The sequence below is a fragment of the Selenomonas bovis DSM 23594 genome (assembly GCF_000381005.1).
Classification (GTDB): Bacteria; Bacillota; Negativicutes; order Selenomonadales; family Selenomonadaceae; genus Selenomonas_C; species Selenomonas_C bovis.
This window is the reverse complement of the sequence record NZ_KB908382.1, coordinates 1-57671: the sequence shown is the minus strand read 5'-3', so window position 1 is coordinate 57671 and position 57671 is coordinate 1. Positions and strand designations below refer to the sequence as shown.

At 63.7% G+C, this 57671-nt stretch carries 52 protein-coding genes and 5 tRNA genes (1 of these 57 running past the window's edge); 46 read left to right on the top strand and 11 right to left on the bottom strand.

The annotated features are described in order from the left end of the window. Positions 1-591: the 3' portion of an energy-coupling factor ABC transporter ATP-binding protein gene (locus F599_RS0103835; protein ID WP_019542212.1), read on the top strand. 81 nt of this gene lie to the left of the window's left edge; the window shows 591 of its 672 coding nt (coding positions 82-672); the start codon falls outside the window, past its left edge; the stop codon is at positions 589-591. A 111-nt stretch (positions 592-702) separates the two neighbouring features. On the opposite strand, the gene F599_RS0103830 is transcribed toward F599_RS0103835, so the two are convergent. Beyond that, the gene (locus tag F599_RS0103830; protein WP_019542211.1) at positions 703-981 is read right to left on the bottom strand and encodes a helix-turn-helix domain-containing protein; all 279 of its coding nucleotides are present in this window, start codon (positions 979-981) and stop codon (positions 703-705) included. Next, positions 978-1349 (bottom strand): type II toxin-antitoxin system RelE/ParE family toxin, encoded by a 372-nt coding sequence (locus F599_RS0103825; protein ID WP_244869327.1) that lies wholly within the window; start codon positions 1347-1349, stop codon positions 978-980. The genes F599_RS0103830 and F599_RS0103825 overlap by 4 nt, the downstream gene beginning before the upstream one ends. Before the next feature lie 253 nt (positions 1350-1602). Between F599_RS0103825 and F599_RS0103820 the strand changes: the two genes are divergently transcribed. The 3 genes from F599_RS0103820 (at position 1603) to F599_RS0103810 (ending at position 4060) form a co-directional block, all read left to right on the top strand. Continuing rightward, positions 1603-2409, top strand: a complete 807-nt coding sequence (locus tag F599_RS0103820) for an HAD family hydrolase (protein ID WP_019542209.1) — start codon at positions 1603-1605, stop codon at positions 2407-2409. A 221-nt stretch (positions 2410-2630) separates the two neighbouring features. Beyond that, positions 2631-3482 carry a PHP domain-containing protein gene (locus F599_RS0103815; RefSeq protein WP_019542208.1) on the top strand — a complete coding sequence of 284 codons (852 nt, stop codon included), beginning with the start codon at positions 2631-2633 and terminating at the stop codon, positions 3480-3482. Between the two features lie 314 nt (positions 3483-3796). After that, the gene (locus tag F599_RS0103810) at positions 3797-4060 is read left to right on the top strand and encodes a hypothetical protein (protein ID WP_019542207.1); all 264 of its coding nucleotides are present in this window, start codon (positions 3797-3799) and stop codon (positions 4058-4060) included. Positions 4061-4337: 277 nt separating this feature from the next. Here F599_RS0103810 and F599_RS0103805 read toward each other — a convergent pair whose 3' ends face one another. Next, complete coding sequence (locus F599_RS0103805; protein ID WP_019542206.1) at positions 4338-4541, bottom strand: DUF1858 domain-containing protein; 204 nt, start codon at positions 4539-4541, stop codon at positions 4338-4340. 243 nt (positions 4542-4784) lie between these two features. Between F599_RS0103805 and F599_RS0103800 the strand changes: the two genes are divergently transcribed. Continuing rightward, positions 4785-5591: a prolipoprotein diacylglyceryl transferase family protein gene (locus F599_RS0103800; RefSeq protein ID WP_019542205.1), complete on the top strand. Its 807-nt coding sequence runs from the start codon at positions 4785-4787 to the stop codon at positions 5589-5591. A 20-nt stretch (positions 5592-5611) separates the two neighbouring features. Next, positions 5612-6442, top strand: a complete 831-nt coding sequence (locus F599_RS0103795; protein ID WP_019542204.1) for a polysaccharide deacetylase family protein — start codon at positions 5612-5614, stop codon at positions 6440-6442. Positions 6443-6644: 202 nt separating this feature from the next. Here F599_RS0103795 and F599_RS0103790 read toward each other — a convergent pair whose 3' ends face one another. After that, positions 6645-7484 (bottom strand): menaquinone biosynthetic enzyme MqnA/MqnD family protein, encoded by an 840-nt coding sequence (locus F599_RS0103790; protein ID WP_033369040.1) that lies wholly within the window; start codon positions 7482-7484, stop codon positions 6645-6647. Between the two features lie 503 nt (positions 7485-7987). Between F599_RS0103790 and F599_RS0103785 the strand changes: the two genes are divergently transcribed. The 6 genes from F599_RS0103785 (at position 7988) to nadC (ending at position 16468) form a co-directional block, all read left to right on the top strand. Continuing rightward, on the top strand, positions 7988-9673 hold the full coding sequence (locus tag F599_RS0103785; protein WP_020700481.1) for an HPr family phosphocarrier protein: 1686 nt from the start codon (positions 7988-7990) through the stop codon (positions 9671-9673). A 352-nt stretch (positions 9674-10025) separates the two neighbouring features. Next, positions 10026-10292, top strand: coding sequence for an HPr family phosphocarrier protein (locus F599_RS0103780; protein WP_019542201.1), 267 nt, complete (start codon positions 10026-10028; stop codon positions 10290-10292). 109 nt (positions 10293-10401) lie between these two features. After that, positions 10402-12117, top strand: a complete 1716-nt coding sequence (gene ptsP / locus F599_RS0103775; protein WP_019542200.1) for a phosphoenolpyruvate--protein phosphotransferase — start codon at positions 10402-10404, stop codon at positions 12115-12117. A gap of 354 nt (positions 12118-12471) precedes the next feature. Further along, positions 12472-13389, top strand: coding sequence for a quinolinate synthase NadA (gene nadA / locus F599_RS0103770; RefSeq protein WP_019542199.1), 918 nt, complete (start codon positions 12472-12474; stop codon positions 13387-13389). Between the two features lie 594 nt (positions 13390-13983). Next, complete coding sequence (locus F599_RS0103765) at positions 13984-15672, top strand: L-aspartate oxidase (protein WP_051081658.1); 1689 nt, start codon at positions 13984-13986, stop codon at positions 15670-15672. Then, the gene (gene nadC / locus F599_RS0103760) at positions 15626-16468 is read left to right on the top strand and encodes a carboxylating nicotinate-nucleotide diphosphorylase (RefSeq protein ID WP_020700480.1); all 843 of its coding nucleotides are present in this window, start codon (positions 15626-15628) and stop codon (positions 16466-16468) included. Before F599_RS0103765 ends, nadC begins: the two co-directional genes overlap by 47 nt. A 915-nt stretch (positions 16469-17383) precedes the next feature. On the opposite strand, the gene F599_RS0103755 is transcribed toward nadC, so the two are convergent. Next, positions 17384-18325: an AEC family transporter gene (locus tag F599_RS0103755; RefSeq protein ID WP_019542196.1), complete on the bottom strand. Its 942-nt coding sequence runs from the start codon at positions 18323-18325 to the stop codon at positions 17384-17386. Positions 18326-18677: 352 nt separating this feature from the next. On the opposite strand from F599_RS0103755, the gene purB reads away from it, so the two are divergent. The 15 genes from purB to F599_RS0103680 all read left to right on the top strand — a co-directional run bounded on the left by purB (position 18678) and on the right by F599_RS0103680 (position 31704). Beyond that, positions 18678-19970, top strand: a complete 1293-nt coding sequence (gene purB, locus F599_RS0103750; RefSeq protein ID WP_019542195.1) for an adenylosuccinate lyase — start codon at positions 18678-18680, stop codon at positions 19968-19970. An 86-nt stretch (positions 19971-20056) separates the two neighbouring features. After that, positions 20057-21343 carry an adenylosuccinate synthase gene (locus tag F599_RS0103745; RefSeq protein ID WP_019542194.1) on the top strand — a complete coding sequence of 429 codons (1287 nt, stop codon included), beginning with the start codon at positions 20057-20059 and terminating at the stop codon, positions 21341-21343. A 331-nt stretch (positions 21344-21674) separates the two neighbouring features. After that, entirely contained in the window at positions 21675-22118 is a 444-nt protein-coding gene (rpiB, locus tag F599_RS0103740) for a ribose 5-phosphate isomerase B (protein ID WP_019542193.1), read from the top strand. Positions 22119-22138: 20 nt separating this feature from the next. Beyond that, positions 22139-23389 (top strand): serine hydroxymethyltransferase, encoded by a 1251-nt coding sequence (gene glyA / locus F599_RS0103735; RefSeq protein ID WP_019542192.1) that lies wholly within the window; start codon positions 22139-22141, stop codon positions 23387-23389. Positions 23390-23393: 4 nt separating this feature from the next. Then, positions 23394-24035 carry a uracil phosphoribosyltransferase gene (gene upp, locus F599_RS0103730; protein ID WP_019542191.1) on the top strand — a complete coding sequence of 214 codons (642 nt, stop codon included), beginning with the start codon at positions 23394-23396 and terminating at the stop codon, positions 24033-24035. 41 nt (positions 24036-24076) lie between these two features. Continuing rightward, positions 24077-24733, top strand: a complete 657-nt coding sequence (locus F599_RS14705; RefSeq protein WP_019542190.1) for a hypothetical protein — start codon at positions 24077-24079, stop codon at positions 24731-24733. A gap of 120 nt (positions 24734-24853) precedes the next feature. Beyond that, a tRNA-Glu gene (locus F599_RS0103720) sits at positions 24854-24928 on the top strand. Between the two features lie 4 nt (positions 24929-24932). Next, positions 24933-25009 (top strand) — tRNA-Asp (locus tag F599_RS0103715). Between the two features lie 4 nt (positions 25010-25013). After that, positions 25014-25089, top strand: a tRNA-Phe gene (locus F599_RS0103710). Positions 25090-25260: 171 nt separating this feature from the next. Further along, positions 25261-25827 (top strand): TMEM165/GDT1 family protein, encoded by a 567-nt coding sequence (locus tag F599_RS0103705; protein ID WP_019542189.1) that lies wholly within the window; start codon positions 25261-25263, stop codon positions 25825-25827. Between the two features lie 170 nt (positions 25828-25997). Further along, complete coding sequence (locus F599_RS0103700; RefSeq protein WP_019542188.1) at positions 25998-26618, top strand: DedA family protein; 621 nt, start codon at positions 25998-26000, stop codon at positions 26616-26618. Between the two features lie 341 nt (positions 26619-26959). Further along, positions 26960-27424 carry a MarR family winged helix-turn-helix transcriptional regulator gene (locus tag F599_RS0103695; protein WP_019542187.1) on the top strand — a complete coding sequence of 155 codons (465 nt, stop codon included), beginning with the start codon at positions 26960-26962 and terminating at the stop codon, positions 27422-27424. Positions 27425-27426: 2 nt separating this feature from the next. Continuing rightward, positions 27427-28503 (top strand): efflux RND transporter periplasmic adaptor subunit, encoded by a 1077-nt coding sequence (locus tag F599_RS0103690; protein ID WP_026327792.1) that lies wholly within the window; start codon positions 27427-27429, stop codon positions 28501-28503. Then, entirely contained in the window at positions 28500-31541 is a 3042-nt protein-coding gene (locus tag F599_RS0103685; RefSeq protein ID WP_019542185.1) for an efflux RND transporter permease subunit, read from the top strand. The genes F599_RS0103690 and F599_RS0103685 overlap by 4 nt, the downstream gene beginning before the upstream one ends. Positions 31542-31628: 87 nt before the next feature. Beyond that, positions 31629-31704: transfer RNA gene (locus F599_RS0103680), tRNA-Gln, on the top strand. A gap of 244 nt (positions 31705-31948) precedes the next feature. On the opposite strand, the gene F599_RS0103675 is transcribed toward F599_RS0103680, so the two are convergent. The 4 genes from F599_RS0103675 to F599_RS14700 form a co-directional block, all read right to left on the bottom strand. After that, complete coding sequence (locus tag F599_RS0103675; protein WP_019542184.1) at positions 31949-32656, bottom strand: phosphatase; 708 nt, start codon at positions 32654-32656, stop codon at positions 31949-31951. Positions 32657-33130: 474 nt separating this feature from the next. Continuing rightward, positions 33131-33733, bottom strand: a complete 603-nt coding sequence (locus tag F599_RS0103670) for a GNAT family N-acetyltransferase (protein ID WP_019542183.1) — start codon at positions 33731-33733, stop codon at positions 33131-33133. Between the two features lie 184 nt (positions 33734-33917). Continuing rightward, positions 33918-35096 carry a Na+/H+ antiporter NhaA gene (nhaA, locus tag F599_RS0103665; protein ID WP_019542182.1) on the bottom strand — a complete coding sequence of 393 codons (1179 nt, stop codon included), beginning with the start codon at positions 35094-35096 and terminating at the stop codon, positions 33918-33920. Between the two features lie 220 nt (positions 35097-35316). Next, positions 35317-38193, bottom strand: coding sequence for an EAL domain-containing protein (locus F599_RS14700; protein ID WP_019542181.1), 2877 nt, complete (start codon positions 38191-38193; stop codon positions 35317-35319). 203 nt (positions 38194-38396) lie between these two features. On the opposite strand from F599_RS14700, the gene sufC reads away from it, so the two are divergent. The 6 genes from sufC (at position 38397) to F599_RS0103630 (ending at position 45248) form a co-directional block, all read left to right on the top strand. Further along, the gene (sufC, locus tag F599_RS0103655; protein ID WP_019542180.1) at positions 38397-39152 is read left to right on the top strand and encodes a Fe-S cluster assembly ATPase SufC; all 756 of its coding nucleotides are present in this window, start codon (positions 38397-38399) and stop codon (positions 39150-39152) included. Between the two features lie 3 nt (positions 39153-39155). Beyond that, positions 39156-40562, top strand: a complete 1407-nt coding sequence (gene sufB / locus F599_RS0103650; RefSeq protein ID WP_019542179.1) for a Fe-S cluster assembly protein SufB — start codon at positions 39156-39158, stop codon at positions 40560-40562. A 12-nt stretch (positions 40563-40574) separates the two neighbouring features. Continuing rightward, entirely contained in the window at positions 40575-41414 is an 840-nt protein-coding gene (locus F599_RS0103645) for a SufB/SufD family protein (RefSeq protein ID WP_019542178.1), read from the top strand. Further along, positions 41407-42642 carry a cysteine desulfurase gene (locus tag F599_RS0103640; RefSeq protein WP_019542177.1) on the top strand — a complete coding sequence of 412 codons (1236 nt, stop codon included), beginning with the start codon at positions 41407-41409 and terminating at the stop codon, positions 42640-42642. Before F599_RS0103645 ends, F599_RS0103640 begins: the two co-directional genes overlap by 8 nt. Beyond that, positions 42632-43063, top strand: a complete 432-nt coding sequence (gene sufU / locus F599_RS0103635; protein ID WP_019542176.1) for a Fe-S cluster assembly sulfur transfer protein SufU — start codon at positions 42632-42634, stop codon at positions 43061-43063. Before F599_RS0103640 ends, sufU begins: the two co-directional genes overlap by 11 nt. A 202-nt stretch (positions 43064-43265) precedes the next feature. Then, on the top strand, positions 43266-45248 hold the full coding sequence (locus F599_RS0103630; RefSeq protein WP_019542175.1) for a penicillin-binding protein: 1983 nt from the start codon (positions 43266-43268) through the stop codon (positions 45246-45248). 223 nt (positions 45249-45471) lie between these two features. On the opposite strand, the gene F599_RS0103625 is transcribed toward F599_RS0103630, so the two are convergent. Then, entirely contained in the window at positions 45472-45834 is a 363-nt protein-coding gene (locus F599_RS0103625) for a PTS glucitol/sorbitol transporter subunit IIA (protein ID WP_019542174.1), read from the bottom strand. A 255-nt stretch (positions 45835-46089) separates the two neighbouring features. Here F599_RS0103625 and F599_RS0103620 point away from each other — a divergent pair, with 255 nt between their 5' ends. Beyond that, positions 46090-46791, top strand: a complete 702-nt coding sequence (locus F599_RS0103620) for a hypothetical protein (protein WP_019542173.1) — start codon at positions 46090-46092, stop codon at positions 46789-46791. A gap of 271 nt (positions 46792-47062) precedes the next feature. Continuing rightward, positions 47063-48409 (top strand): 6-phospho-alpha-glucosidase, encoded by a 1347-nt coding sequence (locus F599_RS0103615; protein ID WP_019542172.1) that lies wholly within the window; start codon positions 47063-47065, stop codon positions 48407-48409. 179 nt (positions 48410-48588) lie between these two features. On the opposite strand, the gene F599_RS0103610 is transcribed toward F599_RS0103615, so the two are convergent. Continuing rightward, positions 48589-48664: transfer RNA gene (locus tag F599_RS0103610), tRNA-Ala, on the bottom strand. A 367-nt stretch (positions 48665-49031) separates the two neighbouring features. Here F599_RS0103610 and F599_RS0103605 point away from each other — a divergent pair. The 11 genes from F599_RS0103605 (at position 49032) to F599_RS16160 (ending at position 57512) form a co-directional block, all read left to right on the top strand. Next, positions 49032-50132, top strand: a complete 1101-nt coding sequence (locus tag F599_RS0103605; RefSeq protein ID WP_026327791.1) for a hydrogenase small subunit — start codon at positions 49032-49034, stop codon at positions 50130-50132. A 19-nt stretch (positions 50133-50151) separates the two neighbouring features. Continuing rightward, on the top strand, positions 50152-52071 hold the full coding sequence (locus F599_RS0103600) for a nickel-dependent hydrogenase large subunit (RefSeq protein WP_019542170.1): 1920 nt from the start codon (positions 50152-50154) through the stop codon (positions 52069-52071). Positions 52072-52104: 33 nt separating this feature from the next. Then, positions 52105-52806, top strand: a complete 702-nt coding sequence (gene cybH, locus F599_RS0103595) for a Ni/Fe-hydrogenase, b-type cytochrome subunit (RefSeq protein WP_026327790.1) — start codon at positions 52105-52107, stop codon at positions 52804-52806. Positions 52807-52889: 83 nt separating this feature from the next. Continuing rightward, entirely contained in the window at positions 52890-53132 is a 243-nt protein-coding gene (locus F599_RS0103590; protein WP_019542168.1) for a hypothetical protein, read from the top strand. Between the two features lie 69 nt (positions 53133-53201). Beyond that, positions 53202-53543, top strand: coding sequence for a hydrogenase maturation nickel metallochaperone HypA (gene hypA, locus F599_RS0103585; RefSeq protein WP_026327789.1), 342 nt, complete (start codon positions 53202-53204; stop codon positions 53541-53543). A gap of 2 nt (positions 53544-53545) precedes the next feature. Beyond that, on the top strand, positions 53546-54229 hold the full coding sequence (hypB, locus tag F599_RS0103580; protein ID WP_019542166.1) for a hydrogenase nickel incorporation protein HypB: 684 nt from the start codon (positions 53546-53548) through the stop codon (positions 54227-54229). Next, entirely contained in the window at positions 54219-54782 is a 564-nt protein-coding gene (locus F599_RS0103575; RefSeq protein ID WP_019542165.1) for a HyaD/HybD family hydrogenase maturation endopeptidase, read from the top strand. The genes hypB and F599_RS0103575 overlap by 11 nt, the downstream gene beginning before the upstream one ends. A 70-nt stretch (positions 54783-54852) precedes the next feature. Further along, positions 54853-55092, top strand: coding sequence for a HypC/HybG/HupF family hydrogenase formation chaperone (locus F599_RS0103570; protein ID WP_019542164.1), 240 nt, complete (start codon positions 54853-54855; stop codon positions 55090-55092). Continuing rightward, entirely contained in the window at positions 55089-56192 is a 1104-nt protein-coding gene (hypD, locus tag F599_RS0103565; protein WP_019542163.1) for a hydrogenase formation protein HypD, read from the top strand. Before F599_RS0103570 ends, hypD begins: the two co-directional genes overlap by 4 nt. Continuing rightward, entirely contained in the window at positions 56182-57189 is a 1008-nt protein-coding gene (hypE, locus tag F599_RS0103560; RefSeq protein ID WP_019542162.1) for a hydrogenase expression/formation protein HypE, read from the top strand. The genes hypD and hypE overlap by 11 nt, the downstream gene beginning before the upstream one ends. A 194-nt stretch (positions 57190-57383) precedes the next feature. Beyond that, a complete protein-coding gene (locus F599_RS16160) occupies positions 57384-57512 on the top strand; it encodes a hypothetical protein (protein WP_020700477.1) in 129 nt (42 codons plus the stop codon). Positions 57513-57671: the final 159 nt, after the last annotated feature.

Genomic DNA, 57671 nt, shown 5'->3' with positions numbered 1-57671 from the left:
GAGACGGTCGCGCTCCTCGGGCCGAACGGCGCGGGCAAGTCGACGCTCCTGCGCCTCATGAACGGGCTGATCTTCCCGGAGGTCGGGCGCTACTGCTTCGAGGGCACGGAGATCACGGCGCGGCGCATGCGGGAGCATCGCTATGCGAAATGGTTCCACCAGCGCGTGGGCTATGTCTGGCAGAATCCCGCCGTGCAGCTCTTCTCGGCGAGCGTCTGGGAGGAGCTCGCGTTCGGGCCGGAGCAGATGGGACTCTCCGCGGCTGAGGTGCGGCAGCGCGTCGAGGATGCGCTCGCGCTCTGTGGCATCGAGCACCTCGCGGCGCGCGCCCCCTATACGCTCTCTGGCGGCGAGCAGAAGCGGACGGCCATCGCCGCCGTCCTCACGATGAATCCCGCGGTCTGGACGCTCGACGAGCCACTCGCGGCGCTCGATGAGGCCGGGGCCGCGTGGCTCACGGACTTCCTGCGCGCGCTCAAGCGGGCGGGCAAGACGGTGCTCTTCTCGACGCATGATACGGCGCTCGCCGACGCGCTCGCCGACGCGCGCTGGCGGTTCACGCCTGCGCGCGAGGTGCGCGTGGAGCGGTGAGGGGATGCGGGCTATCTTGCGACGGCCGCATATCCTTCATATAAAAACGATGCTGCACACGCGTGAGATTTCACGTTGGTGCAGCATCGTTTTTTTGGTGATTGATATTCGTCAGCCGGCTGCGGCAACCTGAAGCTTCAGGTCGAGGGCCTGCATGAGCTTGACGAGGGTATCGAGCTTCGGCGTTGTCTGCAGCGTTTCGATACGGACGACCGAGGACTGAGGGATGCCGCACCGCTTCGCGAGGGCGCGTTGGCTGATGCCCAGTTCCTGTCTCCGCCGGATCATGGAAGAAACGATCGTGCTCACTTCTTCGATTTCTTCCATATTGCGGCGCTCTTCTTTGCTGACGGCCTTTACATGATTTTTATAGTCTTCCCAAGTTCTCATGGCTCTTCCTCCTTCTGACGGATGTAATCGTCGCGTTCCGCCTTGGCGCGAGCGATTTCCCGTTTGGGCGTTTTCTGAGATTTTTTGCGGAAATGATGGAGTAGTACATACTGATGCTCATCATAGTAGAAATAGAAGACGCGGTTGTTTCCAGGGCGCAGTTCCCAGATGTTTTCTTCGAGATGTTTCGTGATGTTGGTCGGCAGATTGGTGCCGTTCCGGGCGAGTAGGTCGATGTAGAAGAGAATCTGGTGGTACTGGATACGGGCATCTTTGCTGGTTTCACTTTTCACCCGCAGGCTTTCCAAGAAGTCCCAGACATCTGATTTGCCATGTTGATTCTCATAAAACTCAATCTTATACATCATGCTCTCCTTCGTATTCCTGCTTCGATGATAGCATGAATGCTATCAAAAGACAAGGGATACAAAGGTTTATCGGTGATAGGGAAGACGGCTGTGGGCACGAGGTGTCTGGAGATGTAAAAATCGTAGGCTATGCAGTTGCCAGTGTCTCGATCGTCTATGCAAGATCGCCTTTTTCCGGAGCGCGGCGCGTGTTATAATGAGGCGTGACGTGATATGGGCGGCGCGAGCCGCAGGCACAGACAGAGGAGAACGTATGATCAAGATGATTTTTTCCGATATGGACGGCACGCTGCTCGACGGCAGGGGACAGGTGCCGGAGGGCTTCGACGCGCTCGCGGCGGAGCTTGCCGCGCGCGGCGTGCGCTTTGCTCCCGCGAGCGGGCGGCAGTATTTCTCGCTCGCCGAGAGTTTCCCGCGCTACGAGGACGAGTTCCTCTTCCTCGCGGAGAACGGCACGAATGTCGTCTACCGGGGCGAGACGCTTTTCACATGGCCGATGGAGCAGGCAGCGGCGCATGCGATCCTCGAGGAGGTGTACGCCGCGGATCCCGGCATTTTCTGCGTGTTCTGCGGCCTGCGGGACGCCTATGCGCTCGCGGCGCAGCGCAGCGAGGAGAATGTCGCCGAGCTGCGGAAATACTATACGCACGCGGCCTGGGTGCCATCGTTCGCTGCGGTGGAGGATACGTGCGTCAAGGTGTCTTTTTTCGACGTGACGGCGCATTCCAAGGAGCGCATCGAGCCGCTCGTCGAGAAATGGCGCACCGCGCAGCAGGTCGTGCTCTCGAGCGACTACTGGCTCGACATCATGGCGCCCGGCGCGAACAAGGGCATCGCCGTGCGTGCGATGCAGAAGCACTTCGGCGTCCGGCCGGAGGAGTGCGCGGCGTTCGGCGACTATCTCAACGACCGCGAGATGCTCGGCGCTGTGGGCTATAGTTTCGCGATGGCCAACGCGCATCCCGCCGTCAAGGCGGCGGCGCGCTATGAGACGGCGAGCAACGAGGAGGGCGGCGTGCTCCTCGGCATCCGTCAGCTCATGGCGAAGGGACTTATATGAGACGAGCCGGGGACATGTGTCCGCCGGCTTTTCTCGTAGGATTTGCTGATGAAATGAGATGCCCCGGATCTGTGTGGCTGCGCTGCGCTCTTGGGAGATGCGCCGCGGCCGCAGCGGAAGCTGCGCTTTGCCGAGGGCGAGAGGCGGGAGCGGCGCACGGATTCGCTGGCGCAATGCCCCGGCGGCTGCAGGCGGTCGGGAGAAAGAGGAGGAAGAGCGAGATGAAACTCGATTACCACATGCATTTTGAGAAAGGCTCCTACGATGAAGCGTGGGCGGAGGGATTTTTCGAGGCGGCGAAGCGGCGCGGGCTTGATGAGATCGGCATCAGCGAGCACAGCCACACGTTCCCGGAGTTCGAGGCGCTTTACTACCACGACCTCATCCTCGACGACAGCTTCATCGGCACGTTCCAGAAGAAATGGCTGAAGTCGAACAAGTTCAAGTATACGCTCGACGACTATTTCCGCTTCATGGAGAAGCTCCGCAGGCGCCATCCCTCGGTCAAGACGGGCATCGAGGTCTGCAACTTCGAGGAGCAGGACAAGGTGCGCGATATCCTGCGGGACTATCCGTTCGATTACGTCATCGGCTCAGTGCATTTCCTGCGCGGCTGGGCGTACGACTCCGCGGAGATCAAGGCGGAGTGGGACCGCCATCCGCTCGAGGAGATCTATGACTGGTACGCCGAGGAGGTGGAGAAGCTCGCGGCGAGCGGTCTCTACGACGTGCTCGGTCACCCGTTCAACATCCGGCTGTTCCGCTATCTGCCGGACTTCGACGTGACGCCGTACCTCGAGCGCGTCGCGCGCGCGATGGCGAAGGCGCACATGGCCGTCGACGTCAATACGGGCACGTACTACCGCTATCCGATCGAGGAGATCTCCCCGTACCCCGACTTCATGCGCGTGGCCGCGCGCTGCGGCCTGCCCATCATCACCTCGTCCGACGCGCACAAGCCGGAGGACTGCGGCGCGTACAACGACGAGGCCGTCGCTTACGCACGGGACTTCGGCTACACGCACCTCCTGCACTTCGAGCAGCGCAAGCGCACGGAGGTGCCGCTCGGCTGAACGGCGCTGCTCTTGGTAAATCAAGAGGAAAGAAATGAGAAACGCATGCGTGAATACAGGATACAATAAAAAATAATCTAAAACCGTTGACAAAGTACAGAAGATGGAATATAATAAAGCCAGAGATAAGGAAAAGAGAAAAACGAGACAGTTTGTGAAAAGATGAGAATCGTAGTCCAAAAGTCGTAATAAGATTTCTGCATCATGCACTTGATTTTTTGGTGATGATTTCCGATAATACTTGCAAAGGAAATGGACATCAGATGAATGTCCGTACGGTTGGCAGAACGGGAGACTGAGGAGGGTCATTCCGGATGGCCAAGCAAGAATGTGAGGAGAATATCATCATGAAAGTCAGAGTTTATTCCCAGTGGATGGAAGAGGTAGAAGTACCTGTTCGCACGAAGCAGTTCACCAAGGCAGCAAGGCTCATGGGACATGCAGATTTTGCAAGCTTTGCCGCTGCAGATGACAGGGTCGGCCGTGATCGGAAGACCGCAAAATCTTCAGATCAGCAGGCAGTAGCAGAGTGGCTCGATTGCCGTGTTGTTGATAAAGTGAACGAGGGAGTTGCATGATGTGAAATGCCATGCAGGAGGGCGGCAGCGGAAGCTGGTCACGAGATATGTGGAGATACGCCCTTCCCACCGCACGAATGCAGGCAATAGATAAGGACCGTTCCTGACGAGGAGAGGCCGCTGCCGGAGCGAAGCTCAGGCAGCGGCCTCTCATATTTATTTGCCGCGCGGTTTTATATGGTGCGCATGCAAAAAGAGGCGGGATGGTTGCGAATGACAGCCGTCCCGCCTCTTTTCGTGCGCGCTTTAGGAACCGCTGATTAAATCAGTGGTTCCTTTACTCCGCGGCGCCGACGCAGTCGTTGAGGCCCTGGATGAGGGCGTCGACGTCGATGCCGTGCGCGAGTGCGCCCTGCTCGATGTTCTCGAAGTGCGCAGCTGCGCAGCCGAGGCAGCCCATGCCGGCGCTCATGAAGACTTCTGCCGTGTCCGGATATTTCTGGACGACTTCGAGGATGCTCATATCTTTTGTAATTGCCATGTTAAAACCTCCTGACAAGATTGTTGGCGAAACATTTCCGGGTATCCCAGGGACACCCTGCGGCAGAAAACCCTCATGGGGTATTCCTGCCATCTGTTTCGCATTATAGCATAGTTTCCCGTGCATTTCATTATCCGTTGTTACAAAAAAGAGAATTCTTGCAGATGTGCGCGGAGGACTGGAATTTTCCTTTGCTTCGCGCTAAAATAAGGAAGATATAAATGCTTGACAGGAGTGGTTTCTTTGGGCCTGATTGTGGGGACGGTCTTCGGGCTGCCCATCTATACGTACGGCTTGGTGGTTCTCGCGGCGGTGCTGGTCGGCGCGGCTGTCGCCTGGATGAATGTGCGCCTGCACGGCGAGCGGACGGGGACGCTGCTCGATCTCTTGCTCTTGGGGCTGCCGGCGGCGCTCGTCTGCGGCCGGCTGGGCTTCGTGCTGCATCATTTCGCTGATTATGCGAGCCATCTGCTCACGGTGCTCTGCATCTGGCAGGGCGGGCTGTCGTTCTACGGCGGGATGCTGGGCTTCCTGCTGGCGGTCGTGGCCTACAGCCTGGTCCAGGGCGTGAGCGCCTGGCACTGGCTGGATCTGCTCGTGCCGGCGTTCCTCGTGGCGGTCGCGGTGCACGAGCTGGGGATTTTCGGGATGCAGCTCACGATGGGCTCGCCGTTCCCGCCGGACCTGCCGAACGACCACACGCTCGCGGAGTATGTCGAGTATCGGTACCGGCCGATGGGCTTCCAGGATATGCTCTATTTCTTTCCCATCGCGCTCTATCAGGCGGGGCTGCAGCTGGCGGTGTTCTTGCTCGTCGCGCTGGCGGCGTTCGTCGACGGGCGGTTCCTGCACCGCCTGCGGCCCGGCTGCCTCTTCCTGCTGGGGCTGGGGCTCGCGGCAGCGGTGCGGCTCGGCTGCGGTTTTTTCTACCTGAGCTCGGATCCTGGGAGCGTGCTGCCGTTGGGGCGGCTGCTCTCCGGCGGGACGCTGCTCGCTGCCATCGCGCTCTTCGTCGTGCGGAGCCGCACGCGCCAGAGTCTGTTTTCGTGATTCCGTAAGGAGGAGTCTTCGTGATATCTTTTCGCTCCGAGGGACGTCCGCGCTGGCGGCTGCGATTGCTGCTGCTCGTGCTGCTGCTCGCGATCCCTTTCCTGCTCGCGAGCCCGAAGCCGATGACGGCGAGCATGGTCGCGGACAGCGAGAACGGCACCAAGGTGCTCGTGCTCAATTACCACAAGGTCGACAATATGAATATCTCGCTCTCTGTGCTGCCGGAGGATTTCGACCGGCAGATGAAGTATCTGAGCGAGAACGGCTACCATACGATTACGCCGGATGAGCTCTACGACAGCCTCGCAGGCAATGCCGAGCTGCCGGAGAATCCGGTGCTCATCACGTTCGACGACGGCTATGAGGACAACTACCAGAACGCCTATCCGATCCTGAAGAAATACGATTTCAAGGCGACGGTCTTCGTGATCTCGAGTTTCCTCGGCGTCTATCCGAACTACCTGACCTGGGACCAGGCGCGCGAGATGGATGAGAACGGTATCTCCATCCAGTCGCATACGGTCGATCATAAGTCCATGACCGACCTCACGGATGATGAGCTGCGCACCGAGCTCGTGGATTCGAAGAAGAAGATCGAGAAGGAGCTCGGCCACAGCGTCGACTATATGGCGTATCCGACGGGCACCTATAACCTGCACATCGCGGAGCTCGTGAAGGAGGCCGGCTACAAGGCGGCGTTCACCATCAAGTACGGCAATGTGGACAAGGCGAGCAATATCTACGCGCTGGAGCGCGTGCCGGTGTTCCATACGGAGGATACGAACAAGTCGTTCCTCGAGCGCATCCGCTATACGCCGATCTTCGAGCGTTTCGGCTGGATCAAGAGCTGAGGCAGCGCGCCCGGAGGGGCTGCGGCGCGCAGGAAACGGCGGATCGTGCCGCGCGGCGGCTGCGCTGTGTACGGCAGATCGTGCCGCGTGCGCCAGGCGAGTGGCTGCGCCGCTCGTGCAAGGTGATGAAAAAGGATGCTCCCCTCAGGCGGCGTTGCTGCCTGAGGGGAGCATCCTTCTTGTATCTTGTAGGCTGCGCGCGTCACGCCCCCGCGAAGACGAGCTCCGGTGCTTTCTCGATGAGGCCGGTTCGCGCGGCGAGTTCGTAGAAGGTGCGGAGGCCGTCGAGGTATTCCTCGGTGAGGTCCCAGTGGATGACACCGCCGAGGTAGTGGTCGAGCTCCTCGTAGGTGAAGGGCTTCTCGCCGAGGACGGAGCGGATGGCGGCGTCCTTGTGTGCGAGGCCGTAGGCGAAGCTCTCGCGGACGGCGCGGCTGACACGGGTGAGCGCTGCCGCGTCCTGCTCGGCGAAGCGCCGGCTCGCGACCCAGAGCGCATAGACCATCTTCTTGCCCGTGAGCTTCTTCCACTCGGCGCCGAGGTCGTAGACGTAGAGGCTCGGGCTCGCGTGGTGATAGAGGTAGAGCGCGTCGTCGCCGATGAAGAGCGCGGCCGTCGCGTCCTCGGGGATGGGGTGCTCGACGGAGAGGCTCTGGACGTTGTAGGTCGGCACGGCGCCATAGCCGCTCCTGAGGATGATCTTGAGCAGCGCGTGCGAGGTCGCGCTCTTGGCCGTCAGCGCGATGCGGTCGTCCTCGATCTCCTCGATGGGCTTTCTCGAGAGGAGCAGGATGCTCTCGACGGCGCCGTCGGTCGAGACGCAGGGGCCGCGCAGGATGCGCAGCTTGTCCGCGTGGCGCGCGTAGAGAATGGATGATACGTTGCTCACATCGAGGCGTCCGGCGATGAGGTCGCTGTTGAGGACGGCGGGGACGCCGCGCTCGATGGCGAGGCCGTCCGCGCCGCCGTGCGCGTAGCCGTAGGCGAGCGGCAGCACGTTGAGGAAGTCGATGTGACCGACGCGTGGCAATGGTCCTGGCATAGGCAGAATCCTCCTTGCTTGAAAAAGCCGCAACCGTTCCTGCGGCTTTTTGCTATGTAAATCCCCAAGAACGCAAGCCGTCAGGCGCAGCGTGATTGGCTGGATTTACTGTAAGGGCGATGCACAATGTCCACAAAGTGGACGTTTGTGCATGTAGTTTGTTGTCCTCTTCATTATACACGGTCGCCCGCGCATCCGCAAAGTTTCTCTTGTTCTCTCGGGAGTTTTCTCATCTGTGACGATGAGGAAGCAGGTGCTGATCACTGTGCTGCGCGATGGGGGGCGAAAACATCCTTCGCGCGGGGAACCGAACCTCTTCCGCTTTCGCTGCACTCGGCGTTCCCCGGGATGTCGCTGCCCTCCCGCGCGCCCCCAGAGGAGAAGGACAGGCTGGGGGCTATCCGCGGATTTCGATTGGATGCGAAAAAATCAGAGGGAAGGGGCGCATTTTCGCGCCGTTTATTGTATAATAGAGAGGAAACCGGAGAGAAAGGTAGGAAGCCATGTCGGTGGAACGGGAGGCCGTGATCTCGAATGAGAGCGGCATCCATGCGCGCGTCGCGGCGATGATCGTCCAGCGCGCGCGGGAGCTCAGCGAAAAGTATCATACGAAGCTCTACCTGCGCGGCACGCGCGGCGAGCGGTTCCTCATGCGCAGCATCATGAAGCTCATCGCGCTCAAGACGAGCCGCGGCGATGCGGTGTTCGTGACCGCGGAGGGCGGCGACGAGCAGCGGGCCGCGGAGGAGATGGCCGCGTTCCTCGAGGGCGACCTCGAGATGCATGAGCCGCAGGAACTCCACGAGGTGGACAAGCTGCTGCATGAGAACGCGCTCATGCAGGAGCGGCTGCAGATGATTCTCGAGGCGGTGCAGGACGGCATCTGTGTCGTGGACAAGAGCGGCCTCATCACCTATGTGAATCCGTCGTATCTGCGCATCGTCCACAAGACGATGGAGATGGTGCTCGGGCAGAACGTCTTCACGCATGCGCCGCACGGCAACCGCGTCGGCGTGCTGCGCTCGGGCGTCGCGCGCATCGGCGTCATCAGCCACAAGAAGAACGGCACGACGGTCGTCGCGAATGTCAATCCCATATTCATCGACGGCGAGATCGCGGGCGTCGTCTCGGTCATCAAGGACATCACGGAGATCCAGAACCTCATGGAGCGGCTCACACAGGTGTCCGCGCGCGCCGAGTACCTCGAGCAGGAGCTCCTGCGCACGAAGAAGACGGCCTCGGCGTTCGGTAGCTACATCGGCAAGAGCGGCAAGGTCGTCGACGTGCTCGCGCTCGCCTCGAAGGCGGCGGCGAGCTCCGCGACGGTGCTGATCCGCGGGGAGAGCGGCACGGGCAAGGAGGTCATCGCGGAGGGTATCCACTACGCGAGCTCCCGCCGCCGCGGGCCCTTCATCCGCGTGAACTGCGGCGCGATCCCGCCCGCCCTCCTGGAGTCCGAGCTCTTCGGCCATGAGAAAGGCGCGTTCACGGGGGCCGTGAAGCGCAAGCTCGGCAAGTTCGAGCTCGCGAACCACGGCACGATTTTCCTCGACGAGATCGCGGAGATGGACAAGAACATGCAGGTCAAGCTGCTGCGCGTGCTCCAGCAGAAGGAGTTCGACCGCGTGGGCGGCGAGGAGACGGTGCATGTCGATGTGCGCATCATCGCCGCGACGAACCGCGACCTCGAGCAGATGATGAAGGAAGGGGAGTTCCGCGACGACCTCTACTACCGTCTCAACGTCATCCCCATCCTGCTGCCGCCGCTTAGAGAGCGCGTCGATGACATCCCGCTGCTCGTCGAGCATTTCATCGGCAAGATCAGCGGTGAGCAGAAGAAGCCCGTGCGCGGCATCACGCCGGAGGCGATGGAGGTGCTCATGCACTACCGCTGGCCCGGCAACGTGCGCGAGCTCGAGAATGTCATCGAGCGCGTGATCACGCTCATGGACGCGACGGAGATCACCGCGAGTGCGCTGCCCTCGTATCTCAAAGGCGAAATCGCGGCGCGCGAGGTCGAGGAGAGCCGCCTCACGAGCGGCGCGGTGCTGCCGTGGCCGGAGTATGAGAAGCGTATCATCGCTTACGCGCTCGAGAAATGCGGCAGCTTCAACGCCGCGGGGCGCGCGCTCGCGCTCACGCACAAGACCGTTGCGGCGAAGGCGAGGAAGTACGGGCTTGTCGAGTGACGGCAGGCGGCGTGCTGCTTCCTCCGCGCTTGTCGGCACGGAGGTATGGTAGAAATTACCCAACCTGCGTAAAATTTACCAAGCAAATAGCGCGAGTTGGTAAAATTTACCAGAAACGATTTTCAAAAATACATTTCAAGCCGAAGAACTCATGGTAATGTTTCCGAAAAGGCTCGCTGCTGCTGGGCTTTGCAGGAATTATTATAAAAATTTCCCAGCCTGCAGGAAGTTGGCACGCTGTATGCAATATAATCAGGTATATGCATCGGCTGTGCAGCAGGCACCGCTGTTTATCTCAGGATCGCCGCGGGAAGCGGCGGATCCGCAAGTTCCTAAGAAAGAGGTATTTCAAATGACGGAAGCAAATGTAACGATCGAGAACAAGACTGGTATCCACGCTCGCCCGGCTTCGGTGTTCGTGCAGACGGCGACGAAGTTCAAGTCCAAGGTGCAGATCAAGGCGAAGGGCAAGACGGTCGATGCGAAGAGCATCCTCATGATCATGAGCATGGGCCTTGTGAAGGGCACGGATATCACGATCGTCGCGGACGGCCCGGATGAGGCTGAGGCAGTCAAGGCGCTCAAGGATCTCGTCCTTTCCAAGTTCGGCGAGGAATAATCGCATAGGGTGGGGCGCTGCCCCGCGTAGGCCCGCCTGCGTTCCGCGGACGGGCCTTTTTGCCGCATGTACAAGGGGACACATACACATACAGCTGGGGGAAAGAATTATGGCAGAGAAAATTCGTGGCAAAGGCGTTATCTCCGGTATCGCCATGGGCAAGATCATGCTCGCGGGACAGAACCTCGACGGCTATCTCGTGAGCTATCAGCCCGAGGACAAGGAGACGGAGAAGTCCAAGGCCAAGGCGGCGCTCACGGCGGTGGCCGAGCAGCTGCGTGAGGGCATCGAGAAGATGCAGAAGAACGAGAAGACAAAGGAGCAGGCGGCTATCCTCGAGGCGCACCGCATGATGGTGCAGGATCCGATGATGGCGGACAACATCGAGCAGAAGATCGACGAGCTCGGCAACGCGCCGCGCGGCGTGCTGCGCGCCTCTGAGGAGCAGGCGAAGATGTTCGAGCAGATGAACGACGAGTATTTCGCCGCGCGCGCCGTCGATCTCCGCGATGTCGGCAAGCGCATCGCGAAGTTCATCCTCGGCGTCAAGGAGCCGGAGATCGGCGATGAGAAGGTCATCCTCTGCGGCCATGAGATCGAGCCGTCGGTCATCGCCGGCATGCCGACGGAGAAGATCGCGGGCGTCCTCCTCGGCTCCGGCTCGACGACGGCGCATGCCGTCATCATCGCCAAGGCGCGCGCCATCCCGACCATCGTCGGCCTCAACAAGGAGAACCGCATCGACAAGATCGCGGACGGCGACCACGTCATCATCGACGGCGAGCGCGGCGAGATCACCATCAATCCGACGCCGGATGAGATCGCGGCCTACAGCGACAAGATCAAGAAGCAGCAGGAGCTCGCGGCGCACTACGCGGCGCTCAAGGATCTGCCGGCGGTGACGCCGGACGGCGTCAAGGTCGAGCTCATGGCGAACATCGGCACGCACATGGACGTCGACAACGCGATGAACTACGGCGCGGAGGGCGTCGGCCTGTTCCGCTCGGAGTTCGTGTTCATGGGCCGTCAGGAGATCCCGACGGAGGAGGACCAGTTCAAGGCGTACAAGGAAGCCGTCGAGAAGTGCAAGGGCAAGCTCTGCGTGATCCGCACGATGGACATCGGCGGCGACAAGCCGCTGCCGTACCTCAACATCCCGCATGAGGACAACCCGTTCCTCGGCTACCGCGCCGTGCGCATCAGCCTGCAGCGCAAGGATCTCTTCCTGCCGCAGCTCAAGGCCATCCTGCGCGCGGGCGTCTACGGCAAGGTTGCCATCATGATCCCGATGATCATCAACGTCAACGAGTTCAAGGAGGTCAAGGCGCGCATCGAGGACGCCAAGGCCGAGCTCGTCCACGAGGGCAAGAGTTACAGCGACGATGTGCAGGTCGGCATCATGGTCGAGACGCCGTCGGCGGCCGTCATGACGCCGGTGCTCGCGAAGTATGTGGACTTTTTCTCCATCGGCACGAACGATCTCGTGCAGTACACGCTCGCCTGCGACCGCGGCAACGCGAACATCTCGTATCTCTACAATCATTTCAACCCGTCGGTGCTGCGCCTCATCCAGCGCACGATCCAGAGCGCGCGCGACAACGGCATCTGGGCCGGCATGTGCGGCGAGATGGCATCCGATCCCTACGCGGCTGTGCTGCTCATGGGCATGGGCATCCACGAGCTCTCTATGAGCGCGCCGAGCATCCCGCGCGTCAAGGAGATGCTGCGCAAGACTTCCTCGGTCAAGGCGAAGGAAGTCCTCGCCGACGTCATGAAGCTCGAGGACGGCGACGAGATCCGCGAGTATCTGCATAAGGTGCTCTGAGTTCTCACGGGACAGGCGCACGCGCCGCTGTGGTGATGCGTGTGTGCCGGTTGGAAAACTCAAGGAAGCGCAGATCTTTCTGAGAAAGGCGGCTTGCTGACAATCTTGCGTCAGCGGGCCGCCTTTTTGCGTGCTTTTGCTGCCGGGATGGTTTGCCGGGCGCGGCGCGGGGCAAGAGGCGGAGGGCTCGCGGCTTCGGGAAGAGGCGGCAGGGGCTTGCGGGCGGCGTGGGCGCATTGTGCATTTTGGTTGCGTTTTTCTCTGGCTGGTCGTATACTATGGGTATTATCAGCTGTCTTGACAGCTCGGCGCGGCCGCGTCTTGTCTGGGCGGTGTATGGCAGGGGAGAATCGTATGGAAGATATCATAGAGGAAATCGAGCGTCTGAAGCGGGAGCGGAAAGCGGTGATTCTGGCGCATCTTTATCAGCCGGAGGAGATCCAGGAGATTGCGGATTTCACGGGGGATTCGTTCGGCTTGTCGCGGCAGGCGGCGCGGACGGATGCCGAGGTGATCGTGTTCTGCGGGGTGCGGTTCATGGCGGAGACGGCGAATATCCTTTCGCCGGAGAAGGTGACGCTGCTGCCGGCGGCGGACGCGACGTGCCGGATGTTCACGGATACGCTGACGGATGAGGTGCGGCGCGCACGCGCGGCGCATCCCGATGCGGTGTTCGTGGCGTATGTGAATACGCCGGCGGCGGTGAAGGCGATGGCGGATATCTGCTGCACGTCGTCGAACGCGGCGGCGGTGGTGGCGTCGATCCCCGAGGATCGGGAGATCGTGTTCCTGCCGGATGGGAATCTCGGCTCGTTCGCGGAGGCGCAGACGGGGCGGCAGATGATCTGCTGGCACGGCGGCTGTCCGACGCATATGGGGCTGACGGAGGCGGATATCGAGGCGGCGCGCGCGGCGTATCCGGGCGCGCCGGTGCTGATGCATCCCGAGTGCCGGCCGCCGGTGCGCGCGCTCGCCGACTATGTCGGCAGCACGACGGGCATCGTGAAGTACGCGATGGAGAGCGAGGCGGAGGATTTCATCATCGCGACGGAGGAGGGGGTGCTCTATGAGCTTGCGGAGCGCTGCCCGGAGAAAAAGTTTCATCTCGCGTCGCGTCATCTGCTCTGCGTGAATATGAAGAAGACGACGCTCGAAAAGGTGCGCGACGCGCTCAAGACGCTCACGCCGCGCGTCGTGGTGCCGGAGGAGATCCGGGAAAAGGCGGTGACGGCGCTCACGAGGATGCTGGAGATTGCGCCGGTGAAGAAGTGAGTGTTGTGGCGGCGGGAGCGGTTCGAGGCATTTGGTAGTTCGAGGCGGGGGTTGTTCGAGACTGGATGGTGTTCGAGTCGGTGACGGCAGCGGGTGTCGGCCGACTCACTCCGCGGTTTGCTCTCGTCGGCAAAGGGGACAGAGGAATGCCTGAGGGAGGTCGGGCCTCCAAATAGGCAAACCGCTGCGTTCGCTGTCCGGCACCCGCTGCCTGGGCGTACGGAGTGGCTGGATGGTTCGAGGTGGGGACTGTTCGAGGCTGGAGACGGTTCGAGACTGGATGGTGTTCGAGTCGGTGACGGCAGCGGGTGTCGGCCGACTCACTCCGCGGTTTGCTCTCGTCGGCAAAGGGGACAGAGGAATGCCTAAGGACGGTCGGGCCTCCGAATAGGCAAACTGCTGCGTTCGCTGTCCGACACCCGCTGCCTGGGCGTACGGAGTGGCTGGATGGTTCGAGGTGGGGACTGTTCGAGGCTGGTCGGTTCGAGGCCGGATGGTTCGAGGCGGTGCGGTCCGCCGCCTTGGGGTTGGATATCAATATAAATGTGAATATGAATGGTTCTATGTGATATATGAGGAAAGAAGCTGGAATCGATGCAACGGTATTTGATGAATTTCGATACGCGCAGCCTGCCGCGGTACGAGGCGGATGCGCTGGTGATCGGCTCTGGTGTGGCGGGGCTGACGGCGGCCTGGCATCTGGCGCGGGCGGGGAAGTCTGTGCTGCTCGCGGTGCGCGATACGCTGTTTGACAGCAATACGAACAAGGCGCAGGGCGGCATCGCGGCGTCGTTCGGCAGCGATGATAATCCTGCGCTGCATCTGGAGGATACGCTGGTGGCGGGCGCCGGGCTGACGGATCGGGATATCGCCAAGCTGGTCGTGACGGAGGGGCCGGAGGATATCCGGTTGCTCGCGGCGCACGGGGCGGAGTTCGACCGCACGGCGGATGGGCGGCTCGCACTCGGGCGCGAGGGGTGTCACTGCCGCCACCGCATCGTTCATGCGCATGGCGATGCGACGGGCGCGGAGGTGGCGCGCGCGCTCAACGCGATGGTAGCGCAGGAGGTGCGCGTGCGGCCGCTCGAGCATTGTTATGTGGTGGATCTGCTCGTGCATGAGGGGCGCGTCTATGGCGCGACCGCGCTGCTTGATGGAAAGAAGGTGGTGCTGCGCGCGCGGGCCACGGTGCTCGCGACGGGCGGCACGGGGCGGCTTTTCAGCAAGACGACGAATCCTGAGGGCGCGACGGGCAGCGGGCTCGCGATGGCCTGGCGCGCGGGCGCCGAGGTGATGGATATGGAGTTCGTGCAGTTCCATCCGACGGCGCTCGCGCTCGAGGGGTGCCCGAATTTCCTGATTTCGGAGGCGGTGCGCGGCGCGGGCGCGGTGCTGAGGAACGGCAAGGGCGAGCGGTTCATGCCGAAGTATCATCCGATGGCGGAGCTCGCGCCGCGCGATGTGGTGGCGCGCTGCATTTTCAAGGAGATGCAGGAGAGCGGCATGGATCACGTGTTCCTCGACGCGACGGGGATCGGCGATGCGGCGCAGAAGTTCCCGATGATCGCGGAGACGTGCCGCCAGTATGGTGTGGATATCGAGCGGGATTTCATCCCGATCGCGCCGGCGGCGCATTATATGATGGGCGGCGTGCATACGGATGCGCACGGGCGCACGAATCTCGCGGGGCTGTATGCCTGCGGGGAGGCGGCGTGCACGGGGCTGCAGGGCGCGAACCGGCTCGCGAGCAATTCGCTGCTCGAAGGGCTGGTGTTCGGCCGGCGCGCGGCGGAGGATATTGTGGCGGCTGCGACGTGCGCTGAGACGCAGGCTGCGCCGCGGGCGGCGTTCTGCGCGGAGCTGTTTTTCGAGGAGCACGGGCTGCGCGAGGCGGCGTTTTCGGATACGGCGCGGCTGAACCGGGAGACGCAGGTGCTGATGACGCAGTATCTGGGCATCCGCCGGTATGCGCCGGGCATCCTGAAGGCGATCCAGGAGCTTTCGCGGCTGTCGTCGCTGCGCGAGGGGTATGCGGCGGAGTCGGCGGAGGAGCTCGATCTGCGCGGGCGGCTCGCTGCGGATCTCCTGATCGCGCGGGCGGCGCTGCGCCGCAGGGAGAGCCGCGGGGCGCATTACCGCATGGATTATCCGGAGAAGAGTGAGAAGTGGCGCCATCATGTGCTCGATGTGAAGGATGAGCAGGTGGCGCTCGATGAGGAAAAGGGAGATATGAGCGATGGAAATGATGTTTGGTCTGGACGAGCGCTTGCGGTCATGGCTTGAGGAGGATGTCGGCAGCGGCGATCTCACGACGAATGCCATCGTGGGGCCGGAGATGGAGGCGACGGGCATCGTGCACGCGAAGGATACGGGCGTGCTCGCGGGTGTGTTTGCGGCGCGCCGGGTGTTCGAGCTCCTGGAGCCGGGGATTTCCTTTACGGCGAAGCTTGAGGATGGGGCGAAGCTCGCGCCGGGGTCGGTGATCGCGGAGGTGCATGGCACGGCGCGCGCTGTGCTGACGGGCGAGCGGCTCGCGCTGAATCTGCTCCAGCATATGTCGGGGGTCGCGACGCGGACGGCGCGGCTCGCGGCGATTGCGGCGCCGTATGGGGCGCGGCTGGTCGATACGCGGAAGACGACGCCGGGGCTGCGGCTGCTCGATAAGTATGCGGTGCGCGTGGGCGGCGGCAGCAATCACAGGCTGGGGCTCTACGATGCGATGCTCATCAAGGATAATCATATCCAGGTGGCGGGCGGCATCCGCGAGGCGCTCGCGCGGGCGCGGGCGTATGCGAGCCATATGACGAAGATCGAGATCGAGGTGGAGGATCTCGCGGGGGTGCGTGAGGCGCTCGCGGGCGGCGCGGATGTCATCATGCTGGATAATATGGCGCCGGAGATGATGCGCGAGGCGGTCGAGATCATCGATCACCGCGCGGTGGTCGAGGCGTCGGGCGGCATCGATGAGACGACGCTCGCGGCGGCGGCCGCCGCCGGGGTGGATGTCATCTCGGTCGGCGCGCTCACGCATAGTGTGAAGGCGCTCGATATCAGCATGGATATCGGGAGAATCAAATAGAGCGAAATAGGGCGCTTGCGGGCGCAAAAAAAGCGAGCCGGACGGCTGCACACGGAGATGTGCGGGCGGTCGGCTCGTTTTTTTGCGTTGGTGAGTGGGGGGGATGATTCGTGGCGGGCTGGGGTTCGAGGCAGACGGACGGCTGGTGTCAGCCGACTCGCTCCGTGCTGCGCTCTCGTCGGCGATAAAGGATGAGGATGTGATGGGGGCTTGTCGTGCCTCCGAATAGGCTCCGCGCTGCGCTCGCTGTCTGACACCAGCCGTCCTGATCGCAGGTCGCAGAGGAAATGGTTAGAGGCGGGCAGGGGGTCGAGGCGGGCAGCCGACGGGCGGCGGCCGATGGGGCGCGGGGTAGGGGCGTTCGAGGCGGGCTGGGGTTCGAGGCAGGCAGCCGACGGGCGGCGGCCGACTCGCTCCGCGGTTCGCTCTCGTCAGCAATATAGACAGAGGATATGATGGAGACTTGTCGTGCTTCCGAATAGGCGAACCGCTGCGCTCGCTGTCCGTCGCCCGTCGGCTGCTGATGGGGCGCGAGGTGGGGAGCGTTCGAGGCGGGCTAGGGTTCGAGGTAGGCAGCTGCCGGGCGGCGGCCGACTCGCTCCGCGGTTCGCTCTCGTCAGCAATAAAGACAGAGGATATGATGGAGGCTTGTCGTGCTTCCGAATAGGCGAACCGCTGCGCTCGCTGTCCGCCGCCCGTCGGCTGCTGATGGGGCGCGAGGTGGGGAGCGTTCGAGGCGGGCTGGAGTTCGAGGCAGGCGGACGGCTGGTGTCAGCCGACTTGCTCCGCGCTGCGCTCGCTGTCTGACACCAGCCGCCCTGGACGAAGGTCGTAGGAGGTGGTTCGAGGCAGTCAGGTGATCCAGAGGTGGCAGCCCGTGCGACTGAGGAGGAGAGGAGGAAATGGGGCGGCGGCTTACCGCAGCAGGAAGAAGAGGATGGGGAAGATGATGAGGAGGAAGGCGGCGGTGGTGACGAGGAAGCTGGCGGCGGGGAGGTTGACGTTGAGGCGGTAGAGGCGGGCGGAGAGGACGGCGTTGATGGCGGTGGGGGCGAAGGAGAGGATGATGATGGTGTTGCGAAGGATCGGGTCGAGGGGGAGGAGCGTGGCGAGGAGGAGGGTGGCGGCGGGGGTGATGAGGAAGCGCAGGGCGGTGAGGCTGTGGATGTGTGGGAGGTAGCGCCGCGTGGTGCGGAGGTCGATGAAGAAGCCGACGGGGAGCATGGCGGACCAGGCGCCGATGTGGACGAGGCTTTGGAAGAGTGTGCCGAGGGGCGCGGGGCGTTCGATGCCGAGGGCGTTGAGGGTGAGGCCCGCGGCCATGCCGAGGACGCAGAGCTGGTTCGGGCTGAGGAACATGTCGCGCAGGCTCCTGAGGCGGCTGGTCTGCCGGAGGCTGCCGGTGGCTTTCATATGGTAGTATTGGGCGATGGGGAAGACGACGATGCAGAGGAGGAAGTTCTGGATGGTTGCGACGAGCTGGGCGTAGGCGAAGCCTTGCTCGTTGTAGAGGATGAAGGCGCAGACGCCGCCTAAGGTGCCGAGGTTCGCGAGGAGGGCGCTGCCCATGTAGGCGCCGCGGTCGAGGGGGCTTTTGAGGCGGCGCGCGAAGAGCTCGTAGCCGATGAGGCCGGGGAAGAGGACGAGGAAGCAGCCGAAGAGCGGGGCGATGAGGAGGCTGCGGTCGAGTGGCAGCACCCAGAAGGCGAGCAGCGCGAGCAGGGTGTTGACGATGATGATGTTGAAGCGGATGAGGCAGTCGTTGACGCGCTGCGAGAGCAGGTGATGCTGCTTGAGGAAATAGCCGCAGGCGAGCGGCGCGACGAGGTCCGTGAGGACGAAGAGGATGCGGAGCATGGAGAGACCTTCTTTCTTTGCGGCACGCCGCCGCTGGCGGCGGCTCCCTGCGCGCTTGGTAGGCAGGAGGCGGCGTGGCTTTGGTGATGAATCCTTTCCATTATATGCCGGGTTTCCGTGTGTTTTTATTAAAAAGCGGCGGATTTTCACGCTGCGTGCGCCCCCTGCCGTACGCGGGTGGCGGCAGTTTGTTTTGTTGCCGCGGCCTTTATTGACACCTCTTTCCTGAGATGATATGATAAGCGAGGGATATAAGGGAATCTCCAGGCTCGGCGGAAGCTCCGTCTGAGTTCCTTTTTTGTGTTTGTGCTTCGGCGGCGCGCGCCGCGGGGCTTTAAGGAGGAAACACTAGATGATTGAACGTTACACCAGGCCGGAGATGGGCCATCTCTGGTCCATCGAGAACGAGTGGCAGCAGATCCTGAATGTCGAGATGGCTGCCTGCGACGCCATGGCGGAGCTCGGCGAGATCCCGAAGGAGGCGGCCAAGAACATCCGCGCGAAAGCGGCGTTCGAGGTGGACCGCATCCATGAGATCGAGTCTGTAACGCATCATGACATCATCGCGTTCCTGACGAATGTCGCGGAGCATGTCGGTGATGACTCCAAGTACATCCACAAAGGACTGACGTCCTCTGACGTGAAGGACACGGCTTACTGCATGATGATGCGCGATGCCTGCGACATCATCCTCAAGGATCTCCGGGCGTTCCACGAGGTGCTGCGCCGCCGCGCCGTGGAGTTCAAGCATACACCGTGCATCGGTCGCACGCATGGCATCCACGCGGAGCCGATGACGTTCGGCCTCAAGCTCCTGCTCTGGAGCGCGGAGATCGAGCGCGACATCGAGCGCGTCGAGCACGCGAAGAAGATCGTCTCCGTCTGCAAGCTCTCGGGCGCGGTCGGCACGTATTCCAACATCGATCCGAAGATCGAGCAGATGGTCGGCGAGAAGCTCGGCCTCACGCCGGTGCGCCTCGCGACACAGGTCATCCAGCGCGACCGCCACGCGGAGTTCGTGACGACGATCGCCATCTGCTCCTCGACGCTCGAGAAGATCGCGACAGAGGTGCGCAACCTCCAGCGCACGGATATCCGCGAGGCGGAGGAGTATTTCTCCCCGGGACAGAAGGGCTCGTCTGCGATGCCGCACAAGCGCAACCCCATCAACTGCGAGCGCATCAGCGGCATGGCGCGCCTCAACCGCGGCAACGCCGTCGCGGCGCTCGAGGACATCACGCTCTGGCATGAGCGCGACATCTCCCACAGCTCGGTGGAGCGCGTCATCCTGCCGGATTCCTCCATCAACCTCGACTACTGCACGGCGAAGCTCACGGACATCATCGACAAGCTGCTCGTCTATCCGGAGAAGATGCTGCACGATATGAACCGCACGGGCGGCCTCATCTACAGCCAGCGCATCCTGCTCGCCGTCGTCGACAAGGGCGTGCTGCGCGAGGATGCCTACAAGTGGGTGCAGCGCAACGCGATGAAGCGCTGGATGGAGGGCCAGGATTTCCGCACGAGCGTCGAGAGCGACCCGGACATCACGAAGTACCTCACGAAGGAAGAGATCGACGATTGCTTCGATTACAAGTATTTCCTGCGCAACGTCGATATGATTTTCGCCCGCTTCGGGCTCTGAGCACTGCGCCCGCCCGCGCGGCGGGAGGAGCGGCCTGACAGTAAAGGAAGCGGCGCCACCGCGCCGCCAAAAGGAGAATCACGCCTATGTCAACAGTAGTAGTAACCGGTACGCAATGGGGCGACGAGGGAAAGGGCAAGATTGTCGACTATCTCGCCCAGCAGGCCGAGACGGTCGTGCGCTACCAGGGCGGCAGCAACGCCGGCCATACCGTCGTCGTCAATGATGAAGCATACAAGCTGCGCCTCATGCCGTCGGGCATCCTGTTCAAGGGCTCGCACTGCATCGTCGGCAACGGTGTCGCTTTCGACCCGAAGGTCATGCTCGAGGAGATGGACTCGCTCGCGGCGCGCGGCATCGACCTCTCCGGCATCCGCATCAGCAACCGCGCGCATGTCGTGCTCCCGTATCACTGCCTCATGGACGGCATCGGCGACGAGGCGCGCGGCAAGAACAAGGTCGGCACGACGCACCGCGGCATCGGCCCCTGCTACATGGACCGCGACAACCGCATCGGCATCCGCGTCTGCGACTTCATCGATAAAGAGGAATTCGCACGCCGTCTGAAGGAAAACCTCGCCATCAAGAACAGGGAGCTCAAGCTCCTATACGACCACGAGCCGCTCGACTACGACGCGATGCTCGCGGAGTACAGCGGCTACGCCGACCGCCTGCGCCCGTATGTCTGCGACACGATCGCGCTGCTCAACGAGGAAATCGCGCAGGGCCGCAAGATTCTCTTCGAGGGCGCGCAGGCGACGATGCTCGACATCGACTACGGCACGTATCCCTATGTCACGGCCTCGCACCCCATCTCCGGCGGCGTCGCCGTCGGCGCGGGCGTCGCGCCGAAGAAGATCGACAAGGTCGTCGGCATTGTCAAGGCGTACTGCACGCGCGTCGGCGAGGGACCGTTCCCGACGGAGCAGCTCAACGCCATCGGCGACAAGATCCGCGAGGAAGGCCACGAGTACGGCGTCGTCACGGGCCGTCCGCGCCGCACGGGCTGGCTCGACGCCTGCATCGTGCGCTACGCGGGGCTGATCTCCGGCATCGACTACATGGCCGTCACGCGCCTCGACATCCTCGACAGCTTCGACGAGATCAAGATGTGCACGGGCTACAAGTACCAGGGCAAGCTCCTCAACGAGATCCCCGCGAGCCTCAAGGTGCTCGCGGAGGTCGAGCCGGTCTACGAGACGTTCGAGGGCTGGAAGACGGACATCACGAAGGTCCGCAAGTATGAAGACCTGCCGGAGAAAGCGAAGAAGTACCTCGAGCGCATGGCCGAGGTCACGGGCATCGCGCTCGGCATCGTCTCCGTCGGCCCGAACCGCGACGAGACGATCGTCATCGCTGACGACATCTTCTGATCTGTGATTCCCTGGTCCCAGGGATGGACAAAGACCCGGACATCCGCACGGATGTCCGGGTCTTTCGCATGCGATGCCGCAGGCGCACAGGCTGCCAGGCGCTGCGCAGTCGGCAGGAAAGATGTTGGAGAGGCGCGCCGCGTCTATCCCGTATGGATGCCGGTGTGTCGCATGACGCGCCGGGGCGATGCGGCGGATTTCGCGAAGAAGCGGTATTTTTTTGCGTCTAAGTATGCTAAAATAAATAGCAGACTACACGTACGCGCGTCAGATGTTCGGACATGGTGCGTGCAGCTCTCGCAGCAGAGGCTTGGAAAGGTGGAATGAACGCATGCGAATCACGATTGGCAGCGACCACGGCGCTGTCGCGCTGAAGGAAGAGGTCAAGATGGTGCTCAAGGAGTACGGCGATATCGAGGTGACGGATGTCGGCACGTTCGGCACGGACGCCGTCGACTACCCGGATATCGCTGCGAAGGTCTGCGCGGATGTCGCGAGCGGCAAGTCCGACCGCGGCATCGCGCTCTGCGGCACGGGCATCGGCATCTCGATTGCCTGCAACAAGATCAAGGGCATCCGCTGCGCGCTCTGCAATGATGTCTATTCCGCGAAGATGTCGCGCCATCACAACGACGCGAATGTGCTCGCGATGGGCGGGCGCGTGCTCGGATTCGGCCCTGCGGGCGAGATCGTGCGCGCCTGGGTGGAGACCGGCTTCGACGGCGGCCGCCACGAGCGCCGCGTGAACAAGATCATGGCACTGGAAAAGGAATGACTAGGGGAGGACGATCTGACATGAGCCTTATGGAAAACCTGAAAACCGCTGATCCCGCTGTGGCGGAGGCCATCGACAAGGAGCTGAATCGCCAGCGCACGAAGCTCGAGCTCATCGCCTCGGAGAACATTGTCTCCAAGGCAGTGCTCGAGGCGCAGGGCAGCGTGCTCACGAACAAGTATGCCGAGGGCTATCCCGGCAAGCGCTATTACGGCGGCTGCGAGTTCGTCGACGTCGTCGAGCAGCTCGCCATCGACCGCGCGAAGAAGCTCTTCGGCGCGGCCTACGCGAACGTCCAGCCGCACTCCGGCGCGCAGGCGAACATGGCGGTCTTTTTCGCGCTGCTCCAGCCCGGCGACACCGTCATGGGCATGAACCTCACGGACGGCGGCCATCTCACGCACGGTTCGCCCGTCAATATGAGCGGCAAGTATTTCCACATCGTTCCCTACGGCGTGCGCAAGGAGGATGAGCGCATCGACTACGACGAGCTCGAGCGCATCGCAAAGGACTGCCAGCCGAAGCTCATCGTCGCGGGTGCCTCGGCCTACGCGCGCGTCATCGACTTCGAGCGCATGGCGAAGATCGCGCACGGCGTCGGCGCGTATCTCATGGTCGACATCGCGCACATCGCCGGCCTCGTTGCCGCCGGCCTTCATCCGAGCCCGGTGCCGTACGCCGACGTCGTGACGACGACGACGCACAAGACGCTGCGCGGCCCGCGCGGCGGCATGATCCTCTGCAAGGACGCCGAGTTCGGCAAGCAGTTCAACAAGGCCATCTTCCCCGGCATCCAGGGCGGCCCGCTCATGCACGTCATCGCGGCGAAGGCCGTCGCGCTCGGCGAGGCGCTCCAGCCCTCGTTCAAGGAATACGCGAAGCAGGTCGTAAAGAACGCCGCCGTGCTCGCGGACGAGCTCACGAAGGACGGGTTCCGTATCGTCACGGGCGGCACGGACAACCACCTCATGCTCGTCGATCTCACGAGCAAGCACCTCACGGGCAAGGAGGCGCAGAATCTCCTCGACGAGGTCAACATCACGGTGAACAAGAACACGATCCCCTTCGAGCCGCTCTCCCCGTTCGTCACGAGCGGCATCCGCCTCGGCTCCCCCGCGCTCACGACGCGCGGCTTCAAGGAGGCCGATATGAAGGAGGTCGCCGACATCATCGCGCTCGTGCTCGACCATCCGGAGGACGCGGCGAAGAAGGACGAGGCCAAGCGCCGCGTCGCCGCGCTTTGCGAGAAATATCCGCTCTACGAGGACTGAAATCATGGCAGAAGAAAAATTAAACGTACATCTCATCGACCACCCGCTCATCCAGCACAAGCTCACGCTCATGCGCCAGAAGACGACGGGCACGAAGGATTTCCGCGAGCTCCTCGAGGAGATCTCCATGCTCATGGCGTACGAGATCACGCGCAATTTCCCGCTCAAGGACGTCGAGATCGAGACGCCGGTCGCGAAGTGCAAGGGCAAGATGCTCGCGGGCAAGAAGGTCGGCGTCGTGCCGATCCTGCGCGCGGGCCTCGGCATGCTCGGCGGCGTCGTCAACATGATCCCCGCGGCGCGCGTCGGCCATGTCGGCCTCTACCGCGATCCTGAGACGCTCAAGCCCGTCGAGTACTACTGCAAGCTGCCGAGCGATGTCGCCGAGCGCATGCTCATCGTCGTCGATCCGATGCTCGCGACGGGCGGCAGCTCGTCGGCGGCGCTCACGCTGCTCAAGGAAAAGGGCGCGAAGTCCATTACGCTCATGTGTCTCGTCGCGGCGCCTGAGGGCATCCGCCTCGTGAACGAGGAGCACCCGGACGTGCCCATCTACGTCGCCGCCGTCGACGACCATCTCAATGAGAAGGGCTACATCGTCCCCGGCCTCGGCGACGCGGGCGACCGCATCTTCGGCACGCTCTGACAGATGGTTCCCGCAGGACATGGCGGAAGGAGTGTTTCTTCATGAATTTTGTGATTGTCTTGTCATTTGTCGCGGCGCTGCTCGCGCTCGTGGCGGCGGCGCTCGCGCTCGTCGGCGTGCGCGCCGTGCGCAGCCGGGCCGCGGCGGTGCCGGAGCTGCAGGAAAAGGTGAAGATCCTCGAGGCGCGCGTGGCGGACTTCGAGAAAAAGCTCACGGAGATGACGCAGCCGCCGCGGCAGGCACCCGCGAAGAAAGCGCCCGCGAACCCCTGGGATGATTTCCTCGCGGACTACAATCTGCTCGCCGCGAGCCTCGACGGCCCGCAGCAGGGGCAGGAGGCCTGTGACCGGTTCTTCGCGCTGCGCAGCCTCAAGGGGCTCATCTGCCTCGATCCCACGGCCAAGCAGGATGACGGCAAGCCCGCGCCGAAGTTCGTCGAGGTCGGCCAGGCCGGCAAGAGCAATTTCTGGGCGTGGCCGATGGGCAAGGAGGACGTGCGCTACGCCGTGGTGCCGAATCCGCTCAAGGGCTATACGAAAAACCTGCACGAAAAGTCCGGCATGAAGGAGACGTTTGCCTCGGATTATGCAGGCAAGGATGCCGCCCGTATCCAAGCAAAGCTGCCGGCCATCTTCACGGCTACCGACGGACAGTGGACGATCGTCCAGCCCGGCATCGTGAAGCTGCTCGAGGAATGATCTGCCGCGCGGCAGAGGCTATTCCCGCATCCAGGCAGGATGCGGGAATATTTTTATTGACAAGCCAGACCTTGTCTAGTATAATTCTTTCCTGTGAGTATCAGCGTTGCTGATACGCCCGGCGCGTTGGTCAAGTGGTTAAGACACCGCCCTTTCACGGCGGCTTCATGGGTTCGAATCCCATACGCGTCACCAGGATGGCCCGGTAGTTTAGTTGGTTAGAATGCCGCCCTGTCACGGCGGAGGTCATGGGTTCAAGTCCCATTCGGGTCGCCAGCTTGCCTCGGTAGCTCAGTCGGTAGAGCAGGGGACTGAAAATCCCCGTGTCAGTGGTTCGATTCCGCTCTGAGGCACCATTTGTTTATGAGAGTCCGCTTCGGCGGGCTTTTTTCGTACGCATTGCGGAGGAGGCGGCTCTCTGCGTCCGGCGCGGCGCGTTGCGCCGTGTGCGGGACAGGCGGTGGAACGCCGCCTCGCTGCCGCGGCGCCGCTTCCTGCAGGGGATCTGCCAGTCAGGGAGGATAGATATGGATGCATTTTTGGCGACGTTCGTCATGATCTTTCTCGCGGAGCTCGGGGACAAGACACAGCTCATCGTCATGGCGTTCGCCGCGAAGTACCGCTGGCGGCAGGTGCTCGCGGGCATGACGCTCGGCATCTTCGCCGTGCACGCGCTCGCGGTCGGCGTCGGCAGCTTCGTCGGCGAGCTGCTCTCGCCGGAGCGCATGACGCTCATCGCCTCGCTGCTCTTCCTCTATTTCGGCTATTGGACGCTGCGCGGCGGCGACGAGGCGGAGGAGACGGTGGCGGACTCATGCTATGGCCCCGTGCTCACGGTGGCGACCTCGTTCTTCGTCGGCGAGATGGGGGACAAGACGCAGTTCGCGGCGATGACGCTCGCGGCGCAGTGGCAGGCATGGCTGCCCGTGCTCGCGGGCGCGGTGCTCGCGATGGTGCTGGCCGATGGGCTCGGCCTCGTCGCTGGCTCCTGTCTCAAGCGATTCCTCGCGCCGCGCCGCATGCGCCTGCTCTCCGGCGTCATCTTCCTCGCCTTCGGCGCGGCGGGGCTCGCGCAGCTCATCGCCGCGCGCTGAGGCGTGAGGGCAGGAGTCGTCGTTTCCCACGCCGCGGACGCTGGGCGCGGCTCTGCCGCGCTCTGATGGCGGTACGGGGATTTTTCTTTCCCGTGCCGCCTTTTTTCAGGGAAGTCTGCTATAATGGAACTTGAATAGAGGCCTTTTTTCTCGAGAAAGGATGAAATGCGTTGGAGCAGTTTTCGGTGTACTTCATGGAATTCATCGCGGCCTGGGGCTATGTGGCGATCGCGGTGCTCATGGCGGCGGAGAACGCCTGCATCCCGATTCCCTCGGAGCTGATTTTAGGCTTTGCAGGCTATCTGATTTTCGACGGGCAGCTCGGCTATGCGGCCGCGCTCGCGGCTGGCATGATCGGCGGCATGGCGGGCTCGCTCTTTGCCTATGCCGTCGGCCACTATGGCGGGCGTTCGTTCGTCGATCGCTACGGCCGCTATTTCTTCATCAAGAAGCATCATGTCGATATCGCGCAGAACTGGTTCGACCGCTACGGGCTCAAGGCGGTCTTCTTCAGCCGCATGCTGCCCGTCGTGCGCACGTTCATCTCCCTGCCGGCGGGTTTCGCGCATGTCGATAAGAAGAAGTTCGTGCTGCTGACGTTCGCGGGCGCGCTGCCGTGGACGGCGCTGATCCTCGCGGCGGGCATGATGCTCGGCAAGAGCTGGCAGGTCATGCTCGCCATCGGGCACGAGGCGAGCATCGTCTTCGTCGCGGTCTGCGCCGTCGTCATCGCTGGCCTCTACCTGCGCCACCGCCGCCAGAAGGCCGCGGCGCGGCGCGTGACGGAGTGAGCGCGCGCTCGCTGCCCGATCGCTTCCTTACGGCTCCGCAGAAGCGGGGCCGCTTTTATTGTAAGGGCGATGCACAATGTCCGCGAAATAGATGCGTGCGCAGTTTCCTGCGGAGAGGGAGAGGCCGCGCGGGATTTCGCGGGCGCGCAGTGCTCCAACGGCTGCGCGCGGGAGCTTTGTTCGGAATTGCGGCAATTGTCATCGGCTGTCTCATTGAACTTTGTGGAACAAGTTGTTATAATGGGGCGTATGGAGCCGGACTGTTTTTTGGAGAAGAATTGTTGACTGAGTCAACAATAACGATTTCAGAGAGCACGGCTCAGTACGGGAGGAGATAGTTTATGGACTATGTCAGTATCGGACGCTGCTTTACCATCCTGCACCGCCGCTCGCAGGCGTTCGTGACGGCGGCCTGCGCGCGGCTGCATCTCACATATTCGGAGTATGTCCTGATGATCCGCCTCTACGACGCGGAGGGGGCGAGCCAGGAGGAGCTCGCGTCGATGCTTTACCTCGACAAGGCGGTCGTGACGCGCTCGCTCGCCTCGCTCGAGCAGAAGGGCATGGTGCGCCGCGAGCAGGACGGCCGCGACCGGCGCATCAAGCGCATCTATCCGACGGAGTTCGCGCAGACGCAGAAGGCATACCTGCAGGGCATCATCCGCGCCTGGGTGCGCTACCTCGCGGCCGGCATGGAGCAGGCGGAGGTCGAGACGACGATCCGGGGCTTTCACGATGCGGCGAAGCGCGCCTGCGAGCTGAGGATTCCGGATGATGTTGCGCGCTGTTTGGAGAAGGGAGAATGAGCATGAGAGGGAAAAGGCTGACATCTTTGCTGCTTGTCTGCGGCCTGCTGCTTTTGCTCGCGGGCTGCGGGGCGCAGCAGGAGGCGGCGAAGCGGCCGCCGCTCGTGAAGACGACGGTGCTCGGCGCCGCGGACGGCGCGCAGGCGGATACGTACGCGGGCACGGTGCGCGGCCGCTATGAGACGCATCTCGCGTTCCAGGTCGGCGGGCAGATCCTCGCGCGCAACGTGGATGTGGGCAGCCGCGTGCAGGCGGGCGATGTGCTCATGGTCATCGACGCGAAGGATGTCGTGCAGAAGGCGAACCAGGGCGATGCGGCCGTCGCGTCGGCGCGCGCGCAGCTGAGTCTTGCGCAGGCGAATCTCTCGCGCTACAGCGAGCTCTATCAAGAGCAGGCCGTGCCGGCCGCGGTGCTCGATCAGTACCAGACGAGCTATGACGCGGCGTTCGCGGCGTACCAGAACGCGCTCGCCGAGGCCGCACAGGGCCACAACGCGCTCGGCTATACGAACCTCACGGCGGGCGCCGCTGGCGTGATCTCCTCCATCTCCGCGGAGGAGGGACAGGTCGTCGCGGCCGGGCAGACGGTCATGACGCTCGTGCAGACGGACGAGCTCGAGGTGGAGATCGACGTGCCGGAGAACCGGCTCGCCGATGTGCCCGTGGGCAAGACGGTCCAGGTGAGCTTCTGGGCGCTCCCCGGGAGCACGGAGGGCACGGTGCGCGAGGTCGCGCCGATGGCGGACAGCGCCGCGCGCACCTACCGCGTGCGCGTCTCCGTGCCGCAGCCGCCCGCGGGCATGGAGCTCGGCATGACGGCGAGCGTCAATGTGACGGGCGAGGCCGCGGCGCCGGCGGGGCTGAAGCTGCCGCTCGCCGCCATCTACCAGACGGGCGATACGCCGGAGGTCTGGGTGGTCGGCGATGACGAGACGGTGCATCTCACGCCCGTTTCCGTGACGCAGTTCGATGCGGATGATGTGCTCGTCGACGGGCTCGACGCCGGTACCATCGTCGTGACGGCAGGCGTACACTGTCTCGAGGAAGGGCAGAGCGTGCGCACGGAGGCGGATCGATGAGAAATCTCACAGAAGTCTCCCTCAAGAACAAGGTGCTCGTCTGGTATTTCATCCTCGTGACGGCTATCGGCGGCATCTTCTGCTACAACAAGCTCGGCCGCATGGAGGATCCGCAGTTCACGATCCGCGAGATGGTCGTCTCGGCGGCCTGGCCCGGCGCGACGGCGGAGGAGATGCAGGAGCAGGTCACGGACAAGCTCGAGAAGAAGCTCCAGGATACGCGCGGCCTCGATCATATCAAGAGCGAGACGCGCGCGGGCCAGACGGTCATCTATGTCGATCTCGCCGACGATGTGGAGAAGTCCGCCATCCGCGAGATCTGGCACGATGTGCGCAACCTCTGCGAGGATGAGAAGCGCGAGCTGCCCTCAGGCGTCTACGGGCCGTTCTACAACGACAGGTTCGACGATGTCTACGGCTCCGTCTACGCAGTGACCGGCGACGGCTACAGCTATGAGGAGATGCGCGAGGCCGCGGAGAACACGCGCCGCCTGCTCATGCAGGTGCCGAGCGTGCAGAAGGTGGAGCTGCTCGGCGAGCAGGAGGAAAAGGTCTACGTCGAGGTGAAGACGGCGAAGCTCGAGGGGCTCGGCATCAGCCCGCAGGCCGTCCTGCAGGCGCTCAAGGCGCAGAATGAGATGACGGCCGCGGGCAAGCTCGAGACGGCGACGGACAGCGTCTACCTGCGCGTGACGGGGACGTTCGAGGACGTCGACGACATCAAGGCGCTGCCCGTCAGCGCGAACGGGCGCAGCTTCCGTCTCGGCGACATCGCGACGGTGCGGCGCACGAGCGTCGATCCTGCGCAGCCGAAGATGTTCCTGAACGGCGCGCCGGCCATCGGCATCGCCGTCTCGATGCAGGACGGCGGCAACATCCTGCAGCTCGGCGAGGATCTCAAGAAGGAGATCGCCGCCGCGCAGGAGAACCTGCCTGTCGGCCTTGAAATCCACCAGGTCTCCGACCAGCCGAGCGTCGTGAACCACTCCATCCACGATTTCGTCAAGACGCTCGCCGAGGCCATCGTCATCGTGCTCGCCGTGAGCTTCCTCTCGCTCGGGCTGCGCACGGGGCTCGTCGTCGCGGGCTGCATCCCGCTCGTGCTCGCGGGCACATTCGTCGTCATGTACGCGGCGGGTATCAGCCTGCACAAGGTGTCGCTCGGCTCGCTCATCATCGCGCTCGGCCTGCTCGTCGACGATGCCATCATCGCCGTCGAGATGATGAGCGTGCAGCTGGAGCTCGGCCACAGCCGCTTTGACGCAGCCTGCCACGCGTTCCGCGCGACGGCGAAGCCGATGCTCACGGGCACGCTCATCACCTGCGCGGGCTTCATCCCCGTCGCGTTCGCGAAGGGCATGGCGAGCGAGTTCTGCCAGGCGCTCTTCCCCGTCATCGGCACGGCGCTCCTGCTCTCATGGCTCGTCTCCGTCATGGTCGCGCCGCTTTTCGGCACGTATCTCATCCAGGCGGAGGTCGTGACGGACGCGAGCGGCAGGCCTGACCCGTATCAGAGCCGCTTCTACCAGTGGTTCCGCCGCGTGCTCGCCGTGTTCCTCACGCACCGGCGCATCGTGCTCGCGGCGACGGCGGTGCTGTTCCTCGTCTCCTGCTATGCGCTGCGCTTCGTGAAGCAGGAGTTCTTCCCCGCCTCGCTGCGCCCGGAGATCCTCGTGAACCTCGAGCTGCCGGCGGGCGCGTCCATGGCGGCGACGCAGGCGGCGGCGGACCGCATGAGCGACTACCTCGCGGCGCACATGGACGACATCGACAACTACACCTACTATGTCGGGCGCGTCGCGCCGCGCTTCGTGCTCACGGTCGATCCGAAGGCGGACGCGGACAACATCGCCCAGTTCGTCGTCGTGACAAAGGACACGGCGGCGCGCGAGCGGCTCGCGGGCGCGCTGCGCGAGGCGTTCACGGACGAGTTCTCCGATGTGCGCGGCAGGCTTCAGTACATCCAGACGGGGCCGCCCGCCGACTACCCCGTGATGGTGCGCGTGACGGGGCTCACGGTCGACGAGACGAAGGCGCTGGCGGAGCAGGTGCGCGCGCGCCTCGCGGCGGATGAGAACCTCACGGATCTCCATTTCGACTGGAGTGACAAGCAGAAGACGCTGCGCATCGCGCTCGACCAGGACAAGCTGCGCGCGCTCGGCGTCACGAGCCAGGCGGTCGCGCAGACCGTCTACACCGAGGTCACGGGCGCGGCCGGCGCGCAGTTCTACGCGGGCGACCGCACGATCGACATCGACCTGCGGCTCGCGCCGGAGGACCGGCAGAGCCTCGAGCAGATGAAGGAGCTGCCCATCTACCTCGGCCAGGCGGGCTATGTGCCGCTCGGCCAGATTGCCAAGCTCTCCTATGACGCGGAGGACGGCCTCATCAAGCGCTACGATCTGCGCCCGTCCATCCTCGTCGAGGCGAACGTCAAGAGCGGCACGGCGAACGACGCGACGGCGAAGGCGCTCGCGGCGACGAAGGATCTGCAGGCGGCGCTGCCGCCCGGGGCTGCCATCGAGGCGGCCGGCACGCTCAAGGACAGCGACAAGTCGGTCGCGCATCTCGCGGTGCCGCTGCCCGCGATGGTCTTCCTCATCATGACGCTGCTCATGCTCCAGCTCAGGAGCGGCAAGGATATGCTGCTGACGCTGCTCACAGCGCCGCTCGGCCTCATCGGTGTCGCCTGGGGCATGCTGCTCTTCGGCAAGGCGATGGGGTTCGTCGCGATCCTCGGCGTGCTCGCGCTCTTCGGCATGATCATCCGTAACTCCGTCATCCTGCTCGACCAGATCCAGAAGCATCTCGCGGCAGGGGAGACGCCCTGGGATGCCGTCGTCGACTCGGCGGTGCTGCGGTTCCGCCCCATCATGCTGACGGCGGCCGCCGCGATCCTCGGCATGCTGCCGCTCATGACGAGCGTCTTCTGGGGGCCGATGGCCGTCGCGATCGCGAGCGGGCTCTTCGTCGCGACGGTGCTCACGCTGCTCGTGCTGCCGACGATGTACGCGGCGGTCTATCATGTGCGGCGTTGAGAAAAAAATTCCTGATAGCTGAAAAAACTGCTTGACATATCTGCGCATATCCCCTATAATATCCATTGTTGACAGCAAACGTCACACAGGGGCATCGCCAAGTTGGTAAGGCACGGGATTCTGAATCCCGCATGCGTAGGTTCGAGTCCTGCTGCCCCTGCCATTTGAAAGCAAAAGCACTGCAAGAGATTGCGGTGCTTTTTTTGCGTTGTCAAAATGATTTTCTAGCTGCAGGTTGCGCGTCGTGGCGCGGGAATTGGGCTGCGTGTGCGGCTTTGCGGCCGCAGGGCAGAGAAAAAGCGCGGCGCACCGTCCGGCAGGACGGTGCGCCGCGTTTCTTTGCAGGCGTGCGCCGGGAATGGGGGCAGGGGCGGCCCTGCGAAGGAGCCCTGCAAAGGAAGCGCGTTTCAGCCGATCCAGGCTTTGAAGGCCTCGGGGTCGTGGTTGATGACGAGTTCCTCGGGGAAGGCACAGGCGGCGAGGAGTTCCTGGCTCCGCTCGTGGGCGCCGACGTCGAGGTCGATGTGGGCGTCGCTGCCGAGGATGACGGTGGTGCCGTATTGTTTGCAGGCGGCGAGGAGTTCTTTGCCCTTTTCCCATGAGCCCTGGCGGCTGCCGCCGGGGCGGTAGGAGCTGTTGTTGAGCTCGAGGAGGACATGGTGGTCTCTAGCGGCGCGCGCGAGGGCGTCGAAGTCGACGGGGTAGCAGGGGTTGTCCGGGTGGCCGATGATGTTTACGCGCGGGTTTTTCATCGCGCCGATGAGGGCGGCGGTGTTTTCCTCGGTGCTGCCCGGGTCGATGCAGATGTCGTGGAGGCTCGCGATGGCGTAGTCGAGGTTCCTGAGGCGCTGGGCGGGGAGGTCGGTGGAGCCGGTGTAGTCGATGATGTTGAGCTCCGCGCCCATGCGGAGGTCGATGCCGTAGGCGTCGCGGCGAATGACCTTGAAGTTGCAGAAATAGATTTCGGGGCAGGAGCCTTCCATGCGCGGGCCGTGTTCGGAGATGCCGACGAGGGAGAGGCCGCGGCGTTTCGCGGCTTCGATCATTTCCCGCAGCGTGCTGTAGGCGTGGCCGCTCGCGATGGTGTGGGTGTGGACGTCGAGGAGGTCTTTCATTTAGGAGGATCCTTTCTTTTTGAAAATATAGTTGTGTGGTTTTTGTTCGAGGCAGGTGGTTGTTCGAGGCGGACGAGCGTTCGAGGCGGGCGAGTGGCAGGCGTCGGACGACTCACTCCGCGCGGAGACTCTCGGCTGCAAGGTGGTGGGAGGAAGGTCGCACGGCGTGCGTGCAGCCAAATATGCTCCGCGCTGCGTTCGCTGTCCAACGCCTGCCGCTCTGGGCGGAGTGCGTGGTGGGGTTCGGTTCGAGGCGGGTGGTTGTTCGAGGCGGACGAGCGGCAGGTGTCGGTCGACTCACTCCGCGCGGAGACTCTCGGCTGCAAGGTGGTGGGAGGAAGGTCGCACGGCGTGCGTGCAGCCAAATATGCTCCGCGCTGCGTTCGCTGTCCAACGCCTGCCGCTCTGGGCAGAATGCGAGGCAGGGATTCGAGGCGGGGGGTTCGAGGCGTTCGGTCGCTCGAGGCCCCCTTCTCATTCCTCCATCACAGCATCCTTCTTGGGAGAGTGGAGGTCGGGGAAGGGGCAGATGGGGGTGGGCGGTGTTTGATGCGGGGCGAGGAGTTTTTCCATCCAGACCATGTCGTACCAGCGGCCGAATTTCGAGCCGCTGTCGTGGAAGCGGCCGACCCATTCGTAGCCGAGGTGTTTGTGGAAGTCGACGCTGTTGGTCGTGAGGTAGGGGTCGTCGTCGGTCTGGGGGTAGCCGATGCAGGCGTTGAGGTTGAGGACGCCCATGTCGCGCAGGAGGTCTTCGAGGGTGCGGTAGAGCTGGCCGCCGATGCCTGCGCGGCGGGCGTCCATGCGCAGGTAGATGGTCATTTCCGCTGACCAGTCGTAGGCGGCGCGGCCGATGAAGGGGTGGGCGTAGGCGTAGCCGAGGAGGTCGCCGCCGCGCTCGGCGACGAGGTAGGGGTAGCGCGTCAGGACGTTTTCCATGCGGCGCAGCATGGCGGTGGCGGTCGGCGCCTCGCATTCAAAGGAGATGGCGGTCTGCTCGACGTAGGGGCGGTAGATGGCGGCGAGGGCGCGCGCGTCCTGCGGGCGGGTGATGCGGATGGTGAGTGGTGTTGTCATGGGGAACCTCCTTATGGGGATGCTGAAAGACGAAATGTCCCAGATGCGTGCAGATGGGGACTGAGGTTTTTATCGGTGCTCTTTTGCTGATGAAAGGGGCGGCGTGGATGTGCTGCGCGATGGTGCGTGCGGACTGCTTGATGGCAGTTGCGTGCGATCGTCGGAGAGGCAGCGTCCCGGGGGATCAGGATGCGGCGTTCCTGCCGGCGAGGCGGAAGAGGAGGGCGCCGAGGAGGCCGGCGAGGATGGAGGCGGAGAGGATGCTGAGTTTGGCGGCGGCGAGGGTGGCTTCGTCGGGGAAGGCGAGGTTGGCGATGAAGATGGACATGGTGAAGCCGATGCCGCCGAGGGTGCCGGCGGCGAGGGTGGCGGAGGGCGTGGCGCTGCCGGGGAGGGGCGCGCCGCTCAGGCGCGTGACGAGGCGCACGCTGCCGTAGATGCCGAGCGGCTTGCCGATGACGAGGCCGCAGACGATGCCGAGGAAGAGCGGCGAGGTGGGATCGAGCGCGGCGCCCGCGAGGGAGACGCCGGCGTTGGCGAGGGCGAAGATGGGCATGATGAGGTAGGCCGACCAGGGCTCGATGCGTTCCTCGAGTTTGTGGAGCAGGGAGGTCTCGGGATCTGCGGCCGCGGGGATGGTGAGGCCGAGCAGGACGCCCGCGATGGTCGGATGGATGCCGGAGGCGAGGAAGGCGCCCCAGGCAGCGAGGCCGAGCGCGCCGTAGAGGGGGAGCCTCTTGCAGCCCGCGCGGCTGAGGGCCGCGGCGCCGAGGATGGCGAGGAGGCCTGCGCCGAGGGCCGCGAGGGAGACGTCGCTGCTGTAGAAGAGGGCGATGACGACGATGGCGCCGAGGTCGTCGACGATGGCGAGAGCCGTGAGGAAGACGACGAGGCCGAGCGGCGCGTCGCTGGCTGCGAGCGAGAGGATGCCGAGCGCGAAGGCGATGTCGGTCGCCATGGGGATGCCCCAGCCGCCGGCCGTCGGCGCGCCGAGGTTGATGAGGGAGTAGAGGAGCGCGGGCACGAGCATGCCGCCGAGGGCCGCGCAGACGGGCAGGAGCATGGCGGCTTTCGTGCGCAGCTCGCCGTAGAGGAATTCGCGCTTGATCTCGAGGCCGATGGCGAAGAAGAAGAGCGTCATGAGGCCGTCGTTCACCCAGTGCGTGAGGCTCATCTCGAGGCGCAGCGCGCCGCTGCCGATGCCGAGCGGCAGGTGAAGCAGGTGCGCGTAGGCGTCCGCGAGCGGCGAGTTCGCGAGGAGGAGCGCGAGGACGGCGCAGGCGAGCAGCACGAGGCCGCTCGCGGCCTCCCAGGCGAAGAATTTTTCGAAGGGGGTCATGAGGCTCTTGAGTTTCTTTTTCATAGCATCTCCAATCTTGTCTCATTTGAAAAGCGCGGCGTCAGGCAGCGCGCTCTCGTGGAAAATCTCTTGGCCATTCTCCGCCGCCGACGGCGCGGAACAACAAAGAGCGGGACGCGCCTGCGCGTCCCGCGATGGCCCTTTTATTTTATGCTAGAATGGCCGTTTCTGCAATATGGCGAGAGGGGGAACGTTTGCCCGGGAGGCGTGCGGCCGTGCCCTTTCAGTTGAGGTGCGTCTCGAGGAAGCGCTCGAAGTCCTCCTGCGGCATGGGTTTTGCGTAGAAATAGCCCTGTCCGTAGGTGCAGCCGAGGCGGCGCAGCAGCGCCTCCTGCTCTGGCGTCTCGATGCCCTCGGTGAGGACGTGCATGCCGAGGCTGCGGCCGAGCTGGATGACGCTTTCGAGGATGGCGGTGGCGCGCGGATCTTTCTCCGCAGCGAGGAGGATGGAACGGTCGATTTTCATCGTGTCCATCGGGAGCGACTGGAGCATGGCGATGGAGCTGTATCCCGTGCAGAAATCGTCCATAGAGGTCGCGTAGCCGTCTGCCTTGAGCTCGTCGACGATCTGCCGCGCGTTTGCGCGCGCTTCCTTGGATTTGAAATCGATGAAGGCGGTCTCGGTGAGCTCGAGGTCGATGAGGCCGCGGGGCAGGCGGTAGGCTTCGGCGGTTTCCTTCATCCTCTTCAGGTAGTCGCCCTCGCTGAGGTGGAGCGCCGACTGGTTGACGGAGATGGGGACGACGGGGAGCTGGCGGCGCAGGCGATCCTCGAGGAAGCGTGCGACGTGGCCGAGCATGTAGTAGTCGAGGCGGATGGCGAGGCCGATGTGCTCGAAGTAGTCGATGAAACGCCCCGGCATGAGCAGTCCGAGCTCAGGGCTCTGCCAGCGCACGAGCGCCTCCGCGCCGACGAGCTTTTTCGTCGCGAGGTCGTATTTCGGCTGGTACCAGACGGCGAATTCCTGCCGGTCAAACGCCTTGGGCGCGAGCTCGTCGAGGTGCTTGTTCCAGAGGAACCGGTCGTGCATGGCCTGGTCGAAGAGGACGAAGGGCAGATTGTGTTCCCGGGCGTAGTTGAGGCTCGCGAGGCTCTCGCCCAGGAGCTGGGAGGGATTGGTCGCGTCCGTCCAATGGATGGGCAGGAAGCTCATGTGGTAGCGCACGCGCGTCACGACGCCGCCGAGCGGGACGGAGGAGAAATGGCTTGAGATGGCGGCTGCGGCCGCCTCCGGCGTCATGCGCTCAGGGAGCGCGCAGAGGACGGTGAGGCGTGTGCGGTCGGTGCTGATGGCATAGTTCTTGAACCAGGGGAATGTCGCATGCGCGCGGCGCGAGATGTCGGCGAAGCTCTTGGCGAGGAGGTTGAGCGCGAAGGTCGCGCGCAGGTAGTCGAGCTGATGCACGCAGATGCCCGCGAGGTAGAGGCGTCCGCCTTTGAGGGCTGCGCCCTCCGCGCGGATGGCGTCCGGCAGCACCTGCTCGAGCCAGCGCTCGTTGCAGAGGCCTGTCACAGACTCATGGTAGGCGAGGCGGGTGATGGCGGCGAGATGGCTGCGGCGCACGTAGAGCGTGAGGAAGACGCCCGCGAGCAGCAGCAGGAACAGCGCGGTGACGACGAGGAAGCTCTCCTGCGGATAGCGGTAGAGCAGGGAGGCGAGTGGACTCTTGTCGCTTGCGGCGAAGGTCTCCGCATTGATGGCGCTCTGGACGGCCACGGGATCGAGGTGCGCGATCTCCTTGTTGAGGATGCGCACGAAGATGGGGTCGAGGCGGTCGCTGACGGCGAGGGAGGTGCCGTGCGAGAACACGACGTTGGTTTCCGCCATGAGCCGGTAGAAGAGACCGCTGTAGAGCAGTGCGTTGGCGCTCACGGACTTGACGAGGGCGAGGTCGGCGCGCCCGTCGTTTACGGCCGCGAGGCACTGGGCGTCCGTGTCGAAATAGGAGATCTGCTCGGCGGGGTAGATCTGCTCGAGGTACTGCCGCGTGACATTGCGGCTGCGCTGTGCCGCGACGCGCGGGGCGTCCGGGAGCGCCTGCCCGCGGCGGCGGATGATGACGTAGGCCGTAGAGAGGTAAGGGTTTGTGACGTAGACGCCATGCTGGCGCGCCCAGCTGAAGTCAAAGTAGAAGTCGACCAGAACGTCGGCCTCTCCGTTCGCGAGCTGCTCGAGCATCACGGTGTCCGTGGGCGTCTCGCGCACCTCGAATGTGATGCCGAGGTCGCTCTCGATCTGCGCGATGATGTCGTGGATGATGCCGCGGTGGCGCCCGCCGTCGAAGTAGGAGTAGGGCATCTGCTGGGGCGAGGCGAGGGCGGTGAAATGATTGTGCGCCGCAAGATACGCCTTTTCCTCCGGCGTGAGGAAGAGCGGTGCGCGGTCACGGCCTGTCTGCTGTTCGAGCAGGGGACGCAGATTCGGCGTGACGGTGAGCATCTCGTCGATGGCGCGGTCGAGCTGCGCGCAGAGCGCCGCGTTCCCCGGTGCGTAGGTGAGATGGCTCGCGAGCAGGCGCAGGCGGCCAGCGGGCTGCGTGCCCGGATGCGGGTGGAAGGCGTCGTTCGTGATGGCGTCGACCTCGCCCGCCGCCGCGGCATCATCCATCGCGGGGAGGCTCTGGAAGGGGATGAGCGTGTAATCCACGTTGGGGAAGAAGCGCGCGAGGGAGGCGCGCAGCGCCTGCTCCGTATGGATTTTGGCGAAATAGGCGATGCGCGGCGTATCCGCGAGGTCGCGCTGCGCGTTATCTGAGAGGGAGAGCTCGAGCGCGGGACGCGCGATGTCGTGGTGGCTGTAGAGGAGGTCGGGGAACGGCATCCCGGAGCCGCCGACCAGGACGTCCACCTCCCCGGCGCGCAGGCGGTCGAACTCCTGGCCGAGCGGCAGCTCGACGTAGTCGAAGCGGCAGCCCGCGTAGAGCGAGAGCTCCTCGAGGTAGGCGTAGCCGGAGCCGTGGAAGCTGCCGTCCTGCGTGCGCGTGAAGAAGCCGGGCGTCGGCGTGTAGCCGACGCGGTAGACCGCCGCAGCGGCGCAGGCGGGCGCCGCTGCGGCGAGGAGAAGGAGGAGCGTGCACAGCGCGCGGAGCAGATACCTCATGTAAAACGCCACATCCTTTCGAATAGAAACTTTCATCTACAATATAGTTCGCGACACGCGCGCGGATTCCTGCTATTGACAAAGGAAAAGAAAATGCCTACAATGAAATCATCAATCCCGAGTATTTTTATAAGGATTCGCGCGGACGCGCGTCCGGCAGCTGATGAGCATCAGGTGCACAGAGATAGAAGGAGAGTTTCAGCATGAAAGAGAATCTTTTAGATATCAAGGGGCTCCACGCGGGCGTCGAGGGCAAGGAGATCCTCAAGGGTCTTTCGCTCACGGTCGGCAAGGGCGAGGTGCATGTCATCCTCGGGCCGAACGGCTCGGGCAAGTCGACGCTCATGAACGTCATCATGGGCCATCCGAAATACGAGGTCACGGCGGGCAGCATCGCGTTCGAGGGCGAGGACATCACGCAGCTCAAGACGTTCGAGCGCGCGCGCAAGGGGCTCTTCCTCTCGTTCCAGACGCCGGAGGAGATCCCGGGTATCTCGGTCGAGAACATGATCCGCACGGCGAAGCAGGCCGTCTCGGGCGAGCGCGTGAAGCTCCTCCCGTTCCGCAGGAAGCTCAAGGAGATGATGGAAGAGCTCAAGATCAAGCCCGAGTACGCCGACCGCTACCTCAACGTCGGCTTCTCCGGCGGCGAGAAGAAGCGCAACGAGATCCTGCAGCTGCTCATGCTCGAGCCGAAGCTCGCGCTGCTCGATGAGACGGACAGCGGCCTCGACGTCGACGCCGTGCAGATCGTCAGCGAGGGCGTCGCGAAGTTCCACAATGAGGACAACAGCTGCCTCATCATCACGCACAACACGCGCATCCTCGAGAAGCTCACGGTCGACCGCGTGCACGTGCTGATGAACGGCACGATCGTCGAGGAGGGCGGCGCGGAGCTCATCGAGGAGATCAACCGCCGCGGGTTCACGCATATCCTCGGCGAGAGCGGGGAGGCGTGAGCCATGGCAAAGAAAAAGACATTCGTCGAGGACATCGAGCGCACGCTCTATGACATCCGCAACGAGGACCACTCCGTCTACAAGAGCGAGAGCGGCCTCACGCCGGACATCATCCGCGATATCTCGCGCCGCAAGCACGATCCCGCCTGGATGACGGAGTTCCGGCTCAAATCCCTCGACACCTACAACCATATCGGCCTGCCGACCTGGGGACCTGACATCAGCGAGCTCGACATGGACAAGATCGTCACCTACGTGCAGCCGGACGCGAAGATGACGGGCAACTGGAAGGACGTGCCGGAGGACATCAAGGATACGTTCGACCGCCTCGGCATCCCCGAGGCGGAGAAGACGTCGCTGGGCGGCGTCGGCGCGCAGTACGACTCCGAGGTCGTCTACCACTCCATCCAGGAGGACATGGTGAAGCAGGGCGTCATCTACACGGACATGGAGACGGCTATCCGCGAGCATGAGGATCTCGTGAAGGAATACTTCATGAAGCTCGTGCCGCCGAAGGATCACAAGTTCGCGGCGCTCCACGGCGCCGTCTGGTCGGGCGGCTCGTTCGTCTACGTGCCCGCGGGCGTCCATGTCAAGATGCCGCTGCAGAGCTATTTCCGCCTGAACGCGGCGGGCGCCGGCCAGTTCGAGCACACGCTCATCATCGTCGAGTCGGGCGCGAGCCTCCATTTCATCGAGGGCTGCTCCGCGCCGAAATACAACGTCACGAACCTCCACGCGGGCTGCGTCGAGCTCTACGTCAAGGAGGGCGCGCGCCTGCGCTACTCGACCATCGAGAACTGGTCGCGCAACATGATGAACCTCAACACGAAGCGCGCGCTCGTCGAGAAGGACGGCATCATCGAGTGGGTGTCGGGCTCCTTCGGCTCGCACGTCTCGTGCCTCTACCCCTGCTCCATCCTGCACGGCGAGAACGCGCGCTGCGAGTTCACGGGCGTCACGTTCGCCTCCAAGGGGCAGGATCTCGACACGGGCGCGAGCGTCATCTGCGCCGCGCCGCATACGAGCGCGAACATCAACACGCGCACCATCTCCAAGGCGGGCGGCAAGGCGACCTACCGCAGCGCCGTCAAGGTCACGAAGAACGCGCCGTACGCGAAGTGCTCCGTCAACTGCGAGTCGCTCATGCTCGATAACGAGTCGCGCAGCGATACGCTGCCCGTCATGGACATCGAGGGCGATGCGGCGGAGGTCGGCCACGAGGCGAAGATCGGCCGCATCAGCGACGAGGCAATCTTCTACCTCACGAGCCGCGGCATCGACGAGGACGAGGCGCGCGCGATGATTGTGCGCGGCTTCGTCGAGCCGATCGCGAAGGAGCTGCCGCTCGAGTATGCCGTAGAGATGAACAATCTCGTCAACATCGAGCTCGAAGGCACGATGGGCTGAGGAGGAACATATATGAACGAACAGGAACTCTTCTCCCAGATCCCCATGCGCACCTGGCGCTGGCTGGGAGTCAATGATATCAAGGAACCGGCGGGGCTCGCGGGCGAGCCGCACCGCCACCAGATCGTCGCGCAGCCGGGCGCGGACGACGAGGTCACGCTGGAGCTGCGCGAGAGCGGCCGCCATGAGGTGCAGGCACACGTCGGCAAGGGCGCGCGCCTCCATCTCACGGCCCTGCAGCTCGCGGCGGAGGACGTGCCCGTGACCTGCCGCATCAAGGTGCTCGTCGACGAGGGCGGGCTCTTCTCCTACACGGGCGTCGAGGCCGGCGCGAGCGAGACGGCGGCCGAGCTCACGGTGCACCTCGCGGGCGACGATGCGCGCGCGGATGTCTGGTCGTTCTATTTCGGCGACGGCGACCGCAAGCTCGACCTCAACTACATCATCCGCCAGTCCGGCAAGCGCACGGACGCGAACATGCAGGTGCGCGGCGCGCTGCTCGGCAAGAGCGTCAAGAACTTCCGCGGCACGCTCGACTTCATCGAGGGCGCGAAGGGTTCCGTCGGCCGCGAGAACGAGGAGGTCATGCTCCTCTCTGACGGCGTCAGGAACCGCAGCGTCCCCATCATGCTCTCGCACGAGGACGACGTGGACGGCCATCACGCCGTCGCCGTCGGCAAGATGGACGAGGAGAAGCTCTTCTACCTCATGAGCCGCGGGCTCGACCTCGCCGAGGCGCGCCGCCTCGTCGTCGAAGCCGCGTTCCATCCCGTCCTCGACCGCATCCCCGAGGCGAAATACCGCGAGGAGATCGAGGCATATCTGACAAGGAGGCTGCTTGCCAATGGCTGACGCACAGGAATTCCTCAAAGACTTTCCGCTCCTCCACACGGAGATGAACGGACGCCCCATCGCCTACCTCGACAACGGCGCGACGACGCAGAAGCCGGAGCAGGTCATCAAGGCCATCTGCGGCTACTACGGCGGCTGCAACGCGAACCCGCACCGCGGCGCCTACGCGCTCTCCGTCGAAGCGACGGAGATCTACGAAAGCGCGCGCAAGCGCACGGCGGCGTTCATCGGCGCGAAGCGCCCCGAGGAGATCATCTTCACGAAGAACGCGACCGAGGCGCTCAACCTCATCGCCTACAGCTACGGCCTTACGAACCTCAAGCAGGGCGATGAGATCGTCATCACCATCGCCGAGCACCACAGCAACCTCGTGCCGTGGCAGCACGTCGCGCACGCGACGGGCGCGGCGCTCAAGTACATCTACCTCGAGCCAGACGGCAACCTCAGCGACGAGGACATCGAGACGAAGATCACGGAGCGCACGAAGCTCGTCGCCTGCACGCAGGTCTCGAACGTCCTCGGCCTCAAGAACGACGTGAAGAAGATCGCCGCCAAGGCCCACAGCGTCGGCGCGGTCTGCGTCGTCGACGGCTCGCAGAGCGTCGCGCACCAGAAGGTCGACGTGCAGGAGATCGACGCGGACTTCTTCGCCTTCTCCGGGCACAAGATGCTCTCGCCGATGGGCATCGGCGTGCTCTACGGCAAATACGACCTGCTCGACGCCATGCCGCCGTTCCTCATGGGCGGCGACATGATCGAGTACGTCGAGGAGCAGCAGACGACGTACGCCGAGCTGCCCGCGAAGTTCGAGGCCGGCACGCAGAACGTCGGCGGCGCGGCGGGCCTCACGGCCGCCATCGACTACCTCGAGGGCATCGGCTTCGACCGCATCGAGGCCATCGAGAAAGACCTCGTCGACTACGCGCTGCCGCAGCTTCGGGAGCTTCCCTTCATCGAGCTCTACGGCTGCGATACCAAGCGCGGCAACAAGACGGGCATCATCGCCTTCAATGTCAAGGACGTCCATCCGCACGACGTTGCGACCATCCTCGACAGCACGGGCGTCGCCGTGCGCGCGGGCCATCACTGCGCCCAGCCGCTCCACCGGTACCTCGGCCTCAACGCGAGCTGCCGCGCGAGCTTCTACCTCTACAACACGCGAGAGGACGTCGACCGCTGGATCGCCGCGCTCAAGAAAGTCAGGGGGGTGCTCGGTTATGGGGCTTGAAGACATCTACACGGAGCTCGTGAGCGAGCACAGCCGCAATCCGGAGCACCGCCACGCGCTCCCCGGAGCGACCTGCTCCCTCAAGGGACACAACCCGAGCTGCGGCGACGAGATCACGCTCCAGCTGAAGCTCAAGGACGGCGTTGTCGAGGATGCCGCGTTCACGGGCGTCGGCTGCGCCATCAGCCAGGCCTCGACCGACATGATGGTCGATCTCATCCGCGGTAAGCGCGTCGAGGAGGCGCGCGCGCTCGCGCAGAAATTCATCGGCATGATCAAGGGCGAGATCACGGATGAGGCGGAGCTGGAGGACCTCGACGAGGCCCTCGCGCTCAAGGGCGTCAGCCACATGCCCGCCCGCGTCAAATGCGCCGTGCTCGCCTGGCATACGCTCGACGAGGCGCTCAAGGACGAGAAGTAAGGAACCGCCATAAAAGGCGCTGCCCGGCGGGGCGGCGCCTTTTTTGACGGAGAAACTGCTGAGAAATGCCGGGGCAACGCATTTCCTCCGTGCTTCCTTGCGCGAAACTATGCTATAATGTACCTGCAATTTTTATCAGGAACCGCTGATGAAATGAAGTGCTGAATGAATCAGTGGTTCCATCAGGAAGGGAGTTTCCTCTTTGCAGAACGAGAGAAAAGACATCCGGCGCGGCATCAGGGTGGCGCTCTATGTGATGCTCGCGGCCATGGTCATCGTTGTCCTGCGCTACGCCTGGCTGCAGCTCGTCGAGGGCGACAAGCTCGCAGCGCGCATGCGCGCGCAGGTGGGGCAGGAGTTCCGCACGCAGTCGCCGCGCGGCCCCATCCTCGACCGCAACGGCCGCGAGCTCGCCGTGAGCATCATGACGAAATCGCTCTTCATCGATCCGAGCCAGGCGCAGAAAAAGGACACGGCGGCGCTCGCCGCAGGGCTCGCGCCGCTCATCGGCAAGACGCCGGAGGACGTCGAGGCCGCCGTAGAGAAGGGCGGCGGCTTCGTCTGGCTCAAGCATTTCCTCACGCAGGACGAGTACGAGGCGGTGCGTGCCTGGATGCGCAAGGAGGAGTATACGGATTGCCTCGGCTTCATCGACGAGGCGAAGCGCTACTATCCGAGCGACGCGCTCGCCGCCAACGTCGTCGGCTTCGTCGGCGCGGAGGACAAAGGCCTCGACGGCATCGAGCAGGCCTGCGACAGCCTCATCAAGGGCGAGGTCACGGAGGACTTCCTCTACACGGACAGCCGCGAGCGGCCCATCCTCGACTCCATCTTCAAGCGCCATCCCTACCGGGGCAGCCGCTGCAAGACCATCGAGCTCACGCTCGACAGCTCCATGCAGTTCATCGTCGAGCAGGAACTCGACCGCGCGATGGCGGAGAACAACCCGCAGGGCGTGACCTGCGTCGTCATGGACCCGAAGACGGGCGACGTGCTCGCGATGGCCTCGCGGCCGAGCTACAACCCCAACCGCTACGCGGACTACCCGGCGGAGACCTGGAAGAACCGCGCCGTCTCGTTCATCTACGAGCCGGGCTCGACCTTCAAGTCCGTCGTGGCGGGCGCCGCGCTGCAGGAAAGGGTCGTCTCGCCGAACCAGGTCTTCGTCGACCCGGGCTACGTCATGGTCTCTGGGCGCCGCATCCAGAACTGGAACGGCGCGAGCTTCGGCACGGTGACGTTCACGGACGTCGTGAAGCAGTCGCTCAACACGGGCTTCGCGCAGGTCGGCCTGCGCCTCGGCGCGGAGAACCTCATGAAATACGCGAAGCTCTTCGGATTCGGCGAGCCGACGGGCATCGGCCTGCCCGGCGAGGAGTGCGGCATCCTCTTCGACCCGAAGGACATGCGCGCCTCCGACATCGCGACGACGGCCATCGGCCAGAGCATCGCCGTGACGCCGCTGCAGCTCGTGCGCGCGATGGCCGCCATCGCAAACGACGGCGTCGTGCTGAAGCCGCATATCGTGAAGTCCATCAAGAACGCGGACGGCTCCACCTACATGGAGACGCAGCGCGAGGAGGTCGGCCGCGCGCTCGAGTCCGCGACGGACAAGACGCTCGTCGGCCTCCTCGAGCAAGTCGTCGCCTCCGGCGGCGGCAAGAAAGCGGCCGTCAAAGGCTACCGCATCGCGGGCAAGACGGGCACCGCGCAGAAGATCCGCCCCGACGGCACGGGCTATATGGAGGGGCGCTACATCGCCTCGTTCTGCGGCTTCGCGCCCGTCGAGGACCCGCAGGTCGTCGTGCTCGTGCTCATCGATGATCCCGGCACGGGGAACTTCTACGGCGGCCAGATCGCGGCGCCGGTCGCGCAGCGCATCTTCGCGCAGCTCCTGCGCTACCTCAAGGTCGAGCCGTCGACCGATCCCTTCGCCGATATGGAGAAAAAGGAGCGGCAGAAGCCGCGGCCCGCGCCCGCGGTCGGCTACGAAGGCGAGGTGCCGACGGGCATGATCGTCATGCCGGACTTCTCCGGGCTCTCCATCCGCGCGGCTGCGGCCAGAGCGGCGCAGGCGGGCCTCCAGTTCGAGAGCCGCGGCTCCGGCCAGGCCACGGGCCAGAGCGTCCCCGCCAATACGCTCGTCGAGCAGGGCACGCGCGTCATCGTGAACTTCTCGCCCTGATGGGCGCGTCGCGAGGTACGGCGGCACCCGCGCCGCAATGACTGCGCTGCTGCCCGCGGCGATGGCCGCAGAAGCGATGGGCGCCAGCGGTGCACGGCAAGCGAAAAAGGGCTGCCGCACGCAAGGATTCCTCCGCCGTATCCAGTGCTTGAAAATAGTCGTCGCCGGATATGGCAGGGGAATCGCTTCGTGCAGCAGCCCTTTTCGGGTGCGCGAGGCGCAGTTATTTCTTGTAGAACGTGATATGGATGCCGTTTGCGAGCACCGGCTGGCCTTTGCCCTTGAGGATGACCTGTCCGGGCATCGAGCCCTCGGCGTTGAAGACGAGGGTGCAGTGGCCCTCCTCCTTGATATTGTTGTTGACATCGCTGCCGACGCTCATGACCGTGTACTCCGAGGATCCGACGCGGAGCTTGTCGCCCTTCTTGATCTCGCCTGCGAGCAGGCCGCCGGAGTGCTCGACCACCATATCGGAGAGGTTCGGGCGGATGCCCTCGTCGAGCAGGATGACGCTCTTGTTGTTCTCGAGGAACGTGCGGGCGAGGCCGCCGATGGCCGTGATCGTGACATCGTATTTCGTTTCCATATTGTCGTATGACTCCTTTCCATCAGGCTGCGCGCACGCCGCCTGCAAGCTTTCATTTATCGGATGAAATCATATTCATTATATCATAGATTTCAGCTTTTTTGACCGCCTTCCGGCAGGATTCTTGTTCCGTATCCTGGTGCAAGGAACAGAAAATTTCACGGAAACAAGGAAAATGCCCGCGGCATCGCGTATAATAAACAGAGAGATACGAAAACGCGCCGGCAACGACCGGGCTGCGGAAAGGAGCGCGGCATGGGCAAGAAGCTATCCATCCTGAAATACGGCCTGCTCGCCGCCGTCGTCCTCGGGACGGCGGGGGCGGCGGGGCATTTTGCCGCGCGCCATTATCAGGCGACGCTCGCCATCGTGCAGCAGCGGCAGGCGGCGAAGCAGGCGGCGCGGCAGGAGGCCCAGGAGGCGCGCGTCCAGCGCGAGAAAAAGGCGAAGCCCGCGCAGAGCGCGGACGCGACGGCGGCGCAGGGCAAGGATGGCACGGCCGAGGGGCTCACGGCGGATATGCGCGTGAAGGACATCGGCAACGGCCGCACGCTCTACAGCTACGATCCGCCGACGCAGGACGGCATCTACATCGTGCCCTACCTCGTCAAGAAGGGCGACCAGGCCATCCTCTACCTCTCCGTGCGCCATCTCGGGCAACAGTCCATCGGCTTCGTCGGCGTCGATGTGCAGACGGGCTCCTCGACGGTGTTCCAGATCCGCGCGGAGGAGTCCGTCGCGACGGAGCCCCGCGAGGGCGGCATCGTCGAGCAGTTCGACCAGCCTGTGAACGCCCGCACGCTGCAGGCGCTGCGCACCATCGGCGAGAGCTACGGCGGCGCGCATATCTCGGTGCCTATTCCCGGCGGTTCGGACGACGACCGCATGATGACGGCGATGGAATGCCTGCGCTGCAAGAACATGGTCGCGCTCTTTGACCTCTGGCGCCGCCGCTGAGAGGCGGCCGCGCGCTGCGCGTCGCACGCTGCCCGGCATTGAGATGTTTGATGTGAGATTTTGATTGATTGTGTGAGGTTTAGCTTCTCTTGTGAACTGAATTTCATAAAATGTACTTTGTGCCGCCGTGCGGGCAAAGTGACGAAAAGCCGCGAAACTATTGAGTCCGCGGCTTTTCTGTGCTAGGATGAGACCTGTCAGAAGGAAAGATGAAAGACAGAACAGATGCAAGATTTCCCATCAGGGAATGGCATTTTCAGGAGGCAATAACATGCAGGACAAGAAATTCTCCGTCGTCATCGCCGGCGGCGGCAGCACGTTCACGCCGGGCATTGTCATGATGCTCCTCGCGCACCAGGATCGTTTCCCGCTGCGCCAGATCAAGTTCTATGACAACGACCCGGATCGCCAGAAGATCGTGGCGGACGCCTGCGAGATCATCATCCGCGAGCGCGCGCCGCAGATTAAGTTCCTCGCGACGACGGATCCGGAGACGGCGTTCACGGACATCGACTTCGTGCTCGCGCATATCCGCGTCGGTAAGTACGAGATGCGCTCGAAGGATGAGAAGATTCCTCTGAAGTACGGCGTGCTCGGCCAGGAGACCTGCGGCCCGGGCGGCATCGCCTACGGCATGCGCTCTATCGGCGGCGTCGTCGAGATCGTCCACTACATGGAGAAGTATTCTCCGAACGCCTGGATGCTCAACTACTCGAACCCGGCGGCCATCGTTGCAGAGGCAACGCGCCGCCTCTGCCCGAACTCCCGCATCCTCAACATCTGCGACATGCCGATCGACATCGAGGGCAAGATGGCGCAGATCGCGGGCCGCGAGTCGCTGCATGACATCGAGTGGAAGTACTTCGGCCTCAACCACTTCGGCTGGTGGACGAGCATCAAGGACAAGAAGACGGGCGAGGATCTCATGCCGAAGATCCGCGACTACGTCTGGAAGCATGGCTACAACCTCAAGTACATCAAGGGCGACGCCGGTGTCCAGCACGTCGATCCGTCGTGGCAGGTCACGTTCGAGATGGTCAAGGGCTTCGCGCCGCTCGACCCGAACACGCTGCCGAACACGTATCTGAAATATTACCTCTGCCAGGACGATGTCGTGGCACATTCCGATATCAAGCACACGCGTACGGACGAGGTCATCGAGGGCCGTGAGAAGGAAGTCTTCACGGAGTGCCGCCGCATCGCCGCGGCCGGTACGGCCAAGGAAACGTCCTTCGTCGTCGATGCGCACGCTGTCTACATCGTAGACCTCGCGACGGCCATCGCCTACAACACGAAGGCCAACATGCTCCTCATCGTTCCGAACGAGGGCGCGATCGAGAACTTCGACCCGACGGCCATGGTCGAGATTCCGTGCCTCGTCGGCAGCGACGGCCCGGAGCCGCTCGTCGTCGGCAAGATCCCGCAGTTCCAGAAAGGTATGATGGAACAGCAGGTCTCCGTCGAGAAGCTCACGGTCGACGCGTGGATCGAGCACTCCTATCTCAAGCTCTGGCAGGCACTCACGCTGTCGAAGACGGTTCCGAGCGCCAAGGTGGCCAAGCTCATCCTCGACGACCTCATCGAGGCCAACAAGGATTTCTGGCCGGAGCTCAAGTAATCTCGCCTCTTTCAATTTTCACTTCATATAGAACCCCCAAACTCAAAACCCGTTTCCTCAGCTGAGGAAACGGGCTCTTTTTTTGCGGAGGGGCGCGGTGTGTCTGCGGCGTAAAACGCGGCGGGGTGTGATATCACTGCACCAAAAAAGCCAGGCCCTGCGGCCTGGCTTGATATTCATGGTGGAGACGAAGGGGCTTGAACCCTCGACCTCTCGGATGCGAACCGAACGCTCTCCCAACTGAGCTACGTCCCCGTGAACAATCAATAGTATAACGCGATTGCAGAAAAGATGCAAGCCCTTTTTGAAAAAATTCCAGCAAAAAATTCCAGCGGCACCACAGCCACATGGAACTGTTCCCTTTTGGCGGCGGGCGTTCTTTGGGCAGCGCGACGGGGAGGAGGGCGGAGATTTTGTGCACTGCGCAGGGGGCGTGGAAGGAAATCGCGGGACAAGAGGAGGAAAGACGTCGTGCTCATTAATGAAATTTATCTATCTATATATGTAAGATAATGGAATTTATCGCCGCAACAGCGTATAATAGATTTAGTATCAAAGGATTTCGGTAAGAGGGGAATTCTTTGTGCGCCGGAAGGCGGCGCACAGAAGGGGAGGTAACAACGTGGAAAAACGGGAGAGTATGTGGGAGCGCTATCTGAGAAAGGGCATGAGCCGGCGTAGCTTCCTCAAGGGCTGCGTGGCGCTCACGACGCTCATGGGGCTTTCGACGGACAAGCTGTCGGAGGTCGTCGAGGCGGCGGAGACGAAGCCGCTGCCGGTGGTCGTCTGGATTCACGGCCACGAGTGCACGGGCTGCGATGAGTCGTTCATCCGCTCGGGTGCGCCGCTCGCGAGCGATGTCGTGCTGTCGCAGATTGATCTTGAGTACGACCATCTGCTCAGCGCCGCGTCCGGCGAGCCGTTCGAGCAGCATCTCGAGGAAATCATGAAGAAGTACAAGGGGCAGTATATCCTCGCGGTCGAGGGCGCTGTCTGCACGGGTGACAACGGCGTCTACTGCATGTCGGGCGGCCGTCCGTTCGTGCGCACGCTGCAGGAGGCCGCGGCGGGCGCGATGGCCATCATCGCCTACGGCACCTGCGCGGTCTCGGGCGGCATCCAGAGCGCGAAGCCGAACCCGACGGGCTCGGCGGGCATCAACCCGTTCGTCGGCAACACGCCGGTCGTGAATGTGCCGGGCTGCCCGCCGATCCCCGAGGTCATGACGGGCGTCATCATGCATCTCGCGCTCTTCGGCACGCTGCCGCCGCTCGACGGCGAGGGCCGTCCGAAGCAGTTCTACGGCAACCGCATCCACGATACCTGCTACCGCCGCCCGTTCTTCGACGCTGGCATGTTCGCGGAGAACTTCGACGACGCGGGTGCAAAGGCTGGCTGGTGCCTCTACAAGCTCGGCTGCCGCGGCCCGGAGACGTACAACTCCTGCGGCAATATGCGCTGGTTCCAGGGCATGAGCTACCCGATCCAGTCGGGCGCGCCCTGCATCGGCTGCAGCAACGCGAATTTCTGGGACGATGAGCCGTTTACGAAGCGCCTGCCCGGCTACGGCAAGCTCGGCAACGCGGACAAGATCGGCCTCGCGGTCGGCGCGCTCGCGACGGCAGGCGTCGCGGCGCACGCGGCAGGCTCGATCATGCAGAAGCACAAGCGCGATCAGGCCGAGGCGGCGCAGCGCGCGAAGGATGAGCAGGACAAGGCATAAGGGAGCAGGTGGAAGATAAATGAAACATGTAGTAGTAGATCCGATCACGAGAATCGAAGGCCATCTGCGCGCAGAGGTCACGGTGGACGAGAGCGGCAAGGTCACGGACGCCGTCTCCTCCGGCACGGCCTGGCGCGGCCTCGAGCTCGTCATGCACAACCGCGATCCGCGCGATGCCTGGGCGTACATCCAGCGCATCTGCGGCGTCTGCACGACGGCGCACGCGCTCGCCTCGGTGCGCGCCGTGGAGGACGCGCTGCAGATCCGCATCCCGAAGAACGCGAACTATATTCGCAACATCATGGCGGCGACGCTGACGGTGCAGGATCATCTCGTCCATTTCTATCACCTTCACGCGCTCGACTGGGTGAGCCCCGTCGAGGCGCTCGCCGCGGATACCATCGCGACGGCGAACCTCCAGAACACGGTGCTCAATACCTACAAGCTCCCGTTCCGCACGCCGAACGCGAGCGTGACAGAGGCCTACGAGCACGACTTCCCCGCGGCGACGCCGCAGTATTTCGCCGAGATCCAGGGCAAGGTCAAGGCCATCGTCGAGAGCGGCCAGCTCGGCATCTTCGCCGCGAACTGGTGGGATCATCCCGACTACAAGCTGCTGCCGCCTGAGGTGCATCTCATGGCGGTCGCGCACTACCTCGAGATGCTCGACAAGCAGCGTGAGCTCGTGACGCCGCACGTCATCTTCGGCGGCAAGAACCCGCATCCGCACTATGTCGTCGGCGGCATGCCGTGCTCCATCTCCATGACGGACGGCAACGCGCCCGTGAACGCGGCGCGTCTCTCCATCGTCGACCGCGCGATCAACATGGGCCGCACGCTCGTCAACAACTACTATCTGCCGGATCTGCTCGCCATCGGCACGGCCTACGTCAAGGCGGGCCGCGTCGACGGCGGCGGGCTCGCGGACGAGCGCGTCCTCGCCTACGGCTCCTATCCGCTCGAGCCGAACAAGGGTACGACGAACGGCGATTTCTTCAACAATCTGCTCGTGCGCTGCAACGGCGTCGTCGAGAACTTCAAGGGCGGCGCGAAGAGCGCGAAATTCACGGAGATTGCAGCGGAGGATATCACAGACCCCGCGGTCTTCACCGAGGGTGTCGAGCACTCCTGGTACACGTATCCTGACGAGCAGCAGGACGCGGATCTCCATCCGTGGTCTGGCGTGACGAACGCGCAGTACACGGGCCCGAAGGTCGGCACGGCGACCGAGTGGAAGGAGCTCAACGAGCAGGGCAAATACTCCTGGCTCAAGACGCCGAAATGGCGCGGCAAGCTCTGCGAGGTCGGCCCGCTCGCGCGCTACATCATCATCTACACGAAGGCGCAGCAGGGCCTGCTCACTGCGCCGACCTGGGCGGAGCAGATGATGCTCGACCAGATCGACGCCGTCTCGAAGGTGCTCGGCCTCGCGCCTGAGGTCTGGCTGCCGACGATGGTCGGCCGCACGGCCGCGCGCGGCCTCGACTGCCAGCTCAACGCCGAGATCAATAAATTCTTCTTCGACAAGCTCATCGCGAACGTCAAGTCCGGCGATACCGAGGTCGTCAACAACGAGCACTGGAACCCGGACACCTGGCCGCAGAAATGCAAGGGCGTCGGCCTCTACGAGGCGCCGCGCGGCGGCCTCGCGCACTGGGTCACGATCAAGGACGACAAGGTCGATAACTACCAGTGCGTCGTGCCGACGACCTGGAACGCCTGCCCGCGCGACGACAAGGCGGGCCACGGCGCCTACGAGCGCGCGATGATGGACACGCATGTCGCCATCCCTGACAAGCCGCTCGAGATCGTCAAGGTCATCCGCTCCTTCGACCCCTGCATGGCATGCGCGACGCACATGTTCAACGCCAAAGGCGAAAAGATCAGCATCGTGACGACGGATCCCACCTCCGGCACGCATGTCGAGCCGCGCAAGTGAGAAAGGAGCTGTCTCATGGCAGAAATTCATCAGATGAAGGAAGTCCGGCGCAAGGAGTTCTATCTCTTCAGCCCCTTCCTGCGCATCTTCCACTGGATCATGGTCGCGATGATCCTCGTGCTCTTCGGCACGGGCATCATCATCGCGACGCCGTTGCAGTCGATGAACCTCGAGCCGGCGTACTCGACGACGTACATCGACCTCGTGCGCGACATCCATTTCGTCGCGGCGTTCGTCTTCTGCGCCTCGTTCGTGCTGCGCATCTACGGCTTCATCATCAACCGCGGCGACCGGCTGTTCCCGCGGTTCTGGAAAGGCTATTTCTACGCGCAGACGGTCGACGTCATCAAGCACTACATGCTCGTGCAGCCGAACCACCAGTCGTTCCTCAGGAACCCGCTCGCGCGCATGTCGTACCTTATGCTCTACGGCCTCGTCGCCGTCGAGATCTGCACGGGCTTCGCGATGTACTACATGACGGAGCCTGAGAGCTACGTCGCACGCGCGTTCGCCTGGGTGAACGTCGTCTGCGGCAACGAGATGGTGACGCACCTCGTGCACCACTACGTCGCCTGGGGCATCATCCTCTTCGCCATCGGCCATCTCTACATGGTCATCCGCTCGGAGTTCATGGAGGGCGAGTCCGAGGTCTCGAGCATGTTCTCGGGCAGCAAGTTCCTCGTGCACTACCCGGCGGATGCCGGCGACGTCGATCCCGACGCGGAAAAGCCATGAGATCGCGAGAGACATTGACTGCAAGATGATGCACGGTGCCTGCAAAGCGGGCGTCTGTGCAGGAAACGAGAGGAGGGCTTTCCATGTGTAAGGAATGCGGCTGCGGTGAGACGAACGGCAACACGCGCCTGCAGTTCACAGTCACCGGCTATACGGACGAGAGCGCGAAGGAGGTCGAGCGCGCGCTCTTCGGCCTGCCGGGCGTGCTGTTCGTCCACATCCACGCGCACGACGGCGAGACGACCGTCGATTACAGTCCGAAAAAGACGAAGCTCACGGATATCCTGAGCGTCTTTGCGGCGCGCGGCCTGGAGGCGGCGCTCTAAAAGCGATGGAAGCGGAGGCTGCGCAATGGCTGCGCGGCCTCTTTTCCATACATCACAGGGAGGCAGGAAATGCACGAAATGTCGATCGCAGAGGGCATCCTCGGCATCGTTCGCGACTACGCGGAGGCGAACCACGCGACGAAAGTGCGCGAGGTCGGGCTCCTCATCGGCGAGATGGCGGGCGTCGAGCAGGAGTCGCTCGAGTTCTCCTGGCGCGTCCTCACGCAGGGCACGCCCGCGGAGGGCGCCGCGCTCAAGATTCGCCACGTGCCGCTCATCGGCCGCTGCACGAAATGCGGCAAGGAGTTCCACATCGAGCACTACGATTTCTGGTGTCCCGAGTGCAAGGACGGCGTGCTCAAGACCATCTCGGGACGCGAGATGCAGGTAGAATATCTGGAGGTTGATTAGACTTGGAAATCAAGGTCATCAAGAACATCCTCGGCGAGAACGACCGCTACGCGGCGGAGAACCGCGCGCTGTTCCAGGCGAAGGGCGTTTTCGTCGTCAATTTCATGGGCTCGCCGGGCGCGGGCAAGACATCCGTGCTCGAAAAGACGATGGAGCGGATGCGGGGCGAGCTCTCGATGGCGGTCATCGAGGGCGACCTTTTCACGAGCAAGGACGCGGAGCGCATCGACCGCCACGGCGTGCCCGTCATACAGATCAACACGGCGGGCGGCTGCCACCTCGATGCGAACATGGTGCAGAAGACCGTGCGGGAGATGGACCTCGCAGCGCTCGACCTGCTCGTCGTCGAGAACGTCGGCAACCTCGTCTGTCCCGCGGAGTTCGCGCTCGGCGAGGACGCGCGCGCCGTCGTGCTCTCCGTGACGGAGGGCGATGACAAGCCGATGAAATATCCGCTCATGTTCAAGGAGAGCGAGATCGCCCTCATCAACAAGATCGACCTCGCGCCCTACTGCAATTTCGATATCAAGAGCGCGCGCGGCGACATCTCCATGCTCCATCCGGGCATCGAGATCGCCGAGCTCTCCTGCACGACGGGCGAGGGCGTAGACGCCTGGTGCGACTGGTTGCGCCGCGGCGTCGCCGCGAAGAAGGCAGCCTGCGGAGGTGCGCGCGATGGCAGATGAGAGCGGACTCTTCGCCGCCGAGACGACCGTCCTCGGCGTCGGCAACGTCATCTTGCGCGATGAGGGCTTCGGCGTGCGCGTCGCGGAATATCTCGCGGCGCACTACGATTTCCCTGAGAGTGTGCAGATCGTCGACGGCGGCACGCTCGGCATCGAGCTCACGCAGTTCGTGACCGGCACGCGGCGGCTGCTCGTCATCGACTCCATCAACGGCCACGCGGCGCCGGGCACGCTTTTCCGCTTCGAGGACGACGCGGTCATGGAGCATTTCCAGGACAAGATCTCGGCGCATGAGGTCGGCATCCAGGACGTGCTCGCGCTCCTCGCCGTGACGGGGAAGAAGATTCCCGAGGTCGTCGTCATCGGCGCGCAGCCCTACGACGTCGAGGCGGGCGTCGAGCTCTCCGAAGAGATGCGCGCGCTCGTGCCGGAGATGGCGCGGCGCGCGCTCGCGGAGCTCGCCGCCTGGGGCATCGCGCCCGCGGAGAAGCGCGGCGGCAGCGTCGACTACACGGCCGTCGCCGAGGCGGCCGCGCGGGAAAGGGAAGGATAGGAAATGCCGGGAAAGCCTGCGAAAGGAGGACTTTCCCGGTCGCTTGACCATACATCAGGAGGAATCGGATATGTGTCTGGCAGTACCTGCCAAAATCATAGCAATCAAGGACGCGCTCGCGAAGGTCGAGCTCGGCGGCGTGACGAAAGACATCTCGCTCATGCTGCTGCCCGAGGCGAAATGCGGCGACTACGTGCTCGTGCACGCGGGCTTCGCGATGCAGATCGTCGACGAGCGCGAGGCCGAGGAGACGAACGCGCTGCTCGCGGAGATGCACGGCGCGCCGCGCACCGTGGAGGCGCTCTCGTGACGCGCGCAGAGGAGCGGGCGGCGGCACAGGAGCTGCTCGCGGAGATCGAGCGCCAGAGCGCGCGGGCGGGGCGGCCGCTGCGCTTCATGGAGGTCTGCGGCACGCACACCGTCTCCATCTTCCGCGCGGGACTGCGCCAGATGCTCCCCGCGGGCGTCGCGCTCGTCTCCGGCCCCGGCTGTCCCGTCTGCGTGACGCCGGACGACTACATGGACAAGGCCATCGCCTACGCCGCGCGCGAGGACGTCATCCTCGCGACGTTCGGCGACATGCTCAAGGTCCCGGGCTCCGCTTCGAGCCTCGCGGAGGCCGAGGCGGAGGGCGCAGACATCCGCATCGTCTACTCGCCGCTCGACGCGCTCGCAATCGCGCGGGAGAACCCGGAGAAGAAGGTCGTCTTCCTCGCGGTCGGCTTTGAGACGACCGCGCCCACGGCCGCGGCGCTCGTGCTCGCGGCCAAGGGCGCGGGCGTGAAGAATCTCTTCCTGCTCTCCGCGCAGAAGCTCGTGCCGCCCGCGCTGCGCGCGCTCATGGACGACCCCGCCGTGCGCGTCGACGGCTTTTTGCTGCCGGGCCACGTCGCCGTCGTCACGGGCACGGACATCTTCTCCTTCGTTGCGGCGGACTACCATCTGCCCGGCGTCGTCGCGGGTTTTTCGCCGCTCGCCATTCTGCGCGCGCTCACGCGGCTCACGCAGCAGGCGGCGGCAGGCGAGGCGCGTATCGAGAACGAGTACGAGAGCGTCGTGCACCGCGAGGGGAGCTGCGAGGCCCGGCGCGTCATGCGCCTCGTCTACGAGCCCGTGGACGCGCGCTGGCGCGGCATCGGCATCATCCCGCGCTCGGGGCTGCGCATGCGCGACGCTTTCGCCGCCTACGACATCGAGCGCGTGCTGCCCCTCGAGGTTCCGGAGCCGCGCCCGCGTCCCGGCTGCCGCTGCGGCGAGGTGCTGCGCGGCATCGTCACGCCGCCGGAGTGCCCTCTTTTCGGCAAGGCCTGCATGCCGACGCACGCCGTCGGCCCCTGCATGGTCTCCGTCGAGGGCGTCTGCGCGGCCTGGTACAAATACGGACAGGGGAGGTTCGTCTATGGCAAATGAGAAAATCACCCTCGCGCACGGTGCGGGCGGCAAGATGAGCGCTGCGCTCATGCACGACGTCATCCTGCCCGCCTTTGACAATCCCGTGCTCGACGTGCTCCACGACGGGGCGAAGCTCGCGACGAGCGGCCGCCTCGCGTTCACGACGGACTCCTACGTCGTGCGTCCGCTCTTCTTCGCGGGCGGCAACATCGGGAAGATCGCCGTCTGCGGCACCGTCAACGACCTCGCGATGACGGGCGCCGTGCCGCGCTACCTCTCGTGCGGCCTCATCCTCGAGGAGGGATTCCCCGTCGAGGATCTCTCGCGCATCGTGCGCACCATGCGTGAGACGGCGGACGCTGCGGGCGTCGCCATCGTCACGGGCGACACGAAGGTCGTCGAGCACGGCAAGGCCGACGGCATCTTCATCAACACGGCGGGCGTCGGCGAGCTCATCGCGGGCATCGACATCGCCCCGCAGAACGTGCGCCCGGGCATGAAGGTACTGCTCTCCGGCTGCATCGGCGACCACGCGGCCGCCATCCTCGCGGGGCGGCACGGGATCGAGATCCCCGAGAGCCTCACGAGCGACTGCGCGCCGCTCGCCGGCCTCACGCAGGCCGTCCTTGCCGCCGCGCCCCATACCGCCGTCCTGCGCGATCCCACGCGCGGCGGCGTCGCGGCCGTCCTCAATGAGATCGCCGCAGCCGCGCAGGTCGGCGTCCTCGTCGACGAGGACGCCCTGCCCATCCGCGAAGCCGTGCGCGGCATCTGCGACATGCTCGGCTTCGACCCGCTCGACCTCGCGAACGAGGGCAAATGCATCGCCTTCGTCCCCGCGGCGGAGGCCGATGCCGCGCTCGCCGCCATGCGCGCGCACCCCTACGGCAAAGACGCGTGTATCATCGGCGAGACCACCGAGGAGGCGCCCGGCCAGGTCGGCCTGCGCACCGCCCTCGGCGGCATCCGCATCGTTGACCTCCCGCTCGGGAGTCTCGTGCCGCGGATCTGCTGAAGAAACCGCGCAAGCCGCTGCGAGCCAGGACCGGAAAACATCAAAAGGCTGTCTTTCCGGGGCTGCATCGAGGGCAAAACGCCGAACGAGAACTTCACGGAAGCCATTGCCGATGCCGTGGAGGTGGCGAAAGAAAACAAGGAAATGAAGGCAGCGTATGTGCCCTGCTGAATGGAACTGCGCAGAAGCGAAGAATGCGGTATGAAAAAGGACGCTTGGAAACCCTGAAGTCGCTTGTGGGGGCTAAACTCCTGAGCCTGGAAGATGCTGCGGGTACAGCGGGGATGTCGAAGAAAAAATTCAAGGAAATCACAGACCTTTGATCATAGCGAGCGGGTTCCTCTCGCGTAGCATCTGCCCAACAAGAAAGGGGCTGTCTCACGAAAGCATTTTCGTGCGGATAGCCCCGTTTTCTTTGACCTCAATCACGGTCATCTGACACTGGCGATAATCATGGCATAAAAAACAGTACAAGAAACAGG

Coding starts and splice junctions, on each gene's coding strand:
- F599_RS0103830 (WP_019542211.1), bottom strand. CDS start 981: ATGAGAACTTGGGAAGACTATAAAAATCATGTAAAGGCCGTCAGCAAA.
- F599_RS0103825 (WP_244869327.1), bottom strand. CDS start 1,349: ATGATGTATAAGATTGAGTTTTATGAGAATCAACATGGCAAATCAGAT.
- F599_RS0103820 (WP_019542209.1), top strand. CDS start 1,603: ATGATCAAGATGATTTTTTCCGATATGGACGGCACGCTGCTCGACGGC.
- F599_RS0103815 (WP_019542208.1), top strand. CDS start 2,631: ATGAAACTCGATTACCACATGCATTTTGAGAAAGGCTCCTACGATGAA.
- F599_RS0103810 (WP_019542207.1), top strand. CDS start 3,797: ATGGCCAAGCAAGAATGTGAGGAGAATATCATCATGAAAGTCAGAGTT.
- F599_RS0103805 (WP_019542206.1), bottom strand. CDS start 4,541: ATGGCAATTACAAAAGATATGAGCATCCTCGAAGTCGTCCAGAAATAT.
- F599_RS0103790 (WP_033369040.1), bottom strand. CDS start 7,484: ATGCCAGGACCATTGCCACGCGTCGGTCACATCGACTTCCTCAACGTG.
- F599_RS0103785 (WP_020700481.1), top strand. CDS start 7,988: ATGTCGGTGGAACGGGAGGCCGTGATCTCGAATGAGAGCGGCATCCAT.
- F599_RS0103780 (WP_019542201.1), top strand. CDS start 10,026: ATGACGGAAGCAAATGTAACGATCGAGAACAAGACTGGTATCCACGCT.
- ptsP (WP_019542200.1), top strand. CDS start 10,402: ATGGCAGAGAAAATTCGTGGCAAAGGCGTTATCTCCGGTATCGCCATG.
- nadA (WP_019542199.1), top strand. CDS start 12,472: ATGGAAGATATCATAGAGGAAATCGAGCGTCTGAAGCGGGAGCGGAAA.
- F599_RS0103765 (WP_051081658.1), top strand. CDS start 13,984: ATGCAACGGTATTTGATGAATTTCGATACGCGCAGCCTGCCGCGGTAC.
- nadC (WP_020700480.1), top strand. CDS start 15,626: ATGGAAATGATGTTTGGTCTGGACGAGCGCTTGCGGTCATGGCTTGAG.
- F599_RS0103755 (WP_019542196.1), bottom strand. CDS start 18,325: ATGCTCCGCATCCTCTTCGTCCTCACGGACCTCGTCGCGCCGCTCGCC.
- purB (WP_019542195.1), top strand. CDS start 18,678: ATGATTGAACGTTACACCAGGCCGGAGATGGGCCATCTCTGGTCCATC.
- F599_RS0103745 (WP_019542194.1), top strand. CDS start 20,057: ATGTCAACAGTAGTAGTAACCGGTACGCAATGGGGCGACGAGGGAAAG.
- rpiB (WP_019542193.1), top strand. CDS start 21,675: ATGCGAATCACGATTGGCAGCGACCACGGCGCTGTCGCGCTGAAGGAA.
- glyA (WP_019542192.1), top strand. CDS start 22,139: ATGAGCCTTATGGAAAACCTGAAAACCGCTGATCCCGCTGTGGCGGAG.
- upp (WP_019542191.1), top strand. CDS start 23,394: ATGGCAGAAGAAAAATTAAACGTACATCTCATCGACCACCCGCTCATC.
- F599_RS14705 (WP_019542190.1), top strand. CDS start 24,077: ATGAATTTTGTGATTGTCTTGTCATTTGTCGCGGCGCTGCTCGCGCTC.
- F599_RS0103705 (WP_019542189.1), top strand. CDS start 25,261: ATGGATGCATTTTTGGCGACGTTCGTCATGATCTTTCTCGCGGAGCTC.
- F599_RS0103695 (WP_019542187.1), top strand. CDS start 26,960: ATGGACTATGTCAGTATCGGACGCTGCTTTACCATCCTGCACCGCCGC.
- F599_RS0103690 (WP_026327792.1), top strand. CDS start 27,427: ATGAGAGGGAAAAGGCTGACATCTTTGCTGCTTGTCTGCGGCCTGCTG.
- F599_RS0103685 (WP_019542185.1), top strand. CDS start 28,500: ATGAGAAATCTCACAGAAGTCTCCCTCAAGAACAAGGTGCTCGTCTGG.
- F599_RS0103675 (WP_019542184.1), bottom strand. CDS start 32,656: ATGAAAGACCTCCTCGACGTCCACACCCACACCATCGCGAGCGGCCAC.
- F599_RS0103670 (WP_019542183.1), bottom strand. CDS start 33,733: ATGACAACACCACTCACCATCCGCATCACCCGCCCGCAGGACGCGCGC.
- nhaA (WP_019542182.1), bottom strand. CDS start 35,096: ATGAAAAAGAAACTCAAGAGCCTCATGACCCCCTTCGAAAAATTCTTC.
- F599_RS14700 (WP_019542181.1), bottom strand. CDS start 38,193: ATGAGGTATCTGCTCCGCGCGCTGTGCACGCTCCTCCTTCTCCTCGCC.
- sufC (WP_019542180.1), top strand. CDS start 38,397: ATGAAAGAGAATCTTTTAGATATCAAGGGGCTCCACGCGGGCGTCGAG.
- sufB (WP_019542179.1), top strand. CDS start 39,156: ATGGCAAAGAAAAAGACATTCGTCGAGGACATCGAGCGCACGCTCTAT.
- F599_RS0103645 (WP_019542178.1), top strand. CDS start 40,575: ATGAACGAACAGGAACTCTTCTCCCAGATCCCCATGCGCACCTGGCGC.
- F599_RS0103640 (WP_019542177.1), top strand. CDS start 41,407: ATGGCTGACGCACAGGAATTCCTCAAAGACTTTCCGCTCCTCCACACG.
- sufU (WP_019542176.1), top strand. CDS start 42,632: ATGGGGCTTGAAGACATCTACACGGAGCTCGTGAGCGAGCACAGCCGC.
- F599_RS0103625 (WP_019542174.1), bottom strand. CDS start 45,834: ATGGAAACGAAATACGATGTCACGATCACGGCCATCGGCGGCCTCGCC.
- F599_RS0103620 (WP_019542173.1), top strand. CDS start 46,090: ATGGGCAAGAAGCTATCCATCCTGAAATACGGCCTGCTCGCCGCCGTC.
- F599_RS0103615 (WP_019542172.1), top strand. CDS start 47,063: ATGCAGGACAAGAAATTCTCCGTCGTCATCGCCGGCGGCGGCAGCACG.
- F599_RS0103600 (WP_019542170.1), top strand. CDS start 50,152: ATGAAACATGTAGTAGTAGATCCGATCACGAGAATCGAAGGCCATCTG.
- cybH (WP_026327790.1), top strand. CDS start 52,105: ATGAAGGAAGTCCGGCGCAAGGAGTTCTATCTCTTCAGCCCCTTCCTG.
- F599_RS0103590 (WP_019542168.1), top strand. CDS start 52,890: ATGTGTAAGGAATGCGGCTGCGGTGAGACGAACGGCAACACGCGCCTG.
- hypA (WP_026327789.1), top strand. CDS start 53,202: ATGCACGAAATGTCGATCGCAGAGGGCATCCTCGGCATCGTTCGCGAC.
- F599_RS0103575 (WP_019542165.1), top strand. CDS start 54,219: ATGGCAGATGAGAGCGGACTCTTCGCCGCCGAGACGACCGTCCTCGGC.
- F599_RS0103570 (WP_019542164.1), top strand. CDS start 54,853: ATGTGTCTGGCAGTACCTGCCAAAATCATAGCAATCAAGGACGCGCTC.
- hypE (WP_019542162.1), top strand. CDS start 56,182: ATGGCAAATGAGAAAATCACCCTCGCGCACGGTGCGGGCGGCAAGATG.
- F599_RS16160 (WP_020700477.1), top strand. CDS start 57,384: ATGCGGTATGAAAAAGGACGCTTGGAAACCCTGAAGTCGCTTGTGGGG.